Origin of the sequence: Enterococcus dispar ATCC 51266 (assembly GCF_000406945.1) — a bacterium.
Taxonomy (GTDB): Bacteria; Bacillota; Bacilli; order Lactobacillales; family Enterococcaceae; genus Enterococcus_C; species Enterococcus_C dispar.
In genome coordinates, this window is the sequence record NZ_KE136354.1 from 2,525,671 (window position 1) to 2,583,341 (window position 57,671).

Annotated in this window: 69 protein-coding genes (1 of these 69 running past the window's edge); 63 read left to right on the forward strand and 6 right to left on the reverse strand. The window is 38.9% G+C overall.

The genetic code is table 11. From position 1 onward, the window contains the following. The first annotated feature begins 187 nt into the window (after positions 1-187). The 39 genes from thiD to truA all read left to right on the forward strand — a co-directional run bounded on the left by thiD (position 188) and on the right by truA (position 23,563). Positions 188-1,012: a bifunctional hydroxymethylpyrimidine kinase/phosphomethylpyrimidine kinase gene (gene thiD, locus RK01_RS11830; protein WP_016173513.1), complete on the forward strand. Its 825-nt coding sequence runs from the start codon at positions 188-190 to the stop codon at positions 1,010-1,012. Next, a complete protein-coding gene (locus RK01_RS11835; protein WP_016173514.1) occupies positions 1,009-1,557 on the forward strand; it encodes an ECF transporter S component in 549 nt (182 codons plus the stop codon). The genes thiD and RK01_RS11835 overlap by 4 nt, the downstream gene beginning before the upstream one ends. A gap of 365 nt (positions 1,558-1,922) precedes the next feature. After that, complete coding sequence (locus RK01_RS11840) at positions 1,923-2,981, forward strand: phosphate/phosphite/phosphonate ABC transporter substrate-binding protein (protein WP_016173515.1); 1,059 nt, start codon at positions 1,923-1,925, stop codon at positions 2,979-2,981. A 240-nt stretch (positions 2,982-3,221) separates the two neighbouring features. Next, positions 3,222-3,974 (forward strand): phosphonate ABC transporter ATP-binding protein, encoded by a 753-nt coding sequence (phnC, locus tag RK01_RS11845; RefSeq protein WP_016173516.1) that lies wholly within the window; start codon positions 3,222-3,224, stop codon positions 3,972-3,974. 9 nt (positions 3,975-3,983) lie between these two features. After that, entirely contained in the window at positions 3,984-4,784 is an 801-nt protein-coding gene (gene phnE, locus RK01_RS11850; RefSeq protein WP_016173517.1) for a phosphonate ABC transporter, permease protein PhnE, read from the forward strand. Between the two features lie 9 nt (positions 4,785-4,793). Beyond that, a complete protein-coding gene (gene phnE, locus RK01_RS11855; RefSeq protein ID WP_016173518.1) occupies positions 4,794-5,603 on the forward strand; it encodes a phosphonate ABC transporter, permease protein PhnE in 810 nt (269 codons plus the stop codon). A gap of 349 nt (positions 5,604-5,952) precedes the next feature. Continuing rightward, complete coding sequence (rpsJ, locus tag RK01_RS11860; RefSeq protein ID WP_002290443.1) at positions 5,953-6,261, forward strand: 30S ribosomal protein S10; 309 nt, start codon at positions 5,953-5,955, stop codon at positions 6,259-6,261. 28 nt (positions 6,262-6,289) lie between these two features. After that, entirely contained in the window at positions 6,290-6,919 is a 630-nt protein-coding gene (rplC, locus tag RK01_RS11865; RefSeq protein ID WP_016173519.1) for a 50S ribosomal protein L3, read from the forward strand. 28 nt (positions 6,920-6,947) lie between these two features. Continuing rightward, complete coding sequence (rplD, locus tag RK01_RS11870) at positions 6,948-7,571, forward strand: 50S ribosomal protein L4 (RefSeq protein WP_016173520.1); 624 nt, start codon at positions 6,948-6,950, stop codon at positions 7,569-7,571. After that, positions 7,571-7,861 carry a 50S ribosomal protein L23 gene (locus RK01_RS11875; protein WP_016173521.1) on the forward strand — a complete coding sequence of 97 codons (291 nt, stop codon included), beginning with the start codon at positions 7,571-7,573 and terminating at the stop codon, positions 7,859-7,861. Before rplD ends, RK01_RS11875 begins: the two co-directional genes overlap by 1 nt. A 37-nt stretch (positions 7,862-7,898) precedes the next feature. Further along, on the forward strand, positions 7,899-8,732 hold the full coding sequence (gene rplB / locus RK01_RS11880; RefSeq protein ID WP_016173522.1) for a 50S ribosomal protein L2: 834 nt from the start codon (positions 7,899-7,901) through the stop codon (positions 8,730-8,732). A 42-nt stretch (positions 8,733-8,774) separates the two neighbouring features. After that, positions 8,775-9,053 carry a 30S ribosomal protein S19 gene (gene rpsS / locus RK01_RS11885; RefSeq protein ID WP_016173523.1) on the forward strand — a complete coding sequence of 93 codons (279 nt, stop codon included), beginning with the start codon at positions 8,775-8,777 and terminating at the stop codon, positions 9,051-9,053. 22 nt (positions 9,054-9,075) lie between these two features. Next, a complete protein-coding gene (gene rplV / locus RK01_RS11890) occupies positions 9,076-9,423 on the forward strand; it encodes a 50S ribosomal protein L22 (protein ID WP_016173524.1) in 348 nt (115 codons plus the stop codon). A 13-nt stretch (positions 9,424-9,436) separates the two neighbouring features. Beyond that, complete coding sequence (gene rpsC / locus RK01_RS11895; RefSeq protein ID WP_016173525.1) at positions 9,437-10,102, forward strand: 30S ribosomal protein S3; 666 nt, start codon at positions 9,437-9,439, stop codon at positions 10,100-10,102. 2 nt (positions 10,103-10,104) lie between these two features. Further along, positions 10,105-10,539: a 50S ribosomal protein L16 gene (gene rplP / locus RK01_RS11900; protein ID WP_016173526.1), complete on the forward strand. Its 435-nt coding sequence runs from the start codon at positions 10,105-10,107 to the stop codon at positions 10,537-10,539. Continuing rightward, a complete protein-coding gene (gene rpmC / locus RK01_RS11905) occupies positions 10,529-10,717 on the forward strand; it encodes a 50S ribosomal protein L29 (protein WP_002288664.1) in 189 nt (62 codons plus the stop codon). The genes rplP and rpmC overlap by 11 nt, the downstream gene beginning before the upstream one ends. 24 nt (positions 10,718-10,741) lie before the next feature. Then, positions 10,742-11,005, forward strand: coding sequence for a 30S ribosomal protein S17 (gene rpsQ, locus RK01_RS11910; RefSeq protein WP_016173527.1), 264 nt, complete (start codon positions 10,742-10,744; stop codon positions 11,003-11,005). Positions 11,006-11,056: 51 nt separating this feature from the next. Beyond that, positions 11,057-11,425 carry a 50S ribosomal protein L14 gene (gene rplN, locus RK01_RS11915; RefSeq protein WP_016173528.1) on the forward strand — a complete coding sequence of 123 codons (369 nt, stop codon included), beginning with the start codon at positions 11,057-11,059 and terminating at the stop codon, positions 11,423-11,425. A 34-nt stretch (positions 11,426-11,459) separates the two neighbouring features. Further along, positions 11,460-11,771: a 50S ribosomal protein L24 gene (gene rplX / locus RK01_RS11920; RefSeq protein ID WP_016173529.1), complete on the forward strand. Its 312-nt coding sequence runs from the start codon at positions 11,460-11,462 to the stop codon at positions 11,769-11,771. 23 nt (positions 11,772-11,794) lie between these two features. Continuing rightward, positions 11,795-12,334, forward strand: a complete 540-nt coding sequence (rplE, locus tag RK01_RS11925; protein WP_016173530.1) for a 50S ribosomal protein L5 — start codon at positions 11,795-11,797, stop codon at positions 12,332-12,334. A gap of 18 nt (positions 12,335-12,352) precedes the next feature. Continuing rightward, complete coding sequence (locus tag RK01_RS11930; RefSeq protein WP_016173531.1) at positions 12,353-12,538, forward strand: type Z 30S ribosomal protein S14; 186 nt, start codon at positions 12,353-12,355, stop codon at positions 12,536-12,538. Positions 12,539-12,571: 33 nt separating this feature from the next. Next, a complete protein-coding gene (rpsH, locus tag RK01_RS11935; RefSeq protein WP_016173532.1) occupies positions 12,572-12,970 on the forward strand; it encodes a 30S ribosomal protein S8 in 399 nt (132 codons plus the stop codon). 29 nt (positions 12,971-12,999) lie between these two features. Next, positions 13,000-13,536 (forward strand): 50S ribosomal protein L6, encoded by a 537-nt coding sequence (gene rplF, locus RK01_RS11940; RefSeq protein ID WP_016173533.1) that lies wholly within the window; start codon positions 13,000-13,002, stop codon positions 13,534-13,536. 111 nt (positions 13,537-13,647) lie between these two features. Then, a complete protein-coding gene (gene rplR, locus RK01_RS11945) occupies positions 13,648-14,004 on the forward strand; it encodes a 50S ribosomal protein L18 (protein WP_016173534.1) in 357 nt (118 codons plus the stop codon). Between the two features lie 20 nt (positions 14,005-14,024). Continuing rightward, a complete protein-coding gene (gene rpsE, locus RK01_RS11950; protein ID WP_016173535.1) occupies positions 14,025-14,525 on the forward strand; it encodes a 30S ribosomal protein S5 in 501 nt (166 codons plus the stop codon). 14 nt (positions 14,526-14,539) lie between these two features. Beyond that, a complete protein-coding gene (rpmD, locus tag RK01_RS11955) occupies positions 14,540-14,719 on the forward strand; it encodes a 50S ribosomal protein L30 (RefSeq protein WP_016173536.1) in 180 nt (59 codons plus the stop codon). 38 nt (positions 14,720-14,757) lie between these two features. Next, positions 14,758-15,198 carry a 50S ribosomal protein L15 gene (gene rplO / locus RK01_RS11960; protein WP_016173537.1) on the forward strand — a complete coding sequence of 147 codons (441 nt, stop codon included), beginning with the start codon at positions 14,758-14,760 and terminating at the stop codon, positions 15,196-15,198. Then, positions 15,198-16,493, forward strand: a complete 1,296-nt coding sequence (secY, locus tag RK01_RS11965; protein ID WP_016173538.1) for a preprotein translocase subunit SecY — start codon at positions 15,198-15,200, stop codon at positions 16,491-16,493. The genes rplO and secY overlap by 1 nt, the downstream gene beginning before the upstream one ends. Before the next feature lie 65 nt (positions 16,494-16,558). Beyond that, a complete protein-coding gene (locus RK01_RS11970; protein ID WP_016173539.1) occupies positions 16,559-17,203 on the forward strand; it encodes an adenylate kinase in 645 nt (214 codons plus the stop codon). Between the two features lie 183 nt (positions 17,204-17,386). Further along, a complete protein-coding gene (infA, locus tag RK01_RS11975; RefSeq protein WP_010754744.1) occupies positions 17,387-17,605 on the forward strand; it encodes a translation initiation factor IF-1 in 219 nt (72 codons plus the stop codon). Between the two features lie 32 nt (positions 17,606-17,637). Continuing rightward, positions 17,638-17,754 (forward strand): 50S ribosomal protein L36, encoded by a 117-nt coding sequence (gene rpmJ, locus RK01_RS11980; RefSeq protein ID WP_002288710.1) that lies wholly within the window; start codon positions 17,638-17,640, stop codon positions 17,752-17,754. 18 nt (positions 17,755-17,772) lie between these two features. Further along, positions 17,773-18,138, forward strand: coding sequence for a 30S ribosomal protein S13 (gene rpsM, locus RK01_RS11985; RefSeq protein ID WP_016173540.1), 366 nt, complete (start codon positions 17,773-17,775; stop codon positions 18,136-18,138). Positions 18,139-18,165: 27 nt separating this feature from the next. Then, positions 18,166-18,555 carry a 30S ribosomal protein S11 gene (gene rpsK / locus RK01_RS11990; RefSeq protein WP_016173541.1) on the forward strand — a complete coding sequence of 130 codons (390 nt, stop codon included), beginning with the start codon at positions 18,166-18,168 and terminating at the stop codon, positions 18,553-18,555. Positions 18,556-18,637: 82 nt separating this feature from the next. Next, the gene (locus RK01_RS11995) at positions 18,638-19,576 is read left to right on the forward strand and encodes a DNA-directed RNA polymerase subunit alpha (RefSeq protein ID WP_016173542.1); all 939 of its coding nucleotides are present in this window, start codon (positions 18,638-18,640) and stop codon (positions 19,574-19,576) included. 32 nt (positions 19,577-19,608) lie between these two features. After that, complete coding sequence (rplQ, locus tag RK01_RS12000; protein ID WP_016173543.1) at positions 19,609-19,989, forward strand: 50S ribosomal protein L17; 381 nt, start codon at positions 19,609-19,611, stop codon at positions 19,987-19,989. 353 nt (positions 19,990-20,342) lie between these two features. After that, positions 20,343-21,182 carry an energy-coupling factor ABC transporter ATP-binding protein gene (locus RK01_RS12005; RefSeq protein ID WP_016173544.1) on the forward strand — a complete coding sequence of 280 codons (840 nt, stop codon included), beginning with the start codon at positions 20,343-20,345 and terminating at the stop codon, positions 21,180-21,182. Beyond that, positions 21,158-22,015 (forward strand): energy-coupling factor ABC transporter ATP-binding protein, encoded by an 858-nt coding sequence (locus tag RK01_RS12010; RefSeq protein ID WP_016173545.1) that lies wholly within the window; start codon positions 21,158-21,160, stop codon positions 22,013-22,015. Before RK01_RS12005 ends, RK01_RS12010 begins: the two co-directional genes overlap by 25 nt. Further along, a complete protein-coding gene (locus tag RK01_RS12015) occupies positions 22,012-22,809 on the forward strand; it encodes an energy-coupling factor transporter transmembrane component T family protein (protein WP_016173546.1) in 798 nt (265 codons plus the stop codon). Before RK01_RS12010 ends, RK01_RS12015 begins: the two co-directional genes overlap by 4 nt. 10 nt (positions 22,810-22,819) lie before the next feature. Beyond that, complete coding sequence (gene truA, locus RK01_RS12020; RefSeq protein ID WP_016173547.1) at positions 22,820-23,563, forward strand: tRNA pseudouridine(38-40) synthase TruA; 744 nt, start codon at positions 22,820-22,822, stop codon at positions 23,561-23,563. Between the two features lie 56 nt (positions 23,564-23,619). On the opposite strand, the gene RK01_RS12025 is transcribed toward truA, so the two are convergent. Continuing rightward, complete coding sequence (locus tag RK01_RS12025; protein ID WP_016173548.1) at positions 23,620-26,223, reverse strand: YfhO family protein; 2,604 nt, start codon at positions 26,221-26,223, stop codon at positions 23,620-23,622. Between the two features lie 493 nt (positions 26,224-26,716). Then, positions 26,717-26,905 (reverse strand): 50S ribosomal protein L28, encoded by a 189-nt coding sequence (gene rpmB, locus RK01_RS12030; protein ID WP_016173549.1) that lies wholly within the window; start codon positions 26,903-26,905, stop codon positions 26,717-26,719. A 319-nt stretch (positions 26,906-27,224) separates the two neighbouring features. Between rpmB and RK01_RS12035 the strand changes: the two genes are divergently transcribed. The 15 genes from RK01_RS12035 to RK01_RS12105 all read left to right on the forward strand — a co-directional run bounded on the left by RK01_RS12035 (position 27,225) and on the right by RK01_RS12105 (position 47,228). Then, a complete protein-coding gene (locus tag RK01_RS12035; protein WP_016173550.1) occupies positions 27,225-27,587 on the forward strand; it encodes an Asp23/Gls24 family envelope stress response protein in 363 nt (120 codons plus the stop codon). Between the two features lie 45 nt (positions 27,588-27,632). Continuing rightward, on the forward strand, positions 27,633-29,321 hold the full coding sequence (locus RK01_RS12040) for a DAK2 domain-containing protein (RefSeq protein WP_016173551.1): 1,689 nt from the start codon (positions 27,633-27,635) through the stop codon (positions 29,319-29,321). A 126-nt stretch (positions 29,322-29,447) separates the two neighbouring features. After that, the gene (recG, locus tag RK01_RS12045; protein WP_016173552.1) at positions 29,448-31,484 is read left to right on the forward strand and encodes an ATP-dependent DNA helicase RecG; all 2,037 of its coding nucleotides are present in this window, start codon (positions 29,448-29,450) and stop codon (positions 31,482-31,484) included. 81 nt (positions 31,485-31,565) lie between these two features. Next, on the forward strand, positions 31,566-32,576 hold the full coding sequence (plsX, locus tag RK01_RS12050; RefSeq protein ID WP_034864843.1) for a phosphate acyltransferase PlsX: 1,011 nt from the start codon (positions 31,566-31,568) through the stop codon (positions 32,574-32,576). Positions 32,577-32,688: 112 nt separating this feature from the next. Then, entirely contained in the window at positions 32,689-32,931 is a 243-nt protein-coding gene (gene acpP, locus RK01_RS12055; protein ID WP_016173554.1) for an acyl carrier protein, read from the forward strand. A gap of 708 nt (positions 32,932-33,639) precedes the next feature. Then, positions 33,640-34,644, forward strand: a complete 1,005-nt coding sequence (locus RK01_RS12060) for an ABC transporter ATP-binding protein (RefSeq protein WP_016173556.1) — start codon at positions 33,640-33,642, stop codon at positions 34,642-34,644. Beyond that, on the forward strand, positions 34,645-35,589 hold the full coding sequence (locus RK01_RS12065) for an ABC transporter ATP-binding protein (RefSeq protein ID WP_016173557.1): 945 nt from the start codon (positions 34,645-34,647) through the stop codon (positions 35,587-35,589). Position 35,590: 1 nt separating this feature from the next. Next, positions 35,591-36,553 (forward strand): oligopeptide ABC transporter permease, encoded by a 963-nt coding sequence (gene opp4B, locus RK01_RS12070; protein WP_016173558.1) that lies wholly within the window; start codon positions 35,591-35,593, stop codon positions 36,551-36,553. A gap of 16 nt (positions 36,554-36,569) precedes the next feature. After that, positions 36,570-37,499 (forward strand): ABC transporter permease, encoded by a 930-nt coding sequence (locus tag RK01_RS12075; protein WP_016173559.1) that lies wholly within the window; start codon positions 36,570-36,572, stop codon positions 37,497-37,499. Between the two features lie 74 nt (positions 37,500-37,573). Beyond that, positions 37,574-39,361: an oligopeptide ABC transporter substrate-binding protein gene (locus RK01_RS12080; protein WP_016173560.1), complete on the forward strand. Its 1,788-nt coding sequence runs from the start codon at positions 37,574-37,576 to the stop codon at positions 39,359-39,361. Between the two features lie 215 nt (positions 39,362-39,576). Then, positions 39,577-40,269, forward strand: coding sequence for a ribonuclease III (rnc, locus tag RK01_RS12085; protein ID WP_016173561.1), 693 nt, complete (start codon positions 39,577-39,579; stop codon positions 40,267-40,269). Positions 40,270-40,295: 26 nt separating this feature from the next. Continuing rightward, positions 40,296-43,874: a chromosome segregation protein SMC gene (gene smc, locus RK01_RS12090; RefSeq protein ID WP_016173562.1), complete on the forward strand. Its 3,579-nt coding sequence runs from the start codon at positions 40,296-40,298 to the stop codon at positions 43,872-43,874. 256 nt (positions 43,875-44,130) lie between these two features. Further along, a complete protein-coding gene (locus RK01_RS12095) occupies positions 44,131-44,940 on the forward strand; it encodes a Cof-type HAD-IIB family hydrolase (RefSeq protein WP_016173563.1) in 810 nt (269 codons plus the stop codon). Between the two features lie 33 nt (positions 44,941-44,973). Continuing rightward, on the forward strand, positions 44,974-46,410 hold the full coding sequence (gene ftsY / locus RK01_RS12100) for a signal recognition particle-docking protein FtsY (RefSeq protein WP_016173564.1): 1,437 nt from the start codon (positions 44,974-44,976) through the stop codon (positions 46,408-46,410). A 161-nt stretch (positions 46,411-46,571) separates the two neighbouring features. Continuing rightward, complete coding sequence (locus RK01_RS12105; protein ID WP_016173565.1) at positions 46,572-47,228, forward strand: CPBP family intramembrane glutamic endopeptidase; 657 nt, start codon at positions 46,572-46,574, stop codon at positions 47,226-47,228. 86 nt (positions 47,229-47,314) lie between these two features. Here the strand turns inward: RK01_RS12105 and RK01_RS12110 are convergent, their stop codons facing one another. After that, positions 47,315-49,117 (reverse strand): sensor histidine kinase, encoded by a 1,803-nt coding sequence (locus RK01_RS12110; RefSeq protein WP_016173566.1) that lies wholly within the window; start codon positions 49,115-49,117, stop codon positions 47,315-47,317. 39 nt (positions 49,118-49,156) lie between these two features. Here RK01_RS12110 and RK01_RS12115 point away from each other — a divergent pair, with 39 nt between their 5' ends. Then, the gene (locus RK01_RS12115) at positions 49,157-49,870 is read left to right on the forward strand and encodes a response regulator transcription factor (RefSeq protein ID WP_016173567.1); all 714 of its coding nucleotides are present in this window, start codon (positions 49,157-49,159) and stop codon (positions 49,868-49,870) included. On the opposite strand, the gene citG is transcribed toward RK01_RS12115, so the two are convergent. The 3 genes from citG to RK01_RS12130 all read right to left on the reverse strand — a co-directional run bounded on the left by citG (position 49,867) and on the right by RK01_RS12130 (position 52,982). Then, complete coding sequence (citG, locus tag RK01_RS12120; RefSeq protein WP_016173568.1) at positions 49,867-50,724, reverse strand: triphosphoribosyl-dephospho-CoA synthase CitG; 858 nt, start codon at positions 50,722-50,724, stop codon at positions 49,867-49,869. The two genes, RK01_RS12115 and citG, sit on opposite strands and share 4 nt — an antisense overlap. Continuing rightward, positions 50,717-51,412: a GntR family transcriptional regulator gene (locus RK01_RS12125; protein ID WP_016173569.1), complete on the reverse strand. Its 696-nt coding sequence runs from the start codon at positions 51,410-51,412 to the stop codon at positions 50,717-50,719. Before RK01_RS12125 ends, citG begins: the two co-directional genes overlap by 8 nt. A gap of 175 nt (positions 51,413-51,587) precedes the next feature. After that, entirely contained in the window at positions 51,588-52,982 is a 1,395-nt protein-coding gene (locus RK01_RS12130; RefSeq protein WP_016173570.1) for a CitMHS family transporter, read from the reverse strand. 429 nt (positions 52,983-53,411) lie between these two features. Here RK01_RS12130 and RK01_RS12135 point away from each other — a divergent pair, with 429 nt between their 5' ends. The 8 genes in view from RK01_RS12135 to citF are tightly spaced (at most 41 nt apart) and all read left to right on the forward strand, a layout consistent with a single transcriptional unit that may run on beyond the window. Beyond that, positions 53,412-53,729 (forward strand): hypothetical protein, encoded by a 318-nt coding sequence (locus RK01_RS12135; RefSeq protein WP_016173571.1) that lies wholly within the window; start codon positions 53,412-53,414, stop codon positions 53,727-53,729. 20 nt (positions 53,730-53,749) lie between these two features. Then, positions 53,750-54,124 (forward strand): acetyl-CoA carboxylase biotin carboxyl carrier protein subunit, encoded by a 375-nt coding sequence (locus RK01_RS12140; protein WP_016173572.1) that lies wholly within the window; start codon positions 53,750-53,752, stop codon positions 54,122-54,124. A gap of 41 nt (positions 54,125-54,165) precedes the next feature. Then, positions 54,166-55,281 carry a sodium ion-translocating decarboxylase subunit beta gene (locus tag RK01_RS12145; RefSeq protein WP_016173573.1) on the forward strand — a complete coding sequence of 372 codons (1,116 nt, stop codon included), beginning with the start codon at positions 54,166-54,168 and terminating at the stop codon, positions 55,279-55,281. Between the two features lie 41 nt (positions 55,282-55,322). Continuing rightward, positions 55,323-55,445, forward strand: coding sequence for an OadG-related small transporter subunit (locus tag RK01_RS14030; RefSeq protein ID WP_016173574.1), 123 nt, complete (start codon positions 55,323-55,325; stop codon positions 55,443-55,445). A 22-nt stretch (positions 55,446-55,467) separates the two neighbouring features. Next, entirely contained in the window at positions 55,468-56,463 is a 996-nt protein-coding gene (gene citC / locus RK01_RS12150) for a [citrate (pro-3S)-lyase] ligase (RefSeq protein WP_016173575.1), read from the forward strand. A 10-nt stretch (positions 56,464-56,473) separates the two neighbouring features. Then, entirely contained in the window at positions 56,474-56,782 is a 309-nt protein-coding gene (gene citD / locus RK01_RS12155; protein ID WP_016173576.1) for a citrate lyase acyl carrier protein, read from the forward strand. Next, on the forward strand, positions 56,770-57,657 hold the full coding sequence (gene citE, locus RK01_RS12160) for a citrate (pro-3S)-lyase subunit beta (protein ID WP_016173577.1): 888 nt from the start codon (positions 56,770-56,772) through the stop codon (positions 57,655-57,657). The genes citD and citE overlap by 13 nt, the downstream gene beginning before the upstream one ends. A gap of 1 nt (position 57,658) precedes the next feature. Further along, a protein-coding gene (gene citF, locus RK01_RS12165; RefSeq protein WP_016173578.1) for a citrate lyase subunit alpha crosses the window boundary here: on the forward strand, positions 57,659-57,671 show its 5' end (the start). It continues 1,520 nt past the right edge of the window; the window shows 13 of its 1,533 coding nt (coding positions 1-13); it begins with the start codon at positions 57,659-57,661; its stop codon lies off the right edge, out of view.

Sequence of the window (57,671 nt, forward strand, 5' to 3'; positions counted from 1 at the left end):
ACTTGGGTAGGATTTTTGTGACAATTCCTCACTAAAAATGTAGATTTAGAGGGTATAGTATCAAACAGAAAGTAATTGGTTGGTTTCAAAATAAACCAATTGGTCGTTTTCGTCAAGATAGGGAAGTTTTATACTTGAAACTAGTTTACAGCATTTATTGTTTTAGAAGTTAAAAAGGAGTGTTTAAATGAAAAAAGTGTTAACTATTGCGGGGTCTGATTCTACCGGTGGTGCCGGACTTGAAGCGGATTTAAAAACTTTTGAAGAATACGGCGTTTTTGGTTTTGCGAGTATCACGTCGATTGTGACGATGGATCCAACTACAGGCTGGTCCCACGAAGTTACCGAACTGCCCACGGAGCTACTAGTCAAACAGTTGGTTTCAGCTTTTGCGGGACAATCAATGGCGGCGTTAAAGACCGGAATGATGGGCAATGAAGCAAATATTTTAGCCGTAGTTGATTTCTTAGCAGATAAAAAGCTGGAGAACATCATTGTTGATCCAGTAATTGCCTGTAAAGGAACAGCACAAATTTTACAACCCAAAGTCGTAGCTGCGCTGAAAAAATATTTATTACCCCTTGCTACTATCACTACCCCCAATTTAGTAGAAGCGGGAATTTTATCTGAACTCGGAGATTTAACGAGTGTGGCGGATATGCAAAAAGCTGCTCGCGCGATTTATAATCAAGGGGCAAAAAATGTAATTGTCAAAGGCGGTCATCGTTTGCAGATGAACAAAGCAATTGATGTATTTTATGACGGGACGGAATTTATTACATTGGAAAATGAATTATACCCCACAGATTTTAACCATGGTGCCGGATGTACTTTTGCTGCTGCTGTAACAGCAGGCGTTGCCAAAGGCGCCCCGGTTAAACGCGCAGTAGTGATGGCCAAACAATTTGTGGCCGCAGCCATCAAAGAAGGGGTAGAAATTAATCCTTATGTCGGGCACGTTTGGCATGGTGCGTATAATCAAGCGGAAAAAAGAATGGCGGTGACACAATGAAAAAAGATTCTTCTATTCAAGCAATAGTATTGGTGGCGCTTTTTACTGCGTTGACAGTTATTGGTACGATGATTAAAATTCCGTTACCCACAGGTGCGTTCGTTCACCTGGGCAATGCGGTTTTGTTGTTGGCTGTTTTGCTATTAGGTTATTTTAAAGGCTCTCTTGCTGGAGGCATGGGCTTTTTTATCTTCGATATGTTAAACGGCTATGCGACAGAAGCACCTTATTTTATTTTAGAGAGTTTTATTGTCGGTGCTGCGGCCTATGGTGCCCTGTTGCTCTTTAAGAAAAAACCAACTGCGATTTGGCAGGTAATTGTAATTGGGTTTGTAACGGGAATTGCCAAAATTGTGATGACACAAATAAAAAATATGGTCATGTTACGAATTGCAGGAGCGGATTTTCAAGCGGCATTTGGTGGTGCGCTTGCAAAATTACCTGCCACTGTCATTAATATTACATTGACGATTTTTATTGTGGCGTTGGTATACTTTCCCTTGAAAAAAGCACTCGATACCACCATGAGGCGTTCTTTTGTTTAGAAATAGTAAAAGCTGGATAGTAAAATAATTTAGTTTTAGTTGTGAAATGTTTGAAAACCAACTTTGCTGTTTGGTTTTTTTGCTGGAGGAAGGAATGTTCGGTTTTAGCTGAACTTTTTTTGACTATCTAACAAAATTCTTTTGGGAAAAAGAAGAAAAAAGTGTTTTTTCGTCAATTCAGTAGAAGGTTCTGATTGTTAGTGAAGAATAAAAGCTAACCACAGCTTTTCAAGTATTATTTACCTAAAAACTAGATAAATTCCCTGCCTTTTTTAGAAATATTCGTCTTTTCAAGGGGTACAAATTATGTTATTATTTGTTCGCAGTGAAATCTGTGCTGTAGTTATTCATTATGGGAGGATATTATGTTTAAAAAAGTTTTGAAAGTGGGTTTGGCAAGTGCGGCCGCAATGCTTTTACTAGCTGGCTGTGGTAGTTCTTCATCAAATGATAGCAAAGGTGAAAAAGATGCCGACGGTAACATTAAGTTGGAAAAATTAACGATTGGTTTTGTGCCATCACGGGATGCAGACGAAATCGTAACAGCTACTGAACCTTTGAAAAATCTTTTGAAAGACCAAATGAAAAAAGAAGGCTATAACATCGAAAACGTGGATATCTCTGTTGGTACGAGTTATGAAGCTGTTGGTGAATCTTTGTCTTCTGGTACTCTTGATGTTGGTTTCATTCCTGGTGGGACATATGTCTTATATGAAGATGGAACGGATGTATTATTAACTGCAACACGGAAAGGTTTATCAATTGATTCAGACGATGCCAAAGTTTGGAACGATGAAAAACCTACGAAAAACACAGATGAACAAGTGGCTTATTATCGTGCTTTAATTATTGCTGGACCTTCAGCAAAAGGCCAAGCTTTAGCTAAAAAAGTGAATGCTGGCGAAAAATTAACATGGAATGACTTAAACAGCGCTTCTTGGGCAATGGCAAACTCTTCATCTTCAGCAGGTTACATTTACCCAACCTTGTGGATGAACAAAAACTATGATAAAACATTGTTAGATTTAAAAGATGCTGTCCAATCTGATTCATACGCAAGTTCATTTGCCCGTTTAGCGGCAGGTCAAATTGATGTGGTGATGGCATACGCAGATGCACGCTTAGACTACGTAGATACTTGGACAAAAGAATTTGGTCGTAAAAATGATATCTGGTCTGAAACAAACGTTATCGGCGTAACAGATCCAATTTACAACGACACAATCAGCGTCAGCAAAAATGCACCAAACATGGATGCAGACTTGAAAAAAGCTTTAAGCAAAGCCTTTATTGAAATTGGTAAAACTGAAGAAGGTAAAAAAGTAATCAGCATTTACAATCACGAAGGTTACAAAGAAGCCAAAGCTTCTGATTATGACGATGAGAAAAAAGCACAAGAACTAATCAAAAAAATCAGCGAATAATCGCAACTAGCATTTAAAATAGAAAAGCAGGGGTTGTGTTTACCAACACAATCCCTTGCTTTCTGTATGAATGCCCTGGTTCTTTACAGGATAAGCCGAAATTTTAAAAAATTTGTGAGGTAAAAGCTTTTACCTACCGCATCTTTAACGATTGGAATTAAGCTTAAAATTTCGCCTTATTGTGGGAAGGAATATTTTTCGGCAATAGTAATTAAAACTTCAGTGTGAAAGGATACAGTAATGATTAAATTTGAAGATGTGCAAAAAGTTTATCCTAACGGTACAGTTGCACTAAAAGACATTAATTTGGAAATCCAACAAGGTGAATTTGTTGCGATCATCGGCCTTTCCGGTGCGGGGAAATCAACACTTATTCGCTGTATTAACCGGATGCATGATATTAACTCAGGGACTTTGTTAGTCAATGATGTGAATGTGAGCCAATTAAAAGGCAAAGAAATTCGGGAATTTCGGAAAAATATTGGGATGATTTTCCAATCTTTTAACTTAGTTACGCGTTCTACTGTTTTAAAAAATGTTTTGGTTTCTTCTGTACCGGATCTGCCTCTATGGCGTCGTACGCTTGGGATTTTTCCGCAAGAAGATAAAATTCGCGCTTTAGAAGCATTAGATAATGTGGGGATTTTAGATAAAGCTTACACTCGGGTAGATCAACTTTCTGGCGGGCAACAACAGCGGGTAGCTTTAGCACGGACGCTAGCGCGCAAACCAGGAATTATTTTAGCCGATGAGCCGGTGGCTTCTCTTGATCCGGTAACAGCAAAATCTGTTATGGAAGACTTACGTCGAATTAATCGTGAAATGAATGTGTCGATCTTGTTAAATATACACCATGTAGAACTAGCATTGGAATACTGTGATCGCGTTATCGGGATTCGTCAAGGAGAAATCGTTTATGACGGTCCAACGGATGTCGTTGACCAAAGTATTTTGGATGAAATTTACGGCAAAAATCAACCTGTGGAAGCGTAGGTGGTCAGCTTGTTTAAAAAGACATTAACTTTAAGTAACGGCAAGCAAGTGACGAGTAAACGGTCATTTTTGCCTATTTATATTTTCATTACTGTTGTCTTTATGTTTGTGGCAGCAGATGTAACGAACTTTTCTTTTAGCACTTTAATTTTAAGAAGTAAACAATTCTTTGTCATTATCGGCGATATGATTCCGCCCAACTGGAAATACATGGATCGTGTTTGGGGACCGTTGTTAGAAACGATTAAAATGTCTTTATTAGGTTCTATCATTGGCTCGCTTTTAGCGATACCTTTTGCAGTTTTATCTTCTATTAATATTGTCAAAAATCGTTTTGTCGCGGGTATATTCAAATTTATTTTGAGTGTCTTGCGAACGTTGCCGACATTAGTGGTAGCTTTGATTGCGACTTTCATTTTAGGGTTAGGTGCATTTGCTGGGACGATTGCCATCTTTATGTTTACGATTTCGTATGTAGGCAAAATCATGTACGAACAAATTGAAACGATTGATATGCGCACTTTTGAAGCGATGGAATCTTTTGGGTTAACCAAAATCCAAGCTTTTCGTTTTAGTGTTTTACCAGAAATTTTACCAAACTACCTCTCAACCTCCATTTTCTGTTTTGAAGGAAATGTACGCTACGCCTCTATTTTAGGGTATGTAGGGGCCGGTGGGTTAGGTTTGTTGTTAAATGAGCGTCTAGGTTGGCGCGATTACGCCAGTGTAGGTTCTATTTTATTGATGTTAATTGTAACAGTTGCAATTATTGAGATGCTAAGTGAATACTTGCGTCAGAAATTGAAGTAGGGGGACGCCATGAATACAATAGTAGAAAAACAATTGGCAAAAGAGCCCAATAAAAAAGTACAATATGCCACTATCGCTTTAATTGTAGTGGGGATGTTTATCTGGTCACTAACAGCAATTAAGATTAATAAAACCAGTACTGATGGCTCTCAAGTCGCTTTAAATATTCTAAAAGGTATTGTGACACCAGATTTAAATTTCCTATTTGATTTTTCGAATACTGGGGTTGCTTATTTACTCTTTGAAACGATTTGTATTGGCTTTTTAGGGACGATTTTAGGCTCAATCTTTTCGATTCCGATTGCCTTTTTAATGTCGCCAAGTATTATGCCAAAACCAGTTTATGTGATTACGCGCTTTTTAGTCGTAATCATTCGGACAGTGCCCGCATTAGTATATGGGTTAATGTTTGTTCGGGTAACCGGAACAGGTCCTTTTGCTGGTGTGATGACAATGTCAGTAACCTCAATTGGAATGGTTTCGCGTTTATATGTGGATGCAATTGAAACAATTGATACTGGTGTCTTAGAATCCATGTCCTCCATTGGGGCGACAACATTTGATAAAATCCGTTTTGGAATTTTACCACAATTAATCAGTAACTTTGTTTCTATTACGATTTATCGTTTTGATATGAATTTACGGGATGCAACAATTTTAGGTTTGGTGGGTGCCGGTGGTATCGGGTCACCATTAATGTTTGCAATCAATGGTTACAAGTGGAATCAAGTTGGTTCTATATTGATTGGTCTAATTGTTCTAATTTTAATTGTCGAAGTTGTTTCAAATAAAATTCGGGCAAAATTAATTAACGGCTAAAAATTAGGCAGTAACAAAAGTTTTTAGAAAAAATAGTACAATCCTAAAAGCAGTGGCAAATTTTGTCGCTGCTTTTTTAGCTACAAAAAATGAAACCCTTTACAAAGAAAAATAGACAAAAAGTGCGTGAAATCAATAAAAAATGCTTGCTATCACAGGTGAGATATACTATAATCATTAAGGTGCTGCTTACAAAAAACGTGAAAAGCACTGGTGGGATAAGGTTTTATTCTGCCGGCTACGAAACGAGAGGTTGCGACACGCCCGGACGCTTTGCCATGGACGAGCGTGACGGAAAATTTTCGTGGAGCTATGTCTACTTTTCAAAATAGGCGAAGGAGGGAAAATAATGGCAAAACAAAAAATTCGTATCCGTTTAAAAGCGTATGAACACCGTATTTTAGATCAATCAGCGGATAAAATCGTGGAAACTGCAAAAAGAACTGGAGCTTCTGTGTCAGGTCCAATTCCATTACCAACAGAACGCAGCTTGTACACAATTATTCGTGCGACTCATAAATACAAAGATTCACGCGAACAATTCGAAATGCGTACTCACAAACGTCTAATCGACATTGTGAATCCAACACCGAAGACAGTTGATGCTTTAATGAAGCTAGACTTGCCAAGCGGTGTTAACATTGAAATTAAACTATAATTAATCAAATTAAGATGGAGGTGTAATCATGACCAAAGGAATCTTAGGGAAAAAAGTGGGAATGACTCAAATCTTCACTGAATCTGGTGAGTTAGTACCTGTAACTGTTGTCGAAGCTACTCCAAACGTAGTATTACAACTTAAAACAGTGGAAAACGACGGCTATGAAGCAGTTCAAGTCGGTTACCAAGATATGCGTGAAGTTTTATCAAACAAACCTGCGCAAGGTCATGTTGCAAAAGCAAACACGGCTCCTAAGCGCTTCATTCGCGAATTCAAGGATGTTGAGCTAGAGGGCTTAGAAGTAGGATCAGAAATCAAAGTTGATATTTTCGAAGCTGGCGATATCATCGATGTAACTGGTACGACTAAAGGTAAAGGATTCCAAGGCGTAATCAAACGTCACGGCCAAAGCCGCGGACCAATGGCTCACGGTTCTCGTTATCACCGTCGTCCTGGTTCAATGGGTCCTGTAGCACCTAACCGAGTATTTAAAGGCAAACGTTTAGCAGGCCGCATGGGTGGCAACCGCGTAACAATCCAAAACTTGGAAGTTGTTCGTGTTGATGCTGAACGCAACGTAATCCTAATTAAAGGTAACGTTCCTGGCGCGAAAAAATCATTGATTACTATTAAATCTGCTGTGAAAGCTAAATAAGTAAACTTAAGGAAGGAGGAACTTAGGAATGCCGAATATTGCATTATTTAAACAAGATGGTAGCCAAAATGGCGAAATCACATTAAACGAAGAAATCTTCGGAATTGAACCAAATGAAAGTGTTGTCTACGATGCAATCATCATGCAACGCGCTTCATTACGACAAGGAACACACGCTGTGAAAAACCGTAGCGCAGTTCGAGGCGGTGGCCGTAAACCATGGCGCCAAAAAGGAACTGGTCGTGCGCGTCAAGGTTCAATCCGTTCACCACAATGGCGTGGCGGTGGCGTTGTCTTTGGACCAACTCCACGTTCATACAGCTACAAACTTCCTAAAAAAGTTCGTCGCTTAGCAATGAAATCTGTTTTATCAGAAAAAGTTGCTGAAAATAAATTGGTTGCAGTTGATGCATTAAGCTTTGACGCACCAAAAACAAAAGAATTCAAACAGGTTTTAGCAAACTTGTCAGTTGATTCTAAAGTATTAGTTGTACTTGAAGCAGACAACGACTTTGCTGCTTTATCAGCTCGTAACTTACCAAACGTATCTGTTGTTACTTCTAACAACGTATCTGTATTGGATGTAGTTTCAAGCGATAAAATGTTAGCAACTCAAGCTGCTCTGACTCAAATTGAGGAGGTGCTTGCATAATGAACTTACTAGACGTTATCAAACGCCCAGTGATCACTGAAAAATCTATGCTTGCCATGGATGATAAGAAATACACTTTCGAAGTGGACACAAAAGCGAACAAAACTTTAGTAAAACAAGCAGTTGAAGCTGCTTTTGACGGTGTTAAAGTGAAAAACGTTAATATCGTGAACGTGCGACCTAAATTCAAACGCATGGGCAAATATGCAGGATACACAAAGAAACGTCGTAAAGCGATCGTTACTTTGACTGAAGAATCAAAAGAAATTACAATTTTCGAAGCTGAATAAGCATTAAATTCTACTACTAAATAGGAGGGAAACAGGCGTGGCAATTAAAAAGTACAAACCTACCTCAAATGGTCGCCGTAATATGACAAGCTCTGACTTTGCTGAGATTACAACAAGCACTCCAGAGAAAACATTATTGGCACCATTGAAAAATAATGCCGGTCGTAATAACAACGGTCGTATCACTGTACGTCACCAAGGCGGCGGTCACAAGCGTCAATACCGCGTAATCGACTTCAAACGTAACAAAGATAACGTTGTTGCTACAGTTAAAACAATCGAGTATGATCCAAACCGTTCTGCTAACATCGCGTTAGTACATTATACAGACGGTGTTAAAGCTTACATCTTAGCTCCAAAAGGCTTACAAGTAGGCATGACAGTGGTTTCTGGTCCAGAAGCTGATATTAAAATCGGAAATACATTACCACTTGCAAATATTCCAGTTGGTACTGTTATCCACAACATCGAAATGAAACCAGGTAAAGGCGGACAATTAATCCGTTCAGCTGGTACAAGCGCTCAAGTATTAGGTAAAGAAGGCAAATATGTCTTAATTCGCTTAAACTCAGGTGAAGTACGTATGATCTTGGCAACTTGCCGTGCAACAATTGGTTCTGTTGGTAATGAACAACATGAATTGATTAACATTGGTAAAGCCGGTCGTTCTCGTTGGATGCGCAAACGTCCTACAGTTCGTGGTAGCGTAATGAACCCTAACGATCATCCACACGGTGGTGGTGAAGGTAAAGCTCCAATCGGTCGTAAAGCTCCAGTATCACCTTGGGGTCAACCTGCATTGGGTTACAAAACTCGTAATAAAAAAGCTGCTTCAGACAAACTTATCGTACGTCGTCGCAAAGCTAAATAAGGTTTTTGACCATGTGGTCTACATTTTGGAAGGAGGTTCACCATGGGTCGTAGTTTAAAGAAGGGACCTTTCGTCGATGAACACTTGATGAAAAAGGTCGAAGCACAACAAGGTGCCGAAAAGAAAAAAGTCATCAAAACTTGGTCACGTCGTTCAACAATTTTTCCGAACTTTATCGGATATACTATTGCTGTCTATGACGGACGCAAGCATGTCCCAGTTTACATTCAAGAAGACATGGTAGGACATAAATTAGGTGAATTTGCACCAACCAGAACTTATCGTGGGCATGCCGCTGACGATAAGAAAACAAGACGTTAATATTTGAGGGGAGGATATCATCATGGCAGAACAAATTACAAAAGCTAAAGCAACTGCGAAAACAATTCGCGTATCTCCTCGCAAGTCTCGTCTAGTGATCGATTTAGTTAGAGGTAAAAGCGTTGCTGAAGCAATTGCAATCTTAAAGTTCACACCAAATAAAGCTGCCGGAATCATCGAAAAAGTTTTGATGTCAGCAGTTGCGAATGCAGAAAACAACTTTGACTTAGATGTTGAAAACTTAGTTGTTTCCGAAGCCTTTGTTAACGAAGGACCAACAATGAAACGTTTCCGTCCACGGGCTAAAGGTTCAGCTTCACCAATCAACAAACGTACAAGTCATATCACTGTAGTCGTATCAGAAAAATAAGGAGGGATAATCAGTGGGTCAAAAAGTACATCCAATTGGAATGCGTGTAGGCATCATCCGCGACTGGGATGCAAAATGGTATGCTGAAAAAGAGTATGCTGACTTCTTACACGAAGATTTGAAAATCCGTAAGTTTATCGCGACTAGATTAGCTGACGCTGCAGTTTCTACTGTTGAAATCGAACGTGCTGCTAACCGCGTGAACGTTTCTATCCACACTGCTAAACCAGGTATGGTTATTGGTAAAGGTGGTTCAGAAGTTGAAAACTTACGTAAACAATTAAACAGCTTAACTGGCAAACGTATCCACATCAATATCGTGGAAATCAAAAAACCAGATTTAGATGCAAAATTAGTTGGTGAAGGAATTGCTCGCCAATTAGAAAACCGAGTTGCGTTCCGTCGTGCTCAAAAACAAGCAATCCAACGCACAATGCGCTCTGGTGCTAAAGGAATCAAAACAATGGTATCTGGCCGTTTAAATGGTGCTGATATCGCTCGTAGCGAAGGCTACTCAGAAGGTACTGTTCCACTTCATACATTGCGTGCCGATATCGACTACGCTTGGGAAGAAGCAAACACTACCTACGGAAAATTAGGAGTTAAAGTGTGGATCTATCGTGGCGAAATCTTGCCAACGAAAAAGAACGCTCAAAACACTGAGAAAGGAGGGAAATAAACATGTTAGTACCTAAACGTGTAAAACACCGTCGTGAATTCCGCGGTAAAATGCGTGGCGAAGCAAAAGGTGGCAAAGAAGTATCTTTTGGTGAATACGGCTTACAAGCTTTAGAATCTCACTGGATTACTAACCGTCAAATCGAAGCAGCCCGTATTGCAATGACTCGTTATATGAAACGTGGCGGGAAAGTGTGGATCAAAATTTTCCCTCATAAATCATATACAGCAAAAGCTATCGGGGTCCGGATGGGTTCTGGTAAAGGGGCACCTGAAGGCTGGGTATCACCAGTTAAACGTGGTAAAATCATGTTTGAAATCGCCGGTGTACCTGAAGAAGTTGCTCGTGAAGCATTACGTCTTGCTTCTCACAAATTACCAGTGAAAACTAAGATCGTAAAACGTGAGGAAATGGGTGGTGAATCGAATGAAGGTTAAAGAAATCAGAGAATTAACCACTGCCGAAATGCTTGATCAGGAAAAACAATTGAAAGAAGAATTGTTCAACTTGCGTTTCCAATTAGCAACCGGTCAATTAGAAAACACTGCACGTATCAAAGAAGTACGTAAATCGATTGCACGCATCAAAACTGTGTTGCGTGAACAAGCGAAGTAATTGTGGAAGGAGGCCATTAGCGGTATGACTGAAAGAAATCAACGTAAAGTTTACCAAGGTCGCGTGGTATCTGACAAAATGGATAAAACCATTACTGTTGTTGTCGAAACAAAGAAAAACCACCCTATCTACGGTAAACGCATGAACTACTCTAAGAAATACAAAGCGCACGATGAAAACAACGAAGCTAAAGTTGGCGATATCGTGAAAATTATGGAAACTCGTCCATTATCTGCTACTAAACGTTTCCGTCTAGTAGAAATCGTTGAAAAAGCTGTAATTATCTAATTACACTTTGACACTAGTTAGTTAAATAAAGCGATAAAGGAGGATACAACCGTGATCCAATCAGAAAGCCGATTAAAAGTTGCTGATAACTCAGGTGCGCGTGAAATTTTGACGATCAAAGTCCTAGGTGGCTCAGGTCGTAAAACTGCGAACATCGGAGACGTGATTGTTGCTTCAGTTAAACAAGCAACGCCAGGTGGGGTTGTCAAAAAAGGCGACGTTGTCAAAGCGGTCATCGTTCGCACTAAATCAGGTGCGCGCCGTACTGACGGTTCTTATATTAAATTTGATGAAAATGCTGCGGTAATTATCCGTGACGATAAAAGCCCTCGTGGAACTCGGATCTTTGGCCCTGTTGCCCGTGAATTGCGTGAAAACAACTTCATGAAGATCGTTTCCCTAGCACCAGAAGTATTATAAGAAAACCTATTTTAAAAGGAGGTGCGAAACAGTAATGTTTATTAAAAAAGGCGACAAAGTCAAAGTTATCACCGGTAAAGACAAAAACAAAGAAGGCGTTGTTTTAGAAGCTTTCCCGAAAAAAGATAAAGTTGTAGTCGAAGGTGTTAACATCGTGAAAAAACACCAAAAACCTTCTCAAGCTGCTCCGCAAGGCGGAATCGTTGAAATGGAAGCGCCGATTCATGTATCAAACGTCATGATTATCGACCCATCAAACGGTGAAGCTACTCGGGTTGGCTACAAAGAAGTTGACGGTAAAAAAGTCCGCGTTTCCAAGAAAACCGGTGAAGTTTTAGATAAATAATTTAAGGAAGGAGGGGCAACTAAATGAACCGCCTGAAAGAAAAATACTCAAAAGAAGTAGTTCCAGCTTTAATGGAAAAATTCAATTACAATTCAGTGATGCAAGCACCAAAAGTTGAAAAGATTGTTATCAACATGGGTGTGGGTGACGCTGTTTCAAATGCGAAAAATTTAGATAAAGCAGTAGAAGAATTAACTTTAATCGCTGGTCAAAAACCATTGATTACAAAAGCTAAAAAATCTATTGCCGGCTTCCGTTTACGTGAAGGCATGCCAATCGGCGCCAAAGTTACTTTGCGCGGCGAACGCATGTATGAATTCTTAGATAAATTGGTAAGTGTTTCACTACCACGTGTCCGTGACTTCCATGGTGTAAGTAAAAAATCATTCGATGGTCGCGGTAACTACACTTTAGGTATCAAAGAACAATTAATCTTCCCTGAAGTTGATTACGATTTGGTCGACAAAGTACGCGGGATGGACATCGTTATTGTGACAACAGCCAACACTGATGAAGAATCACGTGAATTGCTGACACAATTAGGCATGCCATTCCAAAAATAATTAAAGGAGGCGAACTACGTGGCTAAAAAATCAATGATTGCTAAACAACAACGTCCTGCTAAACATTCAACACAAGCTTATACTCGTTGCGAACGTTGCGGACGTCCACATTCAGTTTATCGTAAATTTAAACTTTGCCGTATTTGCTTCCGCGAACTTGCCTATAAAGGTCAAATTCCCGGCGTGAAGAAAGCTAGCTGGTAAACAAATACTCGCATAAAGGAGGTAAAAGAACCCATGGTCATGACAGATCCAATCGCAGATTTTCTAACACGCATTCGTAACGCTAACATGGTTAAGCACGAATCTTTAGAAGTGCCTGCATCAAAAATCAAGCGTGACATCGCTGAAATCTTGAAAAAAGAAGGTTTCATCCGTGATGTTGAATATATCGAAGATGACAAACAAGGCGTGATCCGTGTCTTCCTGAAATACGGTAAAAACGGTGAACGTGTTATCACTAACTTGAAACGTATCTCTAAACCAGGTTTACGTGCTTACGTTAAAGCTGACGAAGTACCAAAAGTATTAAATGGTTTAGGTATCGCCATTATCTCGACTTCTGACGGTGTAATCACTGATAAAGAAGCGCGTCAAAAAAATGTCGGCGGCGAAGTTGTCGCATACGTATGGTAATATAATCTTTTACAAGGAGGTGTCTTTAAGTGAGTCGTATCGGTAATAAAATCGTTGAATTGCCTGCTGGCGTAGAAGTCAAGCAAGATGGCAACAACATTACAGTCAAAGGTCCTAAAGGTGAACTTACACGTACTTTTTCTTCTGACATTACTATGAATGTCGAAGGAAACGTAGTAACTTTCACTCGTCCAAATGACACAAAAGAAATGAAAACTATCCACGGAACAACTCGTGCCAACTTTAACAACATGGTCGTTGGTGTTTCTGAAGGTTTCCAAAAAGCTCTTGAACTTATCGGGGTTGGTTACCGTGCCCAATTACAAGGCAAAAAATTAATCTTAAACGTTGGTTACTCTCATCAAGTTGAGATTGAAGCGCCAGCGGGTATTGAGATTGAAGTTCCTGCGAACACACAAGTGATCGTTAAAGGAATCAATAAAGAAGTAGTAGGCGAATTAGCTGCGAACATCCGTGGCGTACGTCCACCAGAACCTTATAAAGGCAAAGGTATCCGCTATGTTGGCGAATATGTACGCCGTAAAGAAGGTAAAACTGGTAAATAATAAAGGATATAGCCGAAGCCGGTATGAAAATGACGGCTTCACATCTTCCTTTCGTGAAGATTGCTATGTACTTTTCGCGGCTTAGGCCAGCAAATTGAAGAGGTGACAATTGTGATTACAAAACCAGACAAAAACAAGACACGTCAAAAGCGTCATCGCCGTGTCCGTAACAAAATCTCTGGTACTGCTGAGTGCCCACGTTTGAACGTATTCCGTTCTAACAAAAACATCTACGCGCAAGTTATTGATGACGTAGCGGGTGTAACGCTAGCAAGTGCCTCTGCCTTGGATAAAGAAATTTCAGGTGGAAATAAAACAGAACAAGCGCAAGCCGTTGGTAAATTAGTTGCTGAACGTGCTGCTGCTAAAGGTATTAAAGAAGTAGTCTTTGACCGTGGTGGTTACCTTTACCATGGCCGTGTGCAAGCTTTAGCTGAAGCTGCTCGCGAAAATGGACTAGAATTTTAGGAAAAGGAGGAACACCATTCATGACTTACATCGATCCAAATCATTTGGAATTAGAAGACCGCGTTGTTGCGATCAACCGCGTAACAAAAGTTGTTAAAGGCGGACGCCGTTTGCGTTTTGCAGCTTTAGTTGTAGTTGGCGATAAAAACGGACACGTAGGTTTTGGTACAGGTAAAGCCCAAGAAGTACCAGAAGCTATCCGTAAAGCGATCGAAAGTGCTAAGAAAAACTTGATTGAAGTACCTATGGTGGGAACAACTATCCCTCATGAAGTTATCGGCGTCTTTGGCGGTGGCCGCATTTTAATGAAGCCAGCTGTTGAAGGTTCTGGGGTTGCTGCAGGTGGACCTGTCCGTGCCGTCTTAGAATTAGCAGGCGTGTCAGATATTACTTCTAAATCATTAGGTTCAAACACACCAATCAACGTTGTTCGTGCAACTGTTGAAGGTTTATCTCAATTAAAACGCGCTGAAGAAGTTGCTGCTTTACGTGGCAAATCAGTTGAAGAAATTATCGGATAAGGAGGACAACAATAATGGCTGAATTAAAAATTACTTTAAAACGCAGTATTATCGGACGTCCTCAAAACCAACGTGATACAGTTAAAGCGTTGGGTCTTGGTAAAGTGAATACAACTGTAGTAAAACCTGCTAATGATGCAATCAAAGGCATGGTCAATACTATTTCTCACTTAGTGGACGTTGAAGAAATTTAAGCAAACTTAGTTTAACTTGTTAAGGAGGTGCCAACCCTATGAAACTTCATGAATTACAACCTGCAGAAGGATCACGCCAAGTACGCAATCGCGTCGGTCGCGGTACTTCATCTGGTAACGGTAAAACGTCTGGTCGCGGACAAAAAGGTCAAAAAGCGCGTTCAGGTGGTGGTGTACGTTTAGGTTTTGAAGGTGGTCAAACACCATTATTCCGTCGTTTACCAAAACGTGGTTTTACTAACGTTAACCGTAAAGAATACGCAGTAATCAATTTAGATGTCTTAAATCGCTTTGAAGACGGTACTGAAGTAACACCTGTTACTCTAGTAGAAGCTGGAATCGTGAAAAACGAAAAAGCTGGAATCAAAGTTTTAGGAAACGGTGAATTGACTAAGAAATTAACTGTGAAAGCAGCTAAATTCTCAAAAACAGCCGAAGAAGCTATCACAGCTAACGGTGGGTCAATTGAGGTGATCTAATGTTTAAACTGTTGAAAGACTCTTTTAAAGTTAAAGATATTAGATCAAAGATCTTCTTTACCGTTTTTGCTTTATTCGTCTTTCGTCTAGGGGCACACATCACCGTTCCCGGTGTGGATGCCAGTCGCTTACAAAGTATTGCAGACCTGCCATTTTTAAACATGTTAAACATGGTGAGTGGTAGTGCAATGCAAAACTTCTCGGTCTTTTCAATGGGTGTGTCACCTTATATCACAGCTTCAATTGTTATTCAGTTGTTGCAAATGGATATCGTGCCTAAATTCGTTGAATGGTCCAAGCAAGGTGAGGTAGGCCGACGTAAATTAAATCAAGCTACTCGTATTTTGACATTGGTATTAGCCTTTGTTCAATCAGTCGGGATTACAGCCGGATTTAATTCTTGGACACAGCTTGGCTTTGTGGATAACCCAGATGTGATGACTTTTGTTGTGATTGGTTTAATCTTGACTGCAGGTACAATGTTTGTAACTTGGTTAGGTGAACAAATCACTGAAAAAGGAGTCGGCAATGGGGTTTCTATGATCATCTTTGCTGGTATTATCTCGCGTTTGCCTGATGCGATTAAACAATTAGTGGAAGATTACTTCATTAATATCGAATCAAGTGAAATTTGGAAATCGGCTCTCTTTATGTTAGCTTTGGTAATTGCTGTTTTAGTTATTATCACGTTGGTCACTTTTGTCCAACAAGCAGAACGTAAAATTCCGATCCAATATACAAAACGCGTAGCTGGCGCACCAACAAGCAGTTATTTACCGCTTAAAGTGAATGCTGCCGGCGTTATTCCAGTTATTTTCGCCAGTTCTTTCATTGCTACCCCGAATGCCATTTTACAAGCTTTAAGTGGCTCGTATCGTGGTGAAGGTTGGTATGATGTAATGATGCAAATCTTTAATTATAACACGGTGCCTGGTGCAACGATTTATACGTTATTGATTGTAGCATTTACGTTCTTTTACGCTTTCGTGCAAGTTAACCCTGAGAAATTAGCGGAAAACTTACAAAAGCAAGGAAGCTATATTCCATCGGTCCGACCTGGTAAAGGTACTGAAGATTATGTCTCCCGCTTATTGATGCGCTTAAGCGCAGTTGGGGCGTTGTTCTTAGGTTTAGTTGCGTTGTTACCAATCATTGCGCAAATGGTCTGGAACTTACCACAATCAATTGGTTTGGGTGGGACAAGTCTATTGATCGTAATCGGTGTTGCCTTGGAAACTGCAAAACAGTTAGAAGGTTTAATGCTGAAACGGAAATATACTGGTTTTATCAATTAGAGTGAAGGTGAAGTGTTGAGGTTTTTCCTCAACACCCCCACCATAAACTTACAGGAGGAGTTAGTATGAACCTTGTATTAATGGGATTACCTGGTGCAGGTAAAGGCACGCAAGCCGAGCGAATCGTCGATGCGTATCAAATTCCTCACATCTCAACAGGTGACATGTTTCGGGCGGCTATGGCCAACCAAACAGCTCTCGGCCTGGAAGCAAAAGCTTATATGGATAAAGGTGAATTAGTGCCTGACGAAGTTACCAATGGTATCGTAAAAGAGCGTCTAGCCGAACCAGATACTGACAAGGGTTTCTTGTTAGATGGTTTTCCTAGAACGTTAGATCAAGCAAAGGCATTGGATCAAATGCTAAAAGAACTTGGTAAAAAATTAGATGCTGTCGTTGAAATCCATGTTCCGTCAGAAATCTTAGTTGAACGTCTTGCGGGTCGCTATATGTGTCGCAATTGCGGCGCAACTTATCACAAAATCTTCAACCCAACCAAAGTTGAAGGAACCTGTGATCGTTGTGGTGGCCACGAGTTTTATCAACGAGAAGATGACAAGCCTGAAACAGTCAAGAATCGTCTAGCTGTCAACATTAAAAGCAGTGAACCGATCTTAAGTTACTATAAAGATCAAGGTTTATTGCAGTCGATTGATGGAGATCGTGATATCGATGCAGTCTTTGCCGACGTGCAAAAGATCATCGGGTAACACGCGCAAACAGCTACCGACTTGCAAAGAAACTTTCTCTTGCTAAGTGTGATATATTATGATAGAATATGTCAGTCCGCCTTTAGCGTTAATTAAAGGCAAGTTTTGAGAATCTCAGGTGGGAACGCCCAGTTTCCGCCATTTTATCGTGTAAAGCGAAACAAGTACAAGGAGGTACTGTGCGTGGCAAAAGAAGATGTTATCGAAATCGAAGGTACAGTCGTCGAAACTTTGCCGAATGCAATGTTTAAAGTGGAATTGGAAAACGGACACCAAGTGCTCGCTACGGTATCAGGTAAGATCCGTATGCACTACATCCGTATCCTGCCCGGTGATAAAGTGACGGTAGAATTATCGCCTTATGATTTATCACGCGGTCGGATCACATACCGTTTTAAATAATTGTACTCCGTAAACTTCAAGGAGGTATTATCATGAAAGTAAGACCATCAGTAAAACCAATGTGTGAACATTGTAAAGTAATTCGTCGTAAAGGACGCGTTATGGTGATTTGCCCAGCAAATCCAAAACATAAACAACGTCAAGGATAATCGGAGGTGTAACAAAATATGGCACGTATTGCAGGAGTAGATATTCCTCGTGATAAACGCGTAGTAGTTTCTTTAACTTACATCTATGGTATCGGAAACACTACTGCGAAAAAAGTGTTAGCTGAAGCTGGCGTATCTGAAGATGTTCGTGTTCGTGATTTAACGAATGAACAAACAGATGCTATTCGTGCAGCAGTTGATACATTAAAAGTTGAAGGTGATCTTCGTCGTGAAGTCAACTTAAACATCAAACGTTTGATGGAAATCGGTTCTTACCGTGGTATCCGTCATCGTCGTGGTTTGCCAGTTCGTGGTCAAAACACTAAAAATAACGCCCGCACTCGTAAAGGACCTTCTAAAACAGTTGCAGGTAAGAAAAAATAATAATCTAGTGAAGGAGGTTAAAACTTCATGGTAGCAAAAAAAGTGAATCGTAAACGCCGTGTCAAAAAGAATATTGAAACCGGTATTGCACATATCCATTCAACATTCAACAATACAATCGTAATGATCACAGATACTCATGGTAATGCTTTAGCATGGTCATCTGCTGGTGCTTTAGGTTTTAAAGGTAGCAAAAAATCTACACCTTTTGCCGCTCAAATGGCAGCTGAAACTGCTTCAAAAGCAGCAATGGAACATGGATTAAGAACAGTTGATGTAACTGTTAAAGGCCCTGGTTCTGGACGTGAAGCAGCAATTCGTTCATTACAAGCAGCAGGTCTAGAAGTGACTGCAATCCGTGACGTGACTCCAGTTCCTCATAATGGATGCCGCCCTCCAAAACGCCGTCGTGTTTAATGAGTGCTGCTCAATTTGAGTTTCTACATTTTTACGTCATTGAACAAGACACTTTTCGTTTTGAAAGGGGTAAAAGATAAGAATGATTGAATTCGAAAAACCAAGAGTTGCAAAAATTGATGAAGAAAAAGATTATGGCAAGTTCATCGTTGAGCCTCTAGAACGAGGTTATGGGACTACTTTAGGCAATTCCCTACGTCGTATTTTATTATCTTCATTGCCTGGGGCAGCGATCACAAGTATTCAAATCGATGGCGTCTTACACGAATTCTCCACCGTCAAAGGTGTGCGCGAAGATGTCGCACAAATCATTTTGAATATCAAAGGTCTTGCTCTTAAGATGTACACGCAAGAAGAAAAAACCCTTGAAATCGACATTACCGGTCCAGCGACTGTTACTGCTGGTGACATTATCGTTGACAGTGATGTAGAAATTTTAAACAAAGATATGTATATTTGTAGCGTTTCTGAAGGGGCTACTTTTCATGCCCGCTTGACTGTTCGACCTGGTCGTGGTTATGTGCAAGCTGATGAAAACAAACGGGAAGATATGCCAATTGGTGTTGTCCCAGTTGATTCAATTTACACACCTGTGAATCGTGTTAACTACCAAGTAGAAAACACACGGGTTGGCCGTCGTGACGATTTTGATAAATTGACGATGGAAATTTGGACTGATGGTTCTATCATGCCGATGGAAGCAATGAGTCTAGCTGCGAAAATCATGACTGAACATTTAGATATTTTTGTGAATCTTACTGATGAAGCCAAAAATGCTGAAATCATGATTGAAAAAGAAGAAACACAAAAAGAAAAAATGTTAGAAATGACAATCGAAGAATTAGACTTATCTGTTCGTTCATATAACTGTCTGAAACGTGCTGGAATTAATACAGTACAAGAATTAACAAATAAATCTGAACCAGAAATGATCAAAGTACGTAATTTAGGCCGTAAATCACTTGAAGAAGTGAAAGCCAAATTGCACGATCTTGGTTTAGGATTACGTAAAGACGACTAATAGTCGCAGAATCAAAAAGGAGGGAATTCCACGTGAGTTACCGCAAATTAGGACGCACATCTAGCCAACGTAAAGCGATGTTGCGTGATTTAACAACTGATTTATTGATCAACGAACGTATCGTAACGACTGAAGCTCGTGCTAAAGAAGTTCGTTCAACTGCTGAAAAAATGATCACTTTAGGTAAACGTGGCGATTTGCATGCCCGTCGTCAAGCTGCTGCCTTCGTACGTAACGAAGTAGCAAGTGTACGGGAAGAAAACGAAGAAATCGTTATTGAATCAGCTTTACAAAAGCTATTTAACGATATCGCACCTCGTTACGCAGAACGCCAAGGTGGCTACACTCGCATCTTGAAGACAGAACCAAGACGCGGCGATGCAGCACCAATGGTTATCCTAGAACTTGTTTAATATCACACTTTTCATCACTTTATCGATGTCCTTTAGAGTGTTATGATGTTGGAAGTAAATTCCGAGTCTAGCTCAGCGCCGCCCCTTAGTTTATACTAAGGGGCAGGCACTCATCATAAAGTGCTTTTTTTTTACCCAAAATTTGGTGTCAAGACAATAAAAACCGAATGCCTCCTAAATAATTTTTAGATAGTCGCGCTTAATAAAAAATTGTTTAGGAGACATTCAGTAATAACAATTTGTATTTGCCATTATTTTCTGCTAAATTTAGTAAGAAAAGCGTTTAAATCAGCTTTTTACCTTCAATATTTATTTTAGGAACGAAAACTATGGAATTAAGGACAGGAGTCGTCATGGAAGATATTATTGAACTTGTTGATATAAAATTCAGTTATGATCCAGAAGCTGAACGTAATGCACTAGATGGTGTTTCCTTTCGAATTAAAAAGGGCGAGTGGGTGGCAATCGTTGGCCATAACGGTTCTGGTAAATCGACTTTAGCTAAAACAATTAATGGCTTGCTATTACCGCAAAATGGTACTGTTAAAGTAGGCGGGAATTTATTAAACGAAGAAAATGTCTGGGATATTCGCCGAATGGTAGGGATGGTCTTTCAAAATCCTGACAATCAGTTTGTTGGCTCGACTGTGGAAGATGATGTTGCTTTTGGGCTAGAAAATCAAGGTATTCCCCGTGATGAGATGTTAGTCCGGGTAGAAGATGCATTACAACAAGTCCGTATGAGTGATTTTAAACAAAGAGAACCTGCGCGTTTATCTGGAGGACAAAAGCAACGGGTAGCTATTGCTGGTGTTGTTGCGTTGCGGCCAGACATTATTATTTTAGATGAAGCGACGAGTATGCTGGATCCAGAAGGTCGCGAAGAAGTAATTTCTACAATTAAGAAGATTAAAGATCAAAATAATTTGACGGTATTATCGATTACTCATGATATTGATGAAGCTGCCAATGCCAATCGAATTTTGGTGATGCAAGAAGGTAGATTGGTCAAAGAGGGCAGCCCTGCTGAAATTTTTTCTGCCGGAGAAAAATTAATCGAATTAGGTTTGGATTTACCTTTTCCGGAAAAATTAAAAGCAGCCTTAAAAGAACGAGGCGTAGCAGTACCTGAAGAATACTTGACTGAAGAAGGGATGGTGGATTGGTTATGGACATCCGTTTTGAACAAGTAGGCTTTACTTATCAACCGGGGACACCGTTTGAACAGCGGGCACTCTATGATATTGATTTAGAAATTCCAACCGGATCTTACACTGCGATTGTGGGGCATACCGGTAGTGGAAAATCGACGTTATTGCAGCATTTAAATGCGTTGTTGAAACCCACTAGTGGGACTGTCACCATTGGCGAGCGTAAAATTATTGCAACGACAGACAATAAGAATTTAAAACCAATACGAAAAAAAGTCGGTATTGTCTTTCAATTTCCAGAGGCTCAGTTATTTGAAGAAACAGTGGCGAAAGACATTGCCTTTGGTCCTAAAAACTTTGGTGTATCCGATGAGGCTGCCAAAGCTCTAGCGGAAGAATATCTTAATCTAGTTGGCTTAGATGCCTCTTACATGGAACGTTCACCTTTTGATCTCTCAGGGGGGCAAATGCGTCGTGTGGCAATTGCAGGGGTTCTGGCGATGGAACCAGAGGTGTTGGTTTTGGATGAACCAACAGCAGGACTTGATCCTAAAGGTCGTAAAGATATGATGGAAATGTTTTTACGTTTACATCAGGAAAAAAATATTGCAATTGTCTTAGTAACTCATTTAATGGATGATGTGGCAAATTTTGCAGATTATGTGTATGTCTTAGAAAAAGGTGCGTTAGTAAAATCTGGCCGTCCCGTGGATGTTTTTCAAGATGTGAAATGGGTCCAAGAAAAGCAAATTGGGGTACCTATGGCAACCGATTTTGCTTTACGTTTGCAAGAAAAAGGGATGCATTTTGATCGGTTGCCTATTACTGCTGAAAAATTAGCTGATATGCTATTGGCAGGAGGTGGTGCCAAATGATGAATAAGTTGATTTTTGGGCGGTATATTCCAGGGGATTCTCTCATTCATCGTCTGGATCCACGGGCAAAATTAATTGCCAGTTTTTATTTTATTGCGGTTATCTTTTTTGCAAATAACTGGCAAAGCTATGCTTTTTTAGCTCTTTTCACATTAGGATGCATTGTGCTTTCCAAAGTTAAAATTTCTTTTTTTATCCGCGGGGTTAAACCGTTAATTTGGTTAATTTTATTTACAGTATTGCTGCAAGTATTATTTACCACAGGCGGTAATGTGATGTGGCATTGGTGGATCTTTACTGTGACAGATTATGGGTTGCTAAATGGAGCATTTATTTTCTGCCGCTTCATTTTGATCATTTTTATGTCGACACTCTTGACGCTGACTACGGCACCTTTGGAATTATCCGATGCCATTGAGTATATTTTGCGTCCCTTAAACGTGGTTCATTTTCCCGTTCATGAAGTGAGTTTGATGTTATCTATTGCCTTGCGCTTTGTGCCAACCTTGATGGATGAAACAGAAAAGATTATGAATGCGCAACGGGCTCGTGGGGTTGATTTTGGCGAAGGCAGTTTAGTCCAAAAAATGAAAGCCATCATTCCTTTATTGATTCCATTATTTGTCTCCAGTTTTAATCGAGCGGAAGATTTAGCTACTGCGATGGAAGCAAGAGGGTATACTGGTGGTGAAGGACGTACGAAATATCGTAAATTAGATTGGCACTGGCGGGATAGTATGGTTATCGTGGTCTTTGCCATTGTTACGGTCTTATTGATTTTGATTCGGAATTGAGGAAGTAAAATTGCGCTATAAAGCTATTATTGCTTATGATGGAACGAACTTTCACGGCTTTCAACGGCAAGTGTCTGGTCGAACTGTTCAGGCAGAACTAGAAAAAACATTAACGAAAATGAATAATGGCAATTTTGTCGAAGTCCAAGGCTCTGGTCGGACAGATGCAGGGGTGCATGCGCTAGGTCAAGTCATTCACTTTGACTTTCTTCAAGCACGGCCTTTAGAAAAAATGCGTTTTGCCCTTGATACACAGACGCCTGAAGATATTGCTTGTAAAAGTGTGGAAATTGTTCCCGATGACTTCCATGTGCGTTATTTGGTAAAAGAAAAAACCTATCAGTTTAAAGTGGATATCGGCAAGCCCCGCAGTCCATTTCGGCGCTTTTATGCCAGTTATTATCCTTATCCTTTAGACTTGACGAAAATAGAAGCCGCATTACCTGCTTTTTTGGGAACCCATGATTTTACTTCATTTTGCGCTTCAGGGAGTTCGGTTGTTGATAAAGTTCGGACAGTACGGGTCGCAAAAATGGTCGTCAATGATGCCGGTGATGAATTGACCTTTACTTTTACGGGTGATGGCTTTTTATACAAGATGATACGAATCATGGTGGGTACATTGCTGAAAATCGGCAATGGGCGGATGGAACCAGAAGCTATTACGGAGATTATTCAAGCCAAAGATCGTAATTTAGCTGGGCCGACAGCTCACCCAGAAGGTTTGTATTTAGTGGAAGTAAAATATGAATAAAAAAATCGTTGTTCCAAACGTCTGCTCTTAGATGTTTGAAACAACGATTTTTTATACTAGGAAATTTGCTTAGTTTTCTTTTGGTAGAAACGATCAAAGAAATAAAAGAGAAGAAGACATGCGATAAATAAACCTACACCAATGGTAAAACCAGGTGGTAAGTAACTTAGTGTGATTTTGTGCTTGCCCTGGGGAACTTTTACACTGACAAAAGCATCCTGAAAGGCGGTAACGGGCACTTTTTTGCCATCAATTTTTGCTTGCCACCCTTTATCAAAAGGAATGGTTGTAACCAGTAACTGATCGTTTGCTGCATCAAATGTGCCAGTAGCATTTCGATTGCCAGTTTCCAAAGGGACTCCTTTTTCCTGCAATGTTTTCATTGCTTTTTCATAAGCAACAGTATCCAAAGTAACTACTTGGGGGTTTTGAAAGCCAATTGATTTGGTGCCGTAAAAACTAGCAGTAAAAGTAATCGTCGTTTCTTTATCGTAATAACCTAAGTCATAATATTGCCCACTGATATTGATTTGGGTTTTGCGCTGTTGACCATTTAATAAGATAGTAACCGTGGAACTTTCCAATTCCGCAAAATCTTCTGGGTAAAGACTTAAGTAGGCTTGTTTATGAGCCGGAACCGTCACGCTCCAAGTAACATCTTTAGCCAAATTTGCTTTTTCTTCGGTTAAGCGCAAGTAATTACCAGTATTGGTCACGGAACTATTGTCTGTTTTGACTAAAGCTAAAGGTAAAAAATCAAAATAGCGGAAATTTTCACCACTTAAACCGTTGATCAAATTGGTTTGTCCGGTCAGATTGTCATTGGGTGGTTGTACAATTTCTTTTGCGCTGTTGTCAGCTAAGAAGGCCAAAGGTAAAGCATATTCGTTTTCATAGAGTTGATAATCATCTTTTTTAGCAATTTCTTTAAAGCCAAACTTATTCAATGGTGTTTTGGTTAAATTATATTTGATACCAGTAAAACCATCCATTAACAATGTATTATTGGTATAGCGAATATTTAAATTAGTCCCTCGTGAACGAAACCCTAATTGATCCAAATAACTTGAAGAATGGCGATTTCGAATAGAAGAAAACATGCTTATGCCGCTATAGCCATAGTTGAAACTATCATTGCTTGAAACTGGATCAAGATTTTCCAAACGGTAAAAAGTGCTGTTATTTTTTTGGGCTTGGGACACGAGATTTTTAATTGCCGGATAAGGTTGAGTATAAAGGCTGCGGGAAGCGTAATTCCAATCATTTAAAATTCCCCGTACCATCCCATTGTTATTCACTGCTGCTTCACAACAAACGACAGCTAGTAGTAAGATACGAGCTGTCTTTCTGGTGAAACTATCTTTGGCAGTGAAGGTAAAAACCAGAATGTATAGAAGTAAAAAACAAATCGTTAAAATAAAAGAGCCAAATTTTACATAAGTATACTCATTATCTCCTCTTAGGCCCATTGCTAAACAAAAGAGCAGCATCATTGCAATGATGATTGCTACGAGTTTTGGCCAGTATTTTGGTTGAAACTGTTCCCAACCATAGCCGGCTAACATAATTACCAAAAATGAAAAGAGATAGGCGTAGCGGAATAAAAACATATTTGGTGCATGCATTCCTTGCCAGAAAAGATTTAACGGTACGAAATAAAAACTAGCAATTAAGATGGCGAATAAAGCGGCAAACAAGATCTTTTCTTTGCGGGCAACGCCTTTAGCAAAGAAATAGAACAAACAAAAAGTTAATGGAAGTAAACCAATATATATAAAGGGAATACTGCCATACTTGGTTGTGTCATAAACCCCAATCATATTTTTCATGATAATATCTAAAAAATTGGTTGCTTCTGTTTTTAATTGGGTAATCTGGGTAAGTTCTTCGCCGTTGGTGCGTAAATCCAAAACTGCTGGCAAGATAATAATCATAGAAGCACCACCAGCTAAAAAAGAAGTTGCCGCATAAGGTAAAATTCTTTTTTTATTAACCTTAAAATTGGCTATGAGACGGACAGCAAAATATAGAACTGAAAAAATTCCGATCATAAAGCCCATATAAAAACTCGAAATAAAAAGGAGTAAATAGCTGAAAAAAAGTAAACGTGGTTTTTGCAATAATAACAGTCGATCGATGCCCCAAATGATTAAAGGGAGATAAATCAAGGCATCAAGCCACATAATAATTTCAGAATGAGCAACAGTAAAAGACATTAAGGCGTAACTAATCGCTAATGCTACTTGCGCCCATTTGTCAATGTTAAAGGTATGTTTAGCATAAAACCAAAAAGCCAAACCGGCACTGCCGACTTTTAGTAAAGTTAAAAAGTACAGTGCGTCAGGCATTAACTGATTGGGGAAAAATAGCACCAAAGGAGTAAAGAGGCCGCCTAAATAATAAGAGATCAACGAAAGATAATTGAGCCCTAAAGAGGTGTTCCAAGAGTATAAGAAACTCTGTTTTCCTAACATCGCATTGCGAAAACTGGCGTGAAAGTTAGAAAATTGTGAAAAGGCATCGCTTGCCAGAATACTGCGGCTGCTGCCAGGATATATCCCAATCGTTAAATAAATAAAGGCCAAAATTAAAAAGGGAAGACCAAAACTCGTCAACATAAAAAGACGATTTTCTTTTAAAAAGGTTTTTACTTGCTGCATTTTGTCACCAAATTTCTCTAGAATAAGTTAAAACTTGTTCTTATTTTATCATAAGTCGCTTTTTGTGGAAGCTTTCAAGAAAAAGAAAAAACGCTTTTAAGGATTGGTTTAATGAAAAATTATTTTTAATGGCTTGAACTGAAAAAAATGGGTGTTATTTGGAAATATGCGAATTGGTATATTCTTCAGTTTACCTACAAACCGTCTTGACACTCTACAAAAAATGCAGTATTTTTAGGGTATTAAAAAAACATATTTCGTATCAATATTACATTTTAATATTGGCACATATTTATAAAAAGACTGGCTTAGTGCCAGTCTTTTTTTACATGCTATTTTTCTATCTTGCGGCTTAGAAAGCGGGAGATTATTTGTCTTTTAATAACGAGAATAATAGAATATTCAGATTATATAAAAAACTACATTATTCCAATAAAGAAAACAAAAAAACCGTCTGAGTTTCCTCAGACGGTGTATTGTAGTCTAGTGTCAATTAAACGCGCTCAACTTTTCCTGATTTCAAAGCACGAGCTGATACCCAAACTTTTTTAGGTTTACCATCGATTAAAACGCGAACTTTTTGTAAGTTAGGTTTAACTGTACGTTTTGTAGCGTTCATCGCATGGGAGCGGTTATTTGCACTTGATGTTTTACGACCTGTAAAATAGCAAACTTTTGCCATGTGACTAGTTCCTCCTTTGCCTTGCTATGGAGCGCATATTAGGGCTCATACTAACTGAATTTACCATAAATGAGACAATTATGCAAGCTAAATTTACCAGCAAATATTGACTTTTTGCTATAAAACATGTAAATTAAACAACGTTGCAGGCTTAGTAAAAGTTTTTATTGCCGTTAGCTCTTTCTTTTATTTAAAGGGTAGCTATGATAAAATACTATAGAAGAAAATGGGGCGATTTGTGCCCATCTTTTGTTATATTCACTTGAAGAATTGCAAAGGAACACATTTGGTAAAGTTTAAATTAAGGGGGCTTATTTTTATGGCTGTAAAAATTAATACTGCATCTGGCACAATCGAAATTACAAACGAAGTGATTGCTACAGTGGTCGGTGGCGCTGCTACTGATGTCTTTGGCATTGTCGGTATGGCCAGCAAGAGTCAGATCAAAGATAATATCAATGAAATTTTACGTAAAGAAAATTATTCCCGTGGCGTTATCGTGCGGCAAGAAGAAAACGGCGTTGCGGTGGATGTCTACACCATCGTCAGCTACGGAACGAAAATTTCGGAAGTTTCGCGGAATGTACAAGAAAAAGTGAAGTACAATTTGGAAACAATGTTGGGTGTAACGGCCAATTCCGTTAATGTTTTCGTTCAAGGTGTACGTGTACTGCCGGATTAGGCAGGAGATCAGCTTTTGAGGGATCGATTCTAAGGAGGATTATCAGTGAAAGTAACGGAAATAAGCGCAAGTCAATTCCAGGAAATGGTCCAGGCTGGTGCTAGTCGTCTGCAAGTCAATGCAGAGTATGTCAACTCGTTGAATGTTTTCCCGGTGCCAGATGGCGATACCGGAACCAACATGAATATGTCCATGACCAGTGGTGCTAAAGCTGTCTCTGATTCTGCATCAGAAAATGTTGGCGAATTGGCGAATGTTTTAGCAAAAGGATTACTAATGGGCGCCCGCGGTAATTCCGGCGTTATCTTATCTCAGTTATTCCGAGGATTTTCTAAACAAATTCCGGATGTTCCCACGTTAAATGCGACAGATTTAGCGAAGGCCTTTACACATGGGGTAGAAACAGCGTACAAAGCTGTGATGAAACCAGTTGAAGGAACGATTTTGACAGTAGCACGGGTAGCTGCAGAATATGGTGAAAAGAAAGCTGCCGAAACGGATGACTGTGTTGCTGTTTTAAAAGCAGTTGTAAAAGGTGGTAAGCGCGCTTTAGCGAAAACACCTGATTTATTACCAGTTTTAAAAGAAGTGGGCGTCGTCGACAGTGGCGGTCAAGGTTTACTATTTGTCTATGAAGGCTTTTTAGCTGCCTTAACTGGGGAATATCAAGCAGATGAAACGTTTGAACCAACACCAGCTGCTATGGATGAAATGGTGAATGCGGAACATCACCGCAGTGTCCAAGGTCAACTTTCCACAGCGGACATCAAATTTGGTTATTGTACCGAAATTATGGTGAACATTGGAGAAGGCCCAACGGTTGATAGTGAGTTTGACTATGAAACTTTCCGTAATTATTTAGATGGTTTAGGGGATTCGTTATTAGTTGTTAACGACGATGAAATTATTAAGGTTCATGTACACACCGAACATCCTGGCGAAGTTATGAACTATGGACAGAAATTTGGTGCATTAGTTAAAGTTAAAGTGGATAACATGCGGTTGCAACATGAAACAATTTTGGAACACGATCACCAAGTTGAAGAATTTGCCACAGAACCTGTGGACTTACCACGTGTTCCTTATGCCGTCATCGCGATTGCAGCTGGTGAAGGAGTAGCCGAATTATTCCGGAGCTTAGGTGCGAACTATGTGATTTCAGGTGGGCAAACGATGAATCCAAGTACCCAAGATATTTTAGATGCGATTGAAAAAGTAAATGCAGATAAAGTGATTGTTTTACCAAACAACAAGAATATCTTTATGGCAGCTGATCAAGCCGCAGAAGTAGCAGAGATTCCAGTCGCTGTTATTCCTTCACGTACCATTCCTCAAGGCATGACGGCAATGTTAAGCTTTAATGAACAAGCAGATTTAGAAGCAAACAAACAAGCCATGACAGATGCGTTAGCAGATGTGATTTCTGGTTCAGTCACGCATGCAATCCGCGATACCAATATTGATGGTATTGAAATTCATGAAGGTGACTTCTTAGGGATGGTTGATGGGGATATTGTCATTTCGGATGCTGATCAAATGCAAACCGCAGTGACAACCTTAGAAAAAATGATTACCGACGATACCGAAATCATTACCATCATTTTCGGGGATGAAGCCAAGGTAAAAGATGCCGAGAAGATTGCAGAAGCTTTATTAGCCAAAAATGATGCTTTGGAAGTTGAAATTCATGAAGGCAACCAGCCTGTCTATCCGTATCTGTTTGCAGCGGAATAAAAAATAAATTTGATAATTTGCAGGTGAAACCAGCTACTCCCAACGGATGAGCCTGGTTTCACTTTTTATTTAGAAATAACTGAATATAAAAATATGTCATATTCTTATTGGAAATGAGGTGATTCATTGACAACAGGACTAAAAACAGAAGTCGCCTATTTAAAAGGAGTGGGCCCAAAACGGGCACAGGACTTAGCAAGTCTAGGAATCAAGACTGTGGAAGATTTATTGCGCTATTATCCGTTTCGTTATGATGATATCAAAGAACGGGATTTAACTGAACTGGCCGATCAAGAAAAAGTTACCTTAAAAGGCGTTGTGGTAGCACCGGCGGTAGTAAATCGTTTTGGTTATAAAAAATCGATGTTGAAATTTCGTATGATGCAAGACCATGTGGTGTTTAATGTCTCCTTTTTTAACCAACCTTATCTAAAAGAAAAAGTTGTTTTAGGGGAAGAATTGGCGGTTTATGGAAAATGGGATGCGAAACGAAAAGCCATGACAGGAATGAAAATTCTGGGTTCTGGGACCGATGATGACTTTGCACCGATTTATCATGTTAATAAAAGTATCAAACAAAAAACTTTAATTGATTTAATTCGGCAGGCCTTTGAACTTTATGGTAATCAAATTGAAGAAAATCTCCCCTTGCCTTTGAAAGAAAAATATCGCTTAATGGATCGCGATAAGGCGATGTATGCCATGCATTTTCCAAAAGACAAAGAAGACAGTCATCAAGCCAAACGCCGCGTGGTTTTTGAAGAATTTTTCTTATTTCAGATGAAACTACAAGCCCTAAAACAAACTGAAAAAGCCGCTGTCAACGGGTTGGCAATTCAATATGATGTGAAACGACTAAAGTTGTTTATTGATAGTCTTCCATTTGAATTAACGCAGGCACAAAAAAAAGTGACAAACGAAATTTGTGCAGATTTAAAAAGTCCCCAACATATGCAACGTTTATTGCAAGGGGATGTTGGCAGCGGAAAAACGGTTGTGGCTGCTATTGCCTTATATGCTACGATGACTGCGGGCTTTCAAGGAGCACTAATGGTACCAACGGAAATTTTGGCACAACAGCATATGGAAAGTTTGAATCAGTTATTTGATCCTTTAGAAGTTTCGACTGCCATTTTAACTGGGTCAACAAAAGCCAAAGAGCGGCGAATTATCTTAGAACAATTAGCGAATGGCGAAATTGATATTGTGGTTGGAACCCACGCTTTAATTCAAGAAGATGTCGCCTTTTTAAATTTAGGCTTAGTCATTACCGACGAACAGCATCGTTTTGGGGTGAACCAACGGCGCGTTTTACGAGAAAAAGGCTTACGGCCGGATGTTTTATTTATGACGGCAACACCTATTCCCCGTACACTTGCCATTACTGCTTATGGTGAAATGGATGTTTCGATTATTGATGAATTACCGGCAGGACGTATCCCCATTGAGACACGTTGGGTACGTCCGAGTCAATTGGATAGTGTGTTGGATTGGTCTTATCGTGAATTAAGACCGGGACATCAAATGTATGTGATTTGTCCATTAATTGAAGAATCTGAAACACTGGATGTAAAAAATGCCACCGAAGTTTATGAGCATCTGCAGGCTTTTTATGGGGCAGACTATACAGTGGGCCTGCTGCACGGAAAAATGAAAAATCAAGATAAAGAAACTATTATGACGGATTTCAAAGACAAAAAAATGCAGATACTCGTTTCCACAACGGTAATTGAAGTGGGTGTTAATGTCCCCAATGCTACGGTTATGTTAATTATTGATGCTGAACGCTTTGGTTTGGCACAGCTCCACCAATTACGCGGACGGGTCGGACGAGGAGCTAAGGCGTCTTATTGTATACTAGTAGCCGATCCCAAAAATGAAACGGGTGCCGCCCGAATGAAAATTATGACGGAAACTAATAACGGATTTGTTTTAAGTGAAGAAGATTTAAAGTTACGGGGACCAGGTGAAGTTTTTGGTTTCCGACAATCGGGGATACCCCAATTTATAGCGGGTGATTTAGTAGCAGATGCCAATATTTTGGAAGTAGCCCGAAGTGAAGCCCAAAATATATGGCAAATGAAAAATTGGCAAGTATTGCCTGCTTATAAAGGATTAGCAGAAGCAATAAAAAATCAGACAGATGAGCAATTTTTCGACTGATTATGCTATACTTTGTAGCATATGCACAGCTCCTACTTTTTTGTAAAAGCATATGGTGAGCTTGGGAGGTATAACGAAATGATGAAAATCGCAGTAGATGCGATGGGTGGCGATAATGCTCCCAAAGCGATTGTCGAAGGCGTAATGTTGGCGAAAAAAGATTTTCCCGACATTGAATTTCAATTATATGGAAAAGAAGCAGAAATTAAAAAATATGTAACTGATGAAAATAACGTAAGAATTATTCACACTGATGAAAAAATCAATAGTGATGATGAACCCGTTAAAGCGATTCGCCGCAAAAAACAAGCATCGATGGTGCTTGCTGCGCAAGCTGTGAAAAACGGTGAAGCCGATGCCATTTTTTCGGCGGGGAATACAGGAGCTCTACTTGCAGCAGGGTTGTTTATTGTTGGCCGGATTAAAGGGATTGAACGTCCCGGTTTGATGTCGACATTGCCTGTTATGGGCAAAGATGGCGGCTTTGATATGCTGGATCTGGGTGCCAATGCGGATAATAAACCGGAACATCTCTTGCAATATGGGATTCTGGGCTCTTTTTATGCGAAGCAAGTTCGTGGAATTGATAATCCGCGAGTAGGCTTGTTAAATAATGGTACCGAAGAAACCAAAGGCAGTGAATTAACTAAAAAAGCTTTTGAACTTCTAAAAGGTGAAGCTACCATTAATTTTATCGGAAATGTCGAAGCCAGAGAACTATTAAACGGCGCTGCAGATGTCGTAGTAACAGATGGCTTTACTGGCAATGCGGTTTTAAAAACAATTGAAGGAACAGCACTCAATATGATGGCCCTTTTAAAAGAGTCCATTTTAGCAGAAGGCTTTAAAGGTAAAATGGGAGCGTTACTTTTAAAAGATGGGTTGCGCAATTTAAAAAATGAAATGGATTACGCAAAATATGGTGGGGCTGTTTTATTTGGACTAAAAGCACCAGTAATTAAAACGCATGGTGCCACAGGTCCTGAAGCCGTCAGCTATACGATTCGTCAAATTCATACCATGTTAAAAAGTGATATAGTACCCCAATTAGTAGCGCAATTTGACGCTCGAGAAGAAAAAAAGGCGAATTAAAAAGCCTTGAAAACAACAATTCCCCAAAAAAGGCTAGACAAAGCATATAGAAACCCTTAAAATGTTTGTTAGCTATCTTTTGATATTGTCATAAACGTGGAGGTGAATACATTTGACGCGTGAAGAAGTATTTAAAAAAGTAGCAGCCGTGATTGCAAACCATTTTAACGTGGATGCTGATCAAGTTACTGATACTATGAGCATCAAAGACGACCTGAATGCAGATTCCATTAGCGTGATGGAATTTGTCTTGGAATTAGAAGATGAATTCGGTACGGAAATTTCTGATGAAGATGCCGAACAAATCGAAACAGTAGGGACAGCAGTAGATTATATCGCTAGTCACTTGTCATAAGAAAGCTGTTAAAACAGAATCTTTTGTCAGTAAAAGAGTAAAGAAAGTTTGCTAAAAATTTTCTTTGCTCTTTTTTTGTTCTTTAAATGCGGCAATTCAGTTTTTAGAGTGAGTCGTAATTTTTTATTTTGACGAAGAGGATTTGTTTTTTTTAGAAACTTTATGAGGATAAAAGCTACTGATGAGTAAAAATGATGAGCTTATTTATGTGATAGGTGGGGAAAAAGTTAATTTTTTTGAAAATAAAAAACAAAGCGCTTTCGTCATTGGAGCAGAGAATTTGTTGTTTAATTGCCAATTTCAATGAGGATAAAAATACAAAAAAAGAAACTATTTTGTATGGATTTTCACTTGAAATTGACTTTGAAAGAGCTTTTTTCACCAGCTTAAAAATTTTATAGTGGTCTTATTTCGGGAATCTAATAGAAATTGCTTTAATTGTAGCAAAAATATATGCTTTAATTTTTATGAAAGATTGGCATTATAGCAAGATTTTCTTCAAATTCAGGAGAAATCAAAATTAATTTTGGGAGTTTTCTGAAAATTCTGCTTTCACAGTTCTTTAACTTGCATTATGATACACCTTTCTATATAATTATTAAGAAATATTAGCGAAAGTGATTGGAGACTGGGAGAAGACAGCATCTCTCCCATGCTTTTTTACATTTTCGGCAAAAATCTCCGTATTAGCGAAAGAGGGGTATTGGATTGTCACAAGATAATCAATTATTAGAAGTTCAAGATCTTCACACAGGCTTCCGTATTAAAGACGAATACTACGATGCTGTTGACGGTGTGTCTTTTACTTTAGAACGTAATGAAATTTTAGCGATTGTTGGGGAGTCTGGTTGTGGTAAAAGTACGTTGGCCACAACAATCATGGGTCTGCATGATTTACAAAACACCCGTATCACAGGTGAAATGCTTTATAAAGACTTGGACTTAGCCAATTTAAATGAAACTTTATATAACAAAATCCGCGGTAACGATATCGGAATGATCTTCCAAGATCCATTGTCAGCATTAAATCCTTTGATGCGGATTGAAGATCAAATTAAAGAAGGCCTGGTTTATCATACCAATATGACTTCTGAACAACGCCAAGCGCGTGCCATGGAATTACTTGATCAAGTTGGTATTCCAAACCCTAAACGAGTGGGGCGTCAATATCCTCATGAATTATCTGGGGGGATGCGGCAACGGGTTATCATCGCAATTGCCATTGCGGCAAAGCCACCAATTTTAATTGCCGATGAACCAACCACTGCTTTGGACGTGACTATCCAAGCCCAAATTTTGGATTTATTAAAAGACTTACAAGAAGAAACCAAATCTGGCATTATTTTAATCACTCATGACTTGGGTGTCGTAGCGGAAATGGCGGATCGTGTAGCGGTAATGTATGCAGGTCAATTTGTGGAAGTAGCACCAGTAGAAGAATTATTTAACAATCCGCAACACCCGTATACGCGTTCACTTTTAAATTCAATTCCGCAAGAAGACAATCATGATAACGAACTCCATGTAATTGAAGGGATTGTGCCAACTTTGGTAAAAATGCCTCGGACTGGGTGTCGTTTTGCCCCACGTATTCCGTGGATTCCTGAAAGCGATCATGAAGAAAATCCAACCTTGCACGAAGTTGGACCTGATCACTTGGTGCGTTGTACTTGCTACAAGCACTTCCATTTTAAAGACGAAGGAGAAGTGTAAATGTCAGAATTAATTACGATTAAAGATCTGAAAATCCACTATCCAATTCGCAGCGGTTTCTTTAACCGTGTGACAGACCATGTCTATGCTGTTGACGGTGTGGATTTTGTCATCGAAAAAGGGAAGACTTACGGTCTGGTAGGAGAATCAGGTTCAGGTAAATCCACAACAGGTAAAGCTATTTTGGGTTTGGAAAAAATTACCAGTGGTGAAATTATTTATAATGGTCAAGATGTGACCAAACGTAGTACCCGTAAGAAAATGAATTATAACAAAGATGTCCAAATGATTTTCCAAGACTCCATGTCTTCTTTAAATCCGAAAAAACGCGTTTTAGATATTATTGCCGAACCTTTACGCAACTTTGAGCGTTTAAGTGATCAAGAAGAGAAAACCAGAGTGAAAGAACTATTGGATATTGTCGGGATGCCAGAAGATGCTTTATACAAATATCCTCATGAATTTTCAGGTGGACAAAGACAACGTTTGGGTGTTGCGCGGGCAGTTGCCACTAATCCCAAATTAATCGTTGCTGATGAACCAGTTTCGGCTTTGGACTTATCTGTTCAAGCCCAAGTACTAAATTTCATGAAACGAATTCAACAACAGTATGATTTAAGTTATCTCTTTATTTCCCATGACTTAGGTGTGGTAAAACACATGTGTGACAATATTGCGATTATGTATAAAGGTCGCTTTGTAGAAATTGGGAGTCGAGAAGATATTTACAATGATCCGCGTCATATCTACACCAAACGTTTATTATCAGCTATCCCTCGCATTGATGTACCAAATCGTGAGGCCCACAAAGAAAATCGTCGTCACGTAGAAGAAGAATACATCAAGCATCAAAAAGATTATTACGACAATACAGGGCGTGTATATGACTTGCGTAAAATTACTGACACGCATTCTGTCGCATTATTGAATGAGGGGGCGAAATAAAATGTGGAAAACAATTTTACGACGTGTACTTTTAATGATCCCTCAAGTTATTATTTTAAGTATTTTAATCTTTATGTTAGCAAAAATGATGCCTGGGGATCCTTTTACTGGGTTGATTAGTCCAACTACATCACCATCTCGGATTGCAGAATTAAGAGAGCAAGCCGGTTTAAATGATCCATGGCCACAACAATATGTGCGCTGGGTTGGAAATGCTTTAAAAGGTGACTTTGGGGTTAGTTATAACTACAAATACGCCGTTACTACTGTTATTGGACAACGAATTGGCAATACAGTTCGTCTGGCTATTGTTACGGTTATCTTAACGTATTTAATTGCGATTCCAATGGGATTATTTGCCGGTCGTTATCAAAACTCTTGGTTTGATAAATTTGTCGTAGCTTATAACTTCATCAGTTTTGCAATTCCTGTATTTGTACTTGCCTTAATTATGTTATTAGTTTTTGGTTACCGACTTGATTGGTTCCCAACGACAGGGAGTGTCTCGATTAATTCCAGTGCCGGTTCCTTCAGGTACTTTTTAGACGAGTTGTATCACGTAGCGCTGCCAGCAATTGTTCAAGCATTACTGGGTACAGCGGTTACGATTCAGTACCTACGTAGTGAAGTTGTCGATGCTAAACAAATGGATTATGTTCGGACTGCCCGTTCTAAAGGGGTTCCAACCAATCGGGTATTTACACGCCACATTTTCCGAAACGCATCATTACCAATTGCATCACAGCTAGGTTATGAAATTGTCGCTTTGATTTCTGGTTCAGTGGTTATCGAGCGTATCTTTAACTATCCGGGGATTGGGAACTTGTTTATCTCAAGTATTCAACAACGGGATTATGCTATCATCACTGCGTTGACGTTGATCTTTGGGATTGCTACTTTGATCGGGACATTGATTTCTGACATCGTGATGAGTATCGTTGATCCTCGGATCCGCATTCAGTAGGTAGGGGGATAGTAGAATGTCTGAAAAAAATACAGCAGTTGAAACAGCTCCAGTTGAAAAAGTATCGGTTCCGCCAATGGGGATTCGGATGATCGCCCGCGAATTTATCAAAGATCGCTTGGCACTTTTTTCATTAATAGTCTTAGTTTTATTATTACTTTTTGCGTTTGTGGGAACGTTGTTTTTTGACCAAAGTTTGGTAAATACCGTTAACCCAATCGACCGTTATTTGGAACCAGGTTCAATCTCCATGGAAGGTCATAAATTACTTTTAGGTTCTGATGATGGTGGTCGTGATGTTTTAGGTCTACTCGTTATTGGAGCACGAAATTCGATTTTTATCGGATTTGCAATCACTATTGCAACATCCATTATTGGTGTAGGAATTGGGATAATGTCTGGTTACTTTGGTGGCATTTTTGACATGATCGTCATGCGTATCGTCGATTTCGTTATGATTTTACCAATTCAGTTAATCATTATCGTATTGGTAACCATTATTCCAAGATATACAGCTTTAAGCTTAGTTATCATTATGAGCGTCTTTTATTGGACGGCAAAAGCGCGGCTTTTCCGTGCCAAAACATTATCAGAAGTAAGACGCGATTATGTTTCTGCTTCAAAAACGTTGGGAACAAGTGATTTCAAGATTATGTTTCGTGAAATCATGCCCAACTTGAGTTCACTCATTATTACCAATTTAACGATGAACTTTGCTGGGAATATCGGGATTGAAACAACCTTAACTTTCTTGGGCTTTGGTTTGCCAAATGAAACACCAAGTTTGGGAACGTTGATCTCATTTGCGACAGATTCTGATGTCTTAGTCAACAAACAATGGGTTTGGGTACCGGCATCTATTTTAATCTTAGTTTTAATGTTATCTATTAACTACGTTGGGCAAGCTTTCAAACGCTCAGCCGATGCACGGCAACGTTTGGGTTAATTGTGGTATAACCATCTTTTATAGATGTTTGTATAAAGTTTAGATTTTTAATTACAAGTATGGGAGGAACGGAAATGAATAAAAAAATCATGGGTATGGTATCATTGTTCAGTATTTTTGCCTTAGCTGCCTGCGGTTCTGGTGGCTCAGATAATAGCTCAAGCAATGATAGTGGTTCAAGTGACAAAGCAGCAACAACATCTTTTGAAATGGCAACAAAAAATGACAAAAAGGCAATTGATGGGGGCACTTTAGAAGTTGCTGTCGTATCAGATACTGACTTTACTGGTATTTTCAGTCCAGCCTTCAGTCAAATCACATTGGATGACTATTTTAGTGAACCTGCACAAGAAACATTGATTACAGTTGATGATGATTTAAAGATTAAAGAAGACAATCCGGCATCAACCGTGAAAATGGATACTGAAAATAAAACTGTTACCATGACCATTAAAGATGGCGTAAAATGGAGCGACGGTAAAGACGTTACTGCAGACGACAGGATCTTCCCGTATGAAGTAATCGGAGACAAAGATTATACTGGTGTACGTTATAGCGATGCAATTCAACAAATCGAAGGCATGGTAGAATACCATGACGGTAAAGCGGATACGATTAGTGGGATTGAAAAAGTCAACGATAAAGAAATCAAAATCAAATTCAAAAAATTCGTTCCTTCTATCTTACAAGGTGGGAATGATCCAATCTTAGGTTATGCAATGCCAAAACATGCTTTTGAGGGAATTGCTGTGAAAGATATGGAAGGTTCAGATCCAGTTCGTAAAACTCCAGTTACAATGGGGCCTTACAAATTTAACAAAATCGTTGCAGGTCAATCTGTAGAATTTGTACCAAATGAACATTACTATGGTGAAAAACCAAAATTAGATAAAGTTGTAATGACAAAAGTTGGTACTGCAGCGGCAGCTGAAGCAATGAAGTCTAACAAGTATGACATGTTTATCGAAATGCCAACGAACACGTATGACTCTTGGAAAGACAACAAAGGTTACCAAATGTTAGGTCAATTAGATAATGCTTATGACTACATTGGTTTCAAAATGGGTAAATGGGATGCTGACCAAGGCAAAGTTGTAATGGATAAAAATGCTAAGATGGCTGATAAGAGCTTGCGCCAAGCAATGGGTTATGCCCTTGATAATAAAATCATTGGGGATCGCTTCTTTGCTGGACTACGTACGCCAGCTAACTCTTTAATCGTACCTCCATTTGGTGATTTGTATGATAAAGATCTTAAAGGCTACACACAAGACGTTGATAAAGCGAACAAGTTGTTAGATGATGCTGGCTTTAAAGATACTGACGGTGACGGTTTACGTGAAGATAAAGACGGTAAGAAATTAACAATCAACTTTGCTTTCCGTGATAACTCTGGTGTTGCGAAATCAATTGCTGACTACTACATCCAATCATGGAAAAAAGTAGGCCTAGATGTGCAATTGACTGGCGGACGTTTGATGGAAGTAAACAGCTTCTATGACAAATTAGGGGCAGATGATCCTGAAATTGATGTTTACCAAGCCGGCTGGTCCACAGGTTTTGATCCAAATCCAAGTGGATTATATGGCACAGTAGCACAATTTAACTTCACTCGCTTTGAATCAGAAGAAAATACGAAACTATTAGACGAAATGTCTTCTGAAGATGCATTAGATAAAACAAAACAAGTTGAAATGTACAAAGAATGGCAAGAATATGCTTTTGACCAAGCATTTGCAATTCCAACAATGTATAAGTATGTATTGCGTCCAGTAAGTGACCGTGTGGTGGATTACTCAATCCAACGTCAATATGACGCTTACCCATGGGCTACAATTGGCGTGAACGCTGACGAACGTTAATATTATGTATTTTAAATGACCGCGATTATTCGCGGTCATTTTTTAATAGAGCAAAATGTTTCTAAAATCTTTTGTCCTTTTCAGGGGAAAAAGAATTAAAAGTTATTTGTAAAAGGATTTAGATATCGTGAATAACATTTCCTAATCGCGCGAAAATCAGTATAATAGGAAGGTGAGTATTGAAACAAAATCCAACCTAAAAAGGACTGTCAATAATGGATAATCAATTACAAACTATGTTAAAAGAAAACTTTGGGATTGTTTTTAAAAACGTCTCCTTATTAGAACAGGCATTTACCCATTCATCTTATGTCAATGAGCATCGCAATTTGAATCTAGCCGATAATGAACGCTTGGAATTTTTAGGCGATGCAGTTTTAGAATTATTGGTTTCTCGTTATTTGTATCGCCAATATCCCGATTTACCAGAAGGCAAACTAACAAAAATGCGCGCTTCTATTGTGCGGGAAGAAAGTTTAGCTGCCTTTGCCAAAGAATGTCGCTTTGATGCGGCCATTAAACTAGGTAAAGGGGAAGAAAATTCTGGTGGCAGAACGCGACCTTCACTTTTATGTGATCTTTTTGAAGCTTTCTTAGGCGCACTTTATTTGGATCAAGACTTGGAAACCGTCAAAGCATTTATTCAAAAAGTCATTTTTCCGAAAGTAGCAGCAGGTGCTTTTTCACATGAGATGGATTACAAAACACGTTTACAAGAAGTTTTGCAAAAAGGTGGCGATGTGCACATCGACTACCGGTTAGTGAAAGAAGAAGGTCCGGCCCACGAACGGATTTTTTGGACGGAAGTGTATTGTGATAATCGCTTGATCGGAAAAGGTCAAGGAAAATCCAAAAAATTAGCCGAGCAAGCGGCAGCAAATAATGCTTTAGAAAAACTTGCAGAGTAGAAGTCAGAAGGGAGCCCGGAGCTTTCGTGTATTTAAAGAAAATTGAAATCGCAGGCTTCAAGTCTTTTGCAGATCGCACAGTAATTGATTTTGAAAATAGTGTTACTGCTGTTGTCGGACCAAATGGAAGTGGTAAGAGTAATATAACAGAAGCCATTCGGTGGGTTTTAGGGGAGCAATCGGCTAAAAGTTTGCGAGGCGGCAAAATGCCCGATATTATTTTTGCCGGCTCGGATTCCCGCAAACCGTTAAACATTGCAGAAGTGACAGTAGTACTGGATAATAGTGATCATTATTTACCACTTGATTACAGCGAAATCAGTGTGACGCGCCGGTTACGTCGTAGTGGTGAAAGTGACTTTTATATTAACAAGCAGAGCTGTCGCCTAAAAGATATACAAGATTTGTTTATGGACTCAGGCCTTGGCAAAGAGTCTTTTTCTATCATTTCGCAAGGGAAAGTCGAAGCAATTTTTGCCAGCAAACCCGAAGATCGCCGGGGGATTTTTGAAGAAGCTGCCGGTGTTTTGAAATACAAGCAACGTAAGAAAAAAGCCGAACAAAAATTATTTGAAACAGAGGATAATTTAAGTCGGGTCCAAGACATTGTTTACGAATTAGAAGATCAACTGACTCCGCTAAAAGAGCAAAGTTTAGCGGCTAAGGAATTTTTACACTTAAAAGAAGAATTGAAACGAATTGATGTTGCCCATACAGTAACAGAAATTAAAATGACCAAAACTGCTTGGGATGAAGCTGAAAATAATTTGCAACAATTAAACAAAGCGCTACAAGCTTTAACTGGTAAAATGACTGCTGCAGAAAGCCAATTACAACTAAAACGGCAAAAACGTCAAGAATTGGATCAGTGGCTGGAAACAGCAAATCAGCAGCTACTTTTTTTAACCGAAAGCTTAAAACAAGCAGAAGGTCAGCAAGAAGTATTATTGGAGCGTTCTAAACACACGCAGCGCAGTTTTGCCGAATATGAAGAAAATTTGGCAGAAAATAATGAAAAAATCGAACAGTTAGAAGCTGCCAAACAAAAAATCATTCAAGATCTTTCTACCAAAAATGGGCAAGTTCAAGGTTTGGAAGCCAGTGTTAATGAATTAAAAGACGAGTTAGCCCGGTTACAAAAATCCACCAAAGAACTTTTAGCGGAATTGCGGGCTCAGTATGTGGAAAAAATGCAGGAACATGCCAATATTGGTAATGAACTGAAATATTTAGAACGGCAATATTTACAAGAGAATGCCAAAAATCAAAAAACAATTGCCAAACAAGGAGAAATGCATCAACAAATTGCCACTCTCTCCGTTCAAAAAAATGAGTTAGCTGAACAATTGGCTACAGCAGAAAATACCCTGGTTGAACAGCGAAAAAATTATATCTTACTGCAACAACAAGCAAAAAAGCTGCAACAAGAGTTTGAAACAGAACAAAAGAAAATGTACACTTTAATGCAACAAGTGCAACAAGTGCGGGCAAAGCAAAAAAGTTTGCAGGATATTCAAGACAATTACACTGGTTTTTATCAAGGTGTTAAAATTGTGCTACAAAATAAAGAACAACTTTCTGGAATCGTCGGTGCGGTAGCTGAACTTATTCACGTACCAACAGAATACACTTTAGCGATTGAAACGGCTTTAGGCGGGGCAGCCCAACATGTCGTAGTAGAAAATGAAGGAGATGCCAGACAGGCAATCACATTTTTAAAAGAACGACGGGGTGGACGTGCAACCTTCTTACCCTTAACGACGATAAAAGGACGCAATTTGAGTGAAGCAGTAGTGAATATTGCTGCTAAAAGTCATGGCTTTTTAGGGGTGGCCAATGAATTGGTCAACGTTGCGCCAGAGCTACAAGAAATTTGTGATAATTTATTAGGTGCGACATTGATTGCTCAAGATTTAAAAAGTGCCAATGAAATTGCGCGAGATGTACAATATCGTTATCGAGTAGTTTCGCTTGAAGGCGACGTCATGAATGCTGGTGGATCCATGACTGGTGGTGCTACAAGACGGGGCAACCAAGGGAGTCTTTTTAGTCAAACTAATGAGTTGCAAAACTTAACAGCTGACCTGCAAACGTTAGAAATGCGGCTACAAGCGACAGAAAAGCAAGTCCAACTCATTGAAATAAAGAAAAAAGAAAAAACAGCTGATTTAGAGGAACTTCGTACTAGTGGTGAAAGTGCCCGGCTAGCAGAACAAGAGTTAGGAAATCAAATCAAAAATGTAACACAAGAGCTACAGCGTTTAGAAAAAGAACAAAAAGTATTTGCTTATGAAAATCGTGAAGTTCAGCAATTTTTAACCGAATATGAAGAACAAAAAGCGGAATTGACGGCAAAACAAGCGCAAGTAGATAGTCAAAGGGAAAGTATTAATTTAGAAATTAAACAGCTAACAGAGCAAGAAGATGTTATTGAAGCCAAAAGACAAGAAGCAAGTACTGCTCTAGCCACGAAACAAGCAGAATTAGCTGTAGCCTGTGAACAAGTCACCAACTTAAAACAGGCACTTACCGCCAATGGCACTGCTTTACAAGAAGCACAAAATCGTCAGGAAAGCTTAGCTCGGCAAATGGCGGCGCTAAATTCCAATTCTGGTGACCATGAATTATCAGAAGAAGCCTTGCAACAAAAAGTTGCCAAACTGAGCCAACGAAAAACAGATTTGGAAACAGATTTGGTTATTAAAAGGCAAGAACGAAGTGAATTGCAGCAAGTCATCACCTTCGCAGATGATGAAATTGCACAATTGAATTTGGAACAAAAAACATTACTATCTCAAAAGACTAAAGAAGAAGTCGCGAAAAATCGAGCGGATATTCATTTGGATAATTTGCTTGCTTATTTACAAGAAGAATACAGTATGACCTATGAACTGGCGGCCAAAGAATATGCTGAAGTATCTGATACAGAACATGCTAAAAATGAAATTCAGCGCTATAAACGCGATATTGAACGCTTGGGCCCAGTGAATTTGAACGCCATTGAACAATATGAACAGGTATTAGAACGCTATACTTTCCTAACCAGTCAACGGGATGATTTACTAGCTGCCAAAGATCAATTGTTTAAAACCATGGATGAGATGGATGAAGAAGTAAAAGTCCGGTTCGGTGAAATTTTTGAAGCCATCCGTTTGCGCTTTAAGGAAGTCTTTCCACAAATGTTTGGCGGTGGCCGGGCTGAGTTGACGCTAACTGATCCAACTGATTTGTTAAATACTGGGATTGAAATTGAAGCACAACCCCCAGGCAAAAAGCTACAAAACCTTAGCCTACTTTCGGGAGGGGAACGGGCACTAACCGCGATTGCGTTACTGTTTTCAATTATTCAAGTGCGGCCAGTTCCTTTTTGCGTGTTAGATGAAGTCGAGGCTGCACTAGATGAAGCCAACGTTGCACGTTTTGGGCATTACCTAAGTCGATTCCAAGACGATACCCAGTTTATCGTTGTGACGCACCGGAAAGGTACCATGGAGGCAGCTGATGTCTTATATGGGGTAACAATGCAAGAGTCTGGTGTGTCAAAAATTGTTTCTGTCCGCTTAGAAGATGTTGGCGAAGGTGGTAAAATTAGAACCGAAGTGTAAATGGGATAATAATCTTGTTTGAGCCTATGAAAAAGTGCAAGATAAGCAAAAATGTAGAGTGTCAAAACTATTTTAAATTTTTTTGTCTGAGCGCATTTTTTGATAAAAAAGTTGCAAGCTTGACTTGAAGATCCTGAAAGAAAATTCGACAGTTTGAAAATAAAGAAGGGAATGACAAAAAATGATTTGTCATTTTCTAATTTATTCTCCTGTCCTCTTGCTTTTCTTCATTAGCGAAATAAAGGAGTTTATTTAATTGATTAAGATGATTGCCATTGATTTGGATGGAACGTTATTGGATACAAAAAAGAAAATTAGTACCCGCAATAAAGTTGCGTTGGCAAAAGCCAAAGCACAAGGTGTCAAAATTGTTTTATGTACGGGGCGTCCACTGCGGGCAATTCGACCGTATTTGGATGAACTACAGTTAAAAGAGTCAGGGGATTATAGCATTACGTTTAATGGTGGCTTAGTCCAAAAAAATGATACCGGCGAAGTGATGGCAAAATCAACATTGAGTTATGCCAATGTGAAAGAGTTAGTAGAATTAGCGCAGCGTTTAGGCTTGCCTTTAGACGTTGTTTCAGATGAAGTGGTCTACATTTTACCTACTGATCCTCAACATGAATCAATTTATGCACAATTGAACCCATTACTGCATTTCCAACTGTTTACAGTCGCTGAATTGACAGAAGATTTGTTGTATAACAAGGCAGTAGTTGCTTTTGAGCAAACCTATTTGGATCAGCAGTTGGCTAAAATTCCAGCTGATTTCAAAGAACGTTATGAAATTATTAAAACCCGCGATGTTTTATTGGAGTTCATGCCTAAAGGAGTAACAAAAGCCTATGGATGTCAATTATTAGCCGAACATCTTGGAATTACTGCAGACGAAGTAATGGCTATTGGGGATGAAGAAAATGATTTGCCAATGATTGAATATGCGGGTCTGGGTGTGGCAATGGAAAATGCAGTACCGATGGTAAAAGCTGCTGCCGATGTGGTCACGGCCAGCAATACCAACGATGGTGTCGCGCAAGTAGTAGAAAAATACGTGTTACAATAATACTTAACTAAAATTGTTACAAGGAGGTTTAATATGGGCTTTTTTGATAAGATTAAAAAAGCGTTGATGGGCGAAACTGAAACAAAAACCCCAGAAGAAACGCAAGAGCAACAAGCTAGCAAAACAGCAACTGAAAGCGACAGTGAGAATCTGCAATCGAGCAGTCAAACAACATCGGATAATACCGAACCAACGACAGAAATTAATGGCGTGAGTTTAGCAGATAAAGAAAAAGAAACGCAAATGACAGAAAACGCTCCGGAGCCGGAGCAAGCTGAAAAACCTGAAGCTACTGAAAAAGTGACACCTGAAGGAGAACCGGTTATGCCTGAGACGCCTCCGATGGATGAAGTGAAAAATAGTGTCTCAGCAGAAAAAACACTTGATGAAGTGGATGATAAACCGATAGTCATACCAGAACCAATCCAACCAGAAAGTAGTATGCCTGAAACTTCTGAGACGCCAATAGCACCTAGTATCATCCAAGAAAATCAGCAGATTGAAGAAATCAAAGAATCTGTTGTTGCGGATAATGTGCAGGAAAAATATGATAAAGGGTTGAAAAAATCGCGTAAAACTTTTGGTCAACGATTGAATGAATTGTTTGCCAATTTCCGTAGTGTTGATGAAGAATTTTTTGAAGAAGTAGAAGAGACATTAATTGGAGCCGATGTCGGTTTTGAAGCAGCAATGAAAATCGCTGATGATTTAAGACAAGAAGTTAAGATAAGAAATGTCAAAAAACCTGCTGAAGTACAAAATGTCATGATTGAAAAATTGGTGGACTTATACGATGAAGCGGGAATAGATGAAGTAAATACGCTCAATATCCAGCCTAATGGCTTAACAGTTATGCTTTTTGTTGGAGTGAACGGTGTCGGCAAAACGACGAGTATTGGTAAATTAGCTTATGAATATAAACAAGCAGGGAAAAAAGTTCTCCTAGCAGCTGCTGATACTTTTCGTGCCGGTGCGATTGATCAATTAGTGGTTTGGGGACAACGGGCAGATGTAGAAGTTATACGGGGCAATGCTGGTGGTGATCCTGCTGCAGTGGTTTATGATGCCATGGAAAAAGCAAAAGAACAGCAAGCTGATATTTTATTAGTTGATACGGCAGGCCGTTTACAAAATAAGGTCAACCTGATGAATGAACTGGAAAAAATTAAACGTGTAATTAAAAGAGAAGCGCCAGATGCTCCTCACGAAGTCTTGCTAGTTTTAGATGCAACAACAGGGCAAAATGCAATGGTTCAAGCCAAGCAATTTAAAGAAACGACAGATGTTACCGGTCTGATTTTAACGAAATTAGATGGTACGGCTAAAGGTGGGATTGTTTTAGCGATTCGAAATGAATTGCATTTGCCGGTTAAACTAGTTGGTTTAGGTGAAGGAATTGACGATTTAGAGCCTTTTGATCCGAACGAATTTATTGTGGGCTTATTTAAAGGGCTCATTAAAGAGGTTTAAAAAAAATTTAAAAGATAAATTAAATGAACGCACCGAAGTCACAACTAACTATACAATGTGCTAGTTTGATTGTTAGGCGAAATTTTGCTGTTGGTTTATGCAAAATTTCGTCTTTCACTTTAATTAGCTCAGCTTCTCTCAAAGGATGTAGGAGGAATGGTATGTCACGTACAAGTTTGTTAAAACGATTGATTTTTTATTGTGGGTTTATTTTATTGCAAAATATAGTTTCCACTGTTGTCTTTTTGCCTGGTGTCAGTGATAGTATATTGGCTTTAATCAGTATTCTGGTAGCCGGAGGATTTATTTATTTTTTAACTACCCGTTACCAAAAACAATTGGCTAACTACAAACCCCGTCAAATTGGCCAAACAAAAGTAGCAGGAAAATGGAAATATGTGCTACTAGGTGTCATCGCCATGTTTGCTGCTAACATTATCTTAGGGAACTTTTTACCAGAAACAACAGAAAATCAAGCAGGTATTAATCAAAGTTTTTTAGTGAATCCCATTACATTAACGGTTTATGGTGTCATTTTAGCACCTATAATTGAAGAATTACTTTTTCGCGGAATCTTTATGAATTATTTTTGGAATAAAGAAGAACCATCCGCTAAAGTACTCGCTGTATTAACCTCGGCATTATTATTTGGCTTAATGCATGAACCGCGTCTTTCAATGGCGCTCCTTTTGTATATGACTTTAGGAATTGTCTTGGCCTGTGTATATCAAAAAACAGAAGATTTACGTTGTTCGATGATGGTGCACATGATTTATAATGGCTTAGGTTTTCTGGGAATGTTTTTAACTTTAAAATAAACAGAACAAAATAATAAAGAAACCCGAAAATACAGCAGTCAGAATGCTTGTTGTCTTTTTGGGTTTCTTTTTTGAATTGTAATAAGTTATGCTTCTTCATTTTCGGCAATTGGAATAAACAGGCTAAAACTTGTACCTTGTTGGGAACTGGCTACGTCAAGTAACCAACTATTGCGTTTAATGATAGAAGAGACGATAAAAAGTCCTAGACCAGTTCCACCTTCTTCTTTTCGCGTGGTCAAAAAAGGTGTGAAAATTTGATCTTTAATACTTTGGTCGATGCCCGGACCATTGTCTGACACTTGAATCATAGCTAATTTTTTATTTTGATAGACAAATGCTCGCTGGGCTACTTGTTGGTGCACGTCAGCAGACGGTGTTGTTAGGGAAACGGTAATAGTAGCATCGGATTTTGCTTGATAAGCATTAGTGATTAAGTTATACAACAATACTTGAACGTCGTCTTGTTGAAATAATGCATCCGCTAAAAGAGTAATTTCTTCATTTATGGTAACTGTTCGCGGGATTAATATTTTCATTATGGCGACAGCTTCTTTTACCGCTTGATTGAGAGATTGTACTTTTTTTGTCTGATCTTGTTCCTTTGAAAAATGTAAAATACGTTGAGAAAGTTGTTGTCCTTTTTGAGCAGCCAAATGCATATCTTCTAAATCTGCCAACAGTTCTGCATCATTGGGATGTTCGGCCATAAGCAGTTCAATATTCCCAATTAGAGGTGTTAAAAAATTGTTCATATCATGGACAATACCGGTGGTCACTAATCCGATAGTTTCCATTTTTGACTCTTGCAATAGACTTTTTTCTAACTGGTGCTTCTCGGCTTCTAATTGCCGTTTTTCTTTTAAGCGCTGATTTTCATTAACAGTTTGCTGTTGTCTAGCATTTAGACGTACCAATAGGACTAATAAAGAAGTCACCATCAATAAAATGACCACTAAGCCTAAATTAATAAGTAAATCGTGTAAAATCCAACCATTGTCTTGATAAAAATCTGATGTATTGGCAACAACAAAGCGTTCTTCGCCAATTTCTACCCATTGAAAAGCATTTAGTTTTAAAACCGATGTCAGGTCAGATTCGTTCCACCAATAAGAATGATAGCTTAAACTTCCTTTTTCATGCTGTTTTTGGTAGTGATCGAGTTTTTCTAAATCTGTGTAGTCCAATTGTGGAAATCTTTTTTTGCGACCGGTAATAATGTTTAAGCCAATTTGCTCTTTAGCTGGATGCATGACGACTTCCATTTGTTCATTTTTCATTAAAGGATAGCGTTGCTCTGTATCTGTCGGTTGAATTTTATCTAAGAATAATTGCTCTAAATTTAACGGGACAACCGCTAATCCTTGAATTTCTTTTTTATTATTATAGATGGGATGATAGAGATTAAAAAAAGAATTTTTTTGGATAAAATAAACTTTCCCATTTTGTTTGGCGCGTCCTTTTAAAGCCATAGCAAAAATTGGATCAATTGTTAATTTTTGGGTCAATTCATTGTTTTCCACATGATTTTCAGTCGGGAAGTGACTTTCTAATTGCTGACCATTTCGATCAAAAAGAAAGATACCGGCAAAAGCGCTGTTGCGTTTAAAAAACTGAGAAATGAGATTATTTTGTTGCGGTAATTGTAATGGACTGTCCGTCTCAATCGTATCCAGAATGAAACTGTCCAAATCGTTGGCACTGCTTTCAATTTCAGCCACAATCAGTTTGGTGCTAACCTCGTTAACCTGCGCTAGTTGTGTTTTCCCCATTTTTAAAGCTTCTTGTTGTATGTTATGATAACCTAAAGCTGTGATAAGTAAGCCAGTTAAGGTGATAACCATCACAGTAATAAAAAGAATATTTATTTTTTTAGTTAACTTTTTCATTTTTTGTAAGCCTTTCATTTTAACTTGGAGGAAATTGTGATGCGGAATGAAAAAATTTTAGTAGTTGATGATGATCCAGCGATTCGTCGTCTGATTTGGAAATCACTGCAATCTACCGGAATCCTGATTTATCAGAGTGACTCAATTGAAAAGACTATTGATATTATGAGTCGTGTTGCTTTTGATCTGTTTTTACTGGATATCAGCCTAGAATATGAAAATGATGGTTATCATTTGGCCCAAATGATTCGCAGTGAAAATAGTGTGGTACCGATTATTTTTCTAAGCGGAAAAACCCAAGAACAAGACATTGTTACCGGTCTTGAAACAGGGGCGGACCTATATTTGACGAAGCCATTTTCGCCGGCAATTCTAAAAGCACAGGTGTTGGCTTCTTTAGATCGCAGTTTAGTGATCAAAAAACATACTGGTCAACAAGTAAAAACGAGTAACAGTCTCACTTTAGGGGAATTTACTTATGACAAAAAGCGTTATCAGCTTTATAAAAATGACGTGGCCATTAAATTATCCTCAAAAGAAACACAGCTTATGCAGTTTTTTATGGAAAATCCCAACCAAGTCTTTTCAAAAGAACAAATTTATCAAAGTGTTTGGAACGAAGAAAAAACCGATACCAACACTATTATGGTCTTTATCAATCATTTACGCAATAAGATTGAAGCTGATCCGAAAAATGCAAAGTATTTGCAAACAGTGTGGGGCATCGGTTATACATTTGTGGCTGAAAATTAAAAGAGTCCTTCTAAGATGGCAAAATAGATACCAAGAGATAATAAATCTGCCGCACCGCCCGGACTTAAATTACGTGAAATTAAGGTTTTATCATACTGGATAAGTGTGTTGCTTAAATCTTTGGCAGATAAGTTAGCTGCATGGATCTGCTTCATTTCACTTTGGATGGTAGTAAGTGCCATTTTCCCGCCGCGGTGCAAGATATTGCTGTCTGTTAGTGTGCTCATTAAAAAAATGAGTGCCCGCAACAATAATTCTTCGCGCGGTAAGTGTCGATTCTGCCGCAAATAGGGTAATAAAATATTCGCCAGGGCAGGATAACCTGCGGCTGCTTGGCCCCGAATGCCTGTTGTACCTTGGGCTAAATAAAGTTTTTCGCCGTGAGTCAAATTCTTTTTTTGGGCAACATATTTAAAATCTTTTTTTAGTAAATCTTGGGTAATTTCACGACTTAACGTTAAGATATTTTCAGAGTCAGTTGCTGTAAAAGGTAGCTGGCTTTTTTGTAGATATAATCCTGTTGCGCCTAATAAAATAGCAAAGGAAAAATTGGCACCTTTATGAGTATTGACCCCCTTGGTAGCAGTGAACATGGCAGTTTCTGCTTGCTGTCCTATTTTTCGCAATTTAGAAAATAAATCCCCTTTTGCGCCGTCATGGGTGAAACCGGCATTTAAATATTGGGGGAAATAAGGCGCCAAAGCCAAGATACTATCAATAAAGAGATAAAAGTCCATATCTTGGTGGGCGCCATTGGTGAAACGATCCACTAGTCCTGGTTTTGGAGAGAGTGTAACTTCATAAAACAAGGCTTTTTGAGCAGCTGCATCAATCATACAAATTTGCTTATTCAATTTGATGGGACTCCATTTCTTGTAAAATAAATTGTAAGGAATGGTTCAAATGTTCATGGGTAATCAGAGTAACTTGCGTGATATCATTTGTAACCATCCCGCGGTAAAGGAGCCAATGTTCTTCCAAGGCGCGATAACGTCGTTCAGAGGAACGAATGGCAATGTCACGAAAATAAACGAGATAAGCTTGTAAATCAGTCACAATAGTTTTTAACCGCTTCATCTGACTTTTTTCATAAATAAAGGAGTTAAAATCAGAGAAGTTTTGTAAAACATCATCCACCCGATCTTCCTGATTAAGGCGATCGCCTTCTTCTAACAGCGCCCGCAAATCATCAAAATCGTTTGGTGTCATTAGTTGCATGGCTTTAATCGTAGCTAGTGTATCCAAAGATTTACGTATATCATAAATTTCATGGGCATCTTTTATACTAATACCTTTTACCACGATTCCGACACGGGGGACATGCTCAACTAATTGTTCCTCCACCAATTGATGAAGAGCATAACGAATTGGAGTTCGGCTGATATTTAACGTTTCCGAAAATTCTTTTTCGTTGATACGCTCACCAGCAGGAATCTGGCCCAAGATAATACTTTTGCGAAAGGCTTCATAAATGGAGATTTTTAGTGGTTGGTTTTGAGATAAGTCTAAGTTGTTTTTAACAGCTGCAATCGTTTCATTCATTGTTATCAGTCATCCTTTTGCTGGTAGTCTTTTTTAGCAGGATTGAATTTACCGGCACCATCATATTTACAATCCAGCGTTTTGTCAATATGTGAAGTTGCTGTCTGCTATTTTTAATTGTTTTTTGATAGTTAAAAAGAAAAAACCGAGTCTCTTAGGGCTCGGCTTTTTTCTTTTATTTTTGTGGAATATAAAAAGGTAAGTGACCGAATAGCATGATTGTTACTACGAAGATAACGAAGATACAAGCGGCCCATTTACCAGCTTCTCTTTGCCATTGCCCCATGTCTAGTTTTGTTAGGCGCAGTAATAAATAAATAAACGCAACTAATGGTGATAATAGGTGGAATGCTTGTCCCATTAATGATGCAAGTGCCATCTGCATATTGGTAAAACCATAGGCCCGTCCTGCTTCTGCCAAGACCGGCATAACACCAAAGTAGAAACCATCGTTTGAAATAAAGAAGGTACCCGGTGCAGAAATTAAGGCAATTACAATACCCCAGAAACCAGCAAGTTGTTTTGGAATAATATAAGTGAAACTTGTAGCCAATGCTTCAGCTAAACCTGAACCTTGGAAAATACCCATGAATACCCCTGCTGCAAAGACGAGAATAACGACTTGCACCGCATCGCCACCGTTTGCACCAATCCGTGCTGATTGATCTTTTAAAATAGGATAGTTCACAATTAAGGCAATACAAGTACCTAATAAGAATAAGAACAAAGGTGGTTGGGCGAACCAGCCTGGTAAGCCGATTTGATCGGCAAAAGAACTTAAGACTAACCAGGCAATTAAAATAATCGTCATAATGCCGTTAAAAGCAAAAAGTTTTGGACGACGAATGGCCATTGTTTCAGGATCGGTAACAGCAGTCATTTCTTCAATTTCAGCATCAGTTAATTCTTTAATGCCTAAGCGTTTTCTTTCCTGACGTCCCATGTGAGGTGCTACTATAAAGATAACAAATAAAACAGAGAGAATCATACCTGGCATTAAGTAAGCCAAAATTTCGGCGCCTACATCTAAAACAGCCATTGCGCGTGCTGTTGGGCCACCCCAAGGTAATAAATTCATAATGGTATTTTGTAAAATAACCAAAACACCAAGATTCATTAATTTCATATCTAATTTTTTATAGATTGGAATAAAAGCAGAACAGCAAATTAATGTCGTAGTTGTTCCATCGCCATTTAACGAAACGGCTGCAGCTACAACTGCTGTGGCAATCAATACTTTCATTGGATCGCCTTTAGCAAAAAGAATCATTTTTTTAGTGATTGGATCAAATAGACCAGCATCTAACATGATAGAGAAATAAAGAATAGCGAACAATAACATAATCCCAGTGTTAGAAGTTGTTTTGATTCCTTCCATAACCCAGTCACCGATATTGTTACTGCCGGCTACACCATCCACGACTGGCGGTGCGGTCACACCTGCAACGAGTGCGATTAAAGCGAATACTAAAGGAATAATAACTAATGACGTAAGCGGTGATAATTTCTTTTTCATGATAACGAACATGAAGACGATAATCATGAGGTAAGACAAAATTGTAAGTAACATTTCCTTCTTCCTTTCAAAAGCAGATTTTTATGTTGCAGTTAAAAGTAATGACTTGCACGCCGGCTAACAAATGCAAATTTTCACAATTTCACTGCTAACGCTTTCATCATACGCAAGCATTTTCTAAAAAAAAACAAACTTTCTTAAAAGAAACACGAAAAAAACAATTTAACCAATCAAATCTTATCGGCGGCTTAAAAAGTTATTAATAAATTCTTAACGAGGCGCAAATGCTTTTAAATCAACGTTCTAAAGCGTTTTTAATAAAAAAGTAGATTTTGAAACAGCAAAAGAACAATTTAATCAAGAAGCAAAACTTCTCAAGAAAGCAAATCATTCTATAATGAGGATGTTGTCAATTTGGAACCTTAAATTTTTAAAATTATTTGTAGCCGCGAAGATTTAAGCTGAAAAGAAAGGAGTGAGTCGATGGGATTATGGGATTTTTTTCGACAGAAAAAATCAGAAGAGCAAGTACCGGTTTCTGAGTTTTCAGTAGAAGAAAAGGAAACATCACAATGGCAGGAAGTACCCGCTTATATTGAAACAGATTCAAAAAATTATGAACGGGTTAGCGTAATTGCTTCGGCTATTATGGCTGGTGAACAAACGGATAGTCAATTTGTTGTGAAAAAAATTTTGGAACGCAACCCTGAGGCCAAACTCGTATCCATTATCGCAGCGAGTGTCGCTGCAGGTGAAAGCCCAGACAGTCAATTGACTGTCAAAAAAATCATGAAAAAATAAAGACAAAGAGGAGAATGATGATGTTACGTAAATTCAAAATTACAATTGATGGAACAGAATATTTAGTTGAAATGGAAGAAATCGGTGGGGTACCACAACCTGCAGCACCCGTTGCTACACCACAACAGCCAGTAGCACCAGCACCAACGGCTACCGTTGCCCCAGTCGCTACACCAGCAAGTGCAGACGCTATGACAGCGCCAATGCCTGGAACGATTTTGAAAGTTTTGGTAAACGTGGGAGATGAAGTTCAAGAAAATCAACCAGTGATGATTTTAGAAGCGATGAAGATGGAAAATGAAGTTGTGGCACCAAAAGCTGGTAAAGTGACAGGAATTCATGTGACGCAAGGTCAAATGGTTAACCCTGGTGAAGCATTAATCACATTTGGATAAAACTTTTTAGAAATGAAAATTTGAGATAGGAAGTGAACGCAGTGGAAACTCTTTTAGAAGGAATTATTGGTATGGGGCAAGAGCCGGGAAGAATTATTATGATGCTCATCGGCGGGTTGTTGATGTACCTGGGTATAAAAAAAGAATATGAACCAACATTATTGGTGCCAATGGGTTTAGGAACAATTTTAGTTAACTTTCCCAATTCAGGTGTTTTACAAGCCGGCGGCGAGGCGGGGCCTTTCCAAGTTTTGTTTGATGCCGGTATCAGTACAGAATTATTCCCATTACTATTATTTATCGGAATCGGAGCCATGATTGACTTTGGCCCATTACTACAAAATCCATTCTTGCTATTATTTGGAGCTGCGGCTCAATTTGGTATTTTCTTTACTGTCATCGTGGCAGTATTACTTGGATTTGATATTAACGATGCGGCTTCAATTGGAATTATCGGTGCTGCCGATGGCCCAACTTCAATCTTCGTTGCCAATACGTTGAATTCAAAATACATGGGGGCAATTATGGTAGCCGCTTATTCTTATATGGCCTTAGTACCAATTATTCAACCCGTGGCTATTAAAGCTGTTACAACGAAAAAAGAACGTCAAATTCGGATGACTTATCATGCCGGCGCAGTCTCACAAACAGCAAAAATTTTATTCCCAATCGTAATTACCATCGTGGCAGGTTTAATTGCACCAGTATCATTACCTTTAGTTGGATTCTTAATGTTTGGTAACTTGTTACGTGAATGTGGCGTTTTAGACCGCTTATCGGTTTCCGCACAAAATGAGTTAGTTAACTTGGTTAGTATTTTGCTTGGTTTAACAATTTCTGTAAAAATGCAAGCTCATGATTTCTTAAAAGTAGATACTTTAATCGTTATTGGTTTAGGGTTAGTGGCTTTTGTTATGGATTCTATTGGCGGCGTATTATTTGCAAAAATTTTAAACTTATTCAGAAAAGAAAAAGTAAACCCAATGATTGGTGCAGCCGGTATTTCAGCATTCCCAATGTCAAGTCGGGTTATTCAAAAAATGGCGACAGAAGAAGATCCGCAAAATTTCATTTTGATGCATGCAGCAGGTGCAAATGTCTCTGGTCAGATAGCTTCTGTTATTGCAGGTGGTCTATTATTAGCGCTATTAACATAATCATTTGAAGACAACAGCATGGGATGAAAAGGAGGATAATTATGTTTGAAGATTTAAAAATTGCGTTTGAACTATTAGGTTTTGGTTGGGGTGGCGTGTTTGTCGTAATCTTGATTATTTACGCAGCTTCACAAATATTGGCGAAATTATTTCCGCCAAAATAAAAAAGTAATCGGGTGAGAAAAGATGTTAACGCTAAAAAGACTCTGGTTGATTCAAGATGTAAAAGACCATGATCAGTGGAGTGAGTTTTTAAAAGCTGGTGGTCTACACCCCGAAGATGACGCAAGCTATACAGTCGGTATTTATGACGGCGAAAAATTGATTGCAACGGGTTCTCTATCAGACAACATCATAAAGTATTTGTTAGTTTGTAAAAACTATCAATCTGAAAACTTACTGACGCAAATTATTGTTCATTTGATTGATCGTTTGCATGAAGAAGATATTTTTCATTACTTTGTTTATACAAAACCAGATAAAGAAGTGATTTTTCGTTCTTTAGGATTTAAGAAAATCATGAGTACCAAAGAAGTATTATTTATGGAACAAGGAGAACCGGGCTTTGATGACTACTTGAGTTATATTGCGCGTTTTGATCATCCAGGTGAGAACGGAAGTATCGTGATGAATGCCAATCCCTTTACCTTGGGCCATAAATATTTAGTAGAACAAGCACGTAAAGTTTGTGATCATGTTTATGTTTTTGTTGTCTCTGAAGAAAAATCTGAGTTTTCTAGTCCTGAACGTTTTGCCTTAGTAAAAGCCGGTTTAAAGGAATTTGACGATGTGACAGTTTTACCAGCTAGGGATTACATGGTTTCATCTTTAACTTTTCCAGCTTATTTCTTGAAGGATCGTGCCGAGTTAAATGTAGCTAGCGTTCAAGCCCGTTTAGATGCAACGCTTTTTAAAAAACGAATTGCTCCTGTTTTGCATATAAAAAAACGCTTCGTTGGGGAAGAGCCATATTCAAAAGTAACCAATGTTTACAATGAAGCGATGGAAGAAGTCTTTAGTCCGGATCTGTCACTGACTATCTTGCCTCGGCTAGAAATTGAAGGTGAAATCGTTAGCGCCACCAAAGTACGACAAGCACTCCGAGAACATAATGAGTCTCTTGTCCAATCCTTTTTGCCGGATACCGTTTTTGCTTACTTAAAAGAGAAAAATAAAATTTGAGGTGGAAATTGTGGAAATCAAAAAAAGTGCAGTAGCTGGTACTGTGGAGTCGAGTGACATTATGGTAACTGTGGCCCCAAACTCAGAAGAAAAGATTGCAATTGAACTAGATAGTAGTGTTGAAAAGCAATATGGACAAGAAATTCGTGGCTTAATTGCGAGCACGTTGCAACGTTTGAATGTAACAGCAGCCAAAGTAACAGCGGTTGACAAAGGTGCATTGGATTGTACAATTCAAGCCCGAACACTGACAGCTGTTTATCGTGCCAGTGAAGTTGCTGAATACGATTGGAAGGAGATTGACTCATGGAACGCTTAAGAAGAACAATGATGTTTGTACCCGGAGCTAATGCTGCGATGTTAAGAGATGCCCCTTTATACGGAGCGGATTCCATTATGTTTGACTTAGAAGATGCGGTTTCTTTAAAGGAAAAAGATTCGGCTCGTACATTGGTCCACTTTGCTTTGAAAACATTTGATTATAGCAGCGTTGAAACAGTCGTCCGAATTAATAGTTTAGACACAGTTGGCGTCCAAGACATTGCCGCAATGGTTTTAGCTGGTGTCAATGTTATTCGTCTGCCAAAAACAGAAACTGCGCAAGATATTGTAGATGTAGATGTTGAGATTACAAAAGTAGAAAAAGTAAATGGGATTGCCGTTGGTACTACCAAAATGATGGCGGCCATTGAATCTGCTGAAGGTGTATTAAACGCAAGAGAAATCGCAAAAGCCTCGACACGTTTAATTGGGATTGCCTTAGGGGCAGAAGACTATGTTACCAATATGCGTACCCGACGTTATCCAGACGGACAAGAATTATTCTTTGCCCGTAGTTTTATCCTGCATTCTGCCAGAGCAGCTGGTATTGCAGCGATTGATACGGTGTATTCCGATGTGGATAATGAAGCAGGTTTCTTAAAAGAAGTGGAAATGATCAAACAGCTTGGTTTTGATGGCAAATCAGTCATTAATCCGCGCCAAATTCCACTTGTCAATAAAGTATACGCACCAACTGAAAAAGAAATTCAAAACGCAAAAGAAGTCATTTGGGGCATTAAAGAAGCCGAAGCCAAAGGATCTGGCGTTATTTCAGTGAACGGGAAAATGGTAGATAAACCTATCGTAGAACGGGCAGAACGTGTTATTGCGTTAGCAAAAGCTGCCAAGTTGATTTCCGAGGAGGATATTTAAAATGACAACAAATA

Bases quoted from the DNA above. Each gene is read 5' to 3' on its own strand.
- thiD (WP_016173513.1), top strand. From the start codon at position 188: ATGAAAAAAGTGTTAACTATTGCGGGGTCTGATTCTACCGGTGGTGCC.
- RK01_RS11835 (WP_016173514.1), top strand. From the start codon at position 1,009: ATGAAAAAAGATTCTTCTATTCAAGCAATAGTATTGGTGGCGCTTTTT.
- RK01_RS11840 (WP_016173515.1), top strand. From the start codon at position 1,923: ATGTTTAAAAAAGTTTTGAAAGTGGGTTTGGCAAGTGCGGCCGCAATG.
- phnC (WP_016173516.1), top strand. From the start codon at position 3,222: ATGATTAAATTTGAAGATGTGCAAAAAGTTTATCCTAACGGTACAGTT.
- phnE (WP_016173518.1), top strand. From the start codon at position 4,794: ATGAATACAATAGTAGAAAAACAATTGGCAAAAGAGCCCAATAAAAAA.
- rpsJ (WP_002290443.1), top strand. From the start codon at position 5,953: ATGGCAAAACAAAAAATTCGTATCCGTTTAAAAGCGTATGAACACCGT.
- rplC (WP_016173519.1), top strand. From the start codon at position 6,290: ATGACCAAAGGAATCTTAGGGAAAAAAGTGGGAATGACTCAAATCTTC.
- rplD (WP_016173520.1), top strand. From the start codon at position 6,948: ATGCCGAATATTGCATTATTTAAACAAGATGGTAGCCAAAATGGCGAA.
- RK01_RS11875 (WP_016173521.1), top strand. From the start codon at position 7,571: ATGAACTTACTAGACGTTATCAAACGCCCAGTGATCACTGAAAAATCT.
- rpsS (WP_016173523.1), top strand. From the start codon at position 8,775: ATGGGTCGTAGTTTAAAGAAGGGACCTTTCGTCGATGAACACTTGATG.
- rplV (WP_016173524.1), top strand. From the start codon at position 9,076: ATGGCAGAACAAATTACAAAAGCTAAAGCAACTGCGAAAACAATTCGC.
- rplP (WP_016173526.1), top strand. From the start codon at position 10,105: ATGTTAGTACCTAAACGTGTAAAACACCGTCGTGAATTCCGCGGTAAA.
- rpmC (WP_002288664.1), top strand. From the start codon at position 10,529: ATGAAGGTTAAAGAAATCAGAGAATTAACCACTGCCGAAATGCTTGAT.
- rpsQ (WP_016173527.1), top strand. From the start codon at position 10,742: ATGACTGAAAGAAATCAACGTAAAGTTTACCAAGGTCGCGTGGTATCT.
- rplX (WP_016173529.1), top strand. From the start codon at position 11,460: ATGTTTATTAAAAAAGGCGACAAAGTCAAAGTTATCACCGGTAAAGAC.
- rplE (WP_016173530.1), top strand. From the start codon at position 11,795: ATGAACCGCCTGAAAGAAAAATACTCAAAAGAAGTAGTTCCAGCTTTA.
- rpsH (WP_016173532.1), top strand. From the start codon at position 12,572: ATGGTCATGACAGATCCAATCGCAGATTTTCTAACACGCATTCGTAAC.
- rpsE (WP_016173535.1), top strand. From the start codon at position 14,025: ATGACTTACATCGATCCAAATCATTTGGAATTAGAAGACCGCGTTGTT.
- rpmD (WP_016173536.1), top strand. From the start codon at position 14,540: ATGGCTGAATTAAAAATTACTTTAAAACGCAGTATTATCGGACGTCCT.
- rplO (WP_016173537.1), top strand. From the start codon at position 14,758: ATGAAACTTCATGAATTACAACCTGCAGAAGGATCACGCCAAGTACGC.
- secY (WP_016173538.1), top strand. From the start codon at position 15,198: ATGTTTAAACTGTTGAAAGACTCTTTTAAAGTTAAAGATATTAGATCA.
- RK01_RS11970 (WP_016173539.1), top strand. From the start codon at position 16,559: ATGAACCTTGTATTAATGGGATTACCTGGTGCAGGTAAAGGCACGCAA.
- rpmJ (WP_002288710.1), top strand. From the start codon at position 17,638: ATGAAAGTAAGACCATCAGTAAAACCAATGTGTGAACATTGTAAAGTA.
- rpsM (WP_016173540.1), top strand. From the start codon at position 17,773: ATGGCACGTATTGCAGGAGTAGATATTCCTCGTGATAAACGCGTAGTA.
- rpsK (WP_016173541.1), top strand. From the start codon at position 18,166: ATGGTAGCAAAAAAAGTGAATCGTAAACGCCGTGTCAAAAAGAATATT.
- RK01_RS11995 (WP_016173542.1), top strand. From the start codon at position 18,638: ATGATTGAATTCGAAAAACCAAGAGTTGCAAAAATTGATGAAGAAAAA.
- RK01_RS12005 (WP_016173544.1), top strand. From the start codon at position 20,343: ATGGAAGATATTATTGAACTTGTTGATATAAAATTCAGTTATGATCCA.
- RK01_RS12010 (WP_016173545.1), top strand. From the start codon at position 21,158: ATGGACATCCGTTTTGAACAAGTAGGCTTTACTTATCAACCGGGGACA.
- RK01_RS12015 (WP_016173546.1), top strand. From the start codon at position 22,012: ATGATGAATAAGTTGATTTTTGGGCGGTATATTCCAGGGGATTCTCTC.
- RK01_RS12025 (WP_016173548.1), bottom strand. From the start codon at position 26,223: ATGCAGCAAGTAAAAACCTTTTTAAAAGAAAATCGTCTTTTTATGTTG.
- rpmB (WP_016173549.1), bottom strand. From the start codon at position 26,905: ATGGCAAAAGTTTGCTATTTTACAGGTCGTAAAACATCAAGTGCAAAT.
- RK01_RS12035 (WP_016173550.1), top strand. From the start codon at position 27,225: ATGGCTGTAAAAATTAATACTGCATCTGGCACAATCGAAATTACAAAC.
- plsX (WP_034864843.1), top strand. From the start codon at position 31,566: ATGAAAATCGCAGTAGATGCGATGGGTGGCGATAATGCTCCCAAAGCG.
- RK01_RS12065 (WP_016173557.1), top strand. From the start codon at position 34,645: ATGTCAGAATTAATTACGATTAAAGATCTGAAAATCCACTATCCAATT.
- opp4B (WP_016173558.1), top strand. From the start codon at position 35,591: ATGTGGAAAACAATTTTACGACGTGTACTTTTAATGATCCCTCAAGTT.
- RK01_RS12075 (WP_016173559.1), top strand. From the start codon at position 36,570: ATGTCTGAAAAAAATACAGCAGTTGAAACAGCTCCAGTTGAAAAAGTA.
- RK01_RS12080 (WP_016173560.1), top strand. From the start codon at position 37,574: ATGAATAAAAAAATCATGGGTATGGTATCATTGTTCAGTATTTTTGCC.
- rnc (WP_016173561.1), top strand. From the start codon at position 39,577: ATGGATAATCAATTACAAACTATGTTAAAAGAAAACTTTGGGATTGTT.
- ftsY (WP_016173564.1), top strand. From the start codon at position 44,974: ATGGGCTTTTTTGATAAGATTAAAAAAGCGTTGATGGGCGAAACTGAA.
- RK01_RS12105 (WP_016173565.1), top strand. From the start codon at position 46,572: ATGTCACGTACAAGTTTGTTAAAACGATTGATTTTTTATTGTGGGTTT.
- RK01_RS12110 (WP_016173566.1), bottom strand. From the start codon at position 49,117: ATGAAAAAGTTAACTAAAAAAATAAATATTCTTTTTATTACTGTGATG.
- RK01_RS12115 (WP_016173567.1), top strand. From the start codon at position 49,157: ATGCGGAATGAAAAAATTTTAGTAGTTGATGATGATCCAGCGATTCGT.
- RK01_RS12125 (WP_016173569.1), bottom strand. From the start codon at position 51,412: ATGAATGAAACGATTGCAGCTGTTAAAAACAACTTAGACTTATCTCAA.
- RK01_RS12130 (WP_016173570.1), bottom strand. From the start codon at position 52,982: ATGTTACTTACAATTTTGTCTTACCTCATGATTATCGTCTTCATGTTC.
- RK01_RS12135 (WP_016173571.1), top strand. From the start codon at position 53,412: ATGGGATTATGGGATTTTTTTCGACAGAAAAAATCAGAAGAGCAAGTA.
- RK01_RS12140 (WP_016173572.1), top strand. From the start codon at position 53,750: ATGTTACGTAAATTCAAAATTACAATTGATGGAACAGAATATTTAGTT.
- RK01_RS14030 (WP_016173574.1), top strand. From the start codon at position 55,323: ATGTTTGAAGATTTAAAAATTGCGTTTGAACTATTAGGTTTTGGTTGG.
- citC (WP_016173575.1), top strand. From the start codon at position 55,468: ATGTTAACGCTAAAAAGACTCTGGTTGATTCAAGATGTAAAAGACCAT.
- citE (WP_016173577.1), top strand. From the start codon at position 56,770: ATGGAACGCTTAAGAAGAACAATGATGTTTGTACCCGGAGCTAATGCT.